The sequence below is a fragment of the Helcococcus ovis genome, from assembly GCF_004524775.2.
Lineage (GTDB): Bacteria > Bacillota > Clostridia > Tissierellales > Peptoniphilaceae > Helcococcus > Helcococcus ovis.
In genome coordinates, this window is record NZ_CP119081.1 from 1729133 (window position 1) to 1773424 (window position 44292).

The following is a 44292-nucleotide window of genomic DNA, read 5'->3' on the forward strand; positions in this document are numbered from 1 at the left end:
CACTCCTTTTAACTTATAACACTCAACATAATCTCTAATTGGTCTTTTTATATAATCAATAACAAATCTATTGCCATCTATATTATTTTCATTTAAATTACTATATAATTTTCCTATCTCTTCTTTTACATCATCATAATTGAAAGTATAATGACCAGCTATATCTAAAATTTCTTCTTTAAGAATTTCATCATTAGAATTTAAAATTTCTTCTACAGATAACTTTGCTTGCTCTCCAACCATCCATTTTTTCCATCTTCCACTTTTTATAGCATTAATCAGTAATACTTCTTTAATTTTTGATTTTTCTTTAATTAAACCATACTCATATAACTTTTCTTCAACTTTTCCCAGCTTCAAATATGCTCGAGTCTCTTCTGTACCATATTGAGGTGCAACATTTGTAGCTGTAATATTAGATGGAATATGTTCTAACAATGAAATATCATCTAGATAATCTCCATTATGCTCTTTTAAACCAACTCCATACTTCTTTGCCATTTCCGAAAGTTTATATGCATTTTCAAAATTAAACGTTCCAACTTGTTCTGTTTTTCTTACTAATGTTCCTGTTTGTCCAACTATAAACGTAGGCATAGGTAAATTTCTCAACTCTAATTCTTTACTTAATTTTTTTATAAATTTTTCATAAATTTCAGTTGAAGTTAGTCCTCCATTGGTTTCTTCCGTTCCTACTTCATATCCAATCTCTTGAATATTTCTTAATTTACGTTCTTTTTCACAATACTCTATTAGTTCTACTGTTCTCTTTAATACAACATTTAAAGGGATTACTTTCCCAATTTCTACAGGATCTTTTGTAGGATCAACCATTAATAAATCAAAACCAGATTCAATATCTCCTAAAAATGATTTTTTACCTAAATCCATAGCTTCCTTCTCTGGTAAATTATCATTTCTTTCCTTATCTCTTTGCCATGGTCCTCCATGATCTCTACACAAATAATAAAAATTATCATAATTAATTTTTTTGGAAACTTCATAAACATCTTTAGCAAATCTTTTTTGATCCCAAGAGTTAACATATCCCCCTCCCAATTCATCTAAATCTACTTGATTTCTACTTGCTATAAACATAACAGGAAAATCATATTCCATAGAAAGTTCTAAAGATGCTTGTACACAATTTAATGACATAGGTCCTATTCCTAACAATGTTGCACTATCTCCCTTTTTTTGAAGTTTTAATAATCCTTCTACTATTTTTTTTATAGGTAATTTTTTCATTTTTTATCCTTTCTATTTTTCAACTTCAATATTTTCAATATCAAGTTTAGGTTTAGTAAAATGTAAAATAACAACTGAAACTAATGTCCCAATTAATATTGATAAAATAAACCATATTCTACCTTCAACAGCTGGTAATACTATAGGTCCTCCATGAGGTACAAATACTTTAACATTTTGGAGCATACTTATAGCTCCTCCTACTGCTGAACCTATTATGATTGATGGTAAAACTCTCTTCATGTCTTTAACAGCAAAAGGTATAGCTCCTTCTGTAATTCCAATCATTCCCATAAATAGTGCTGAAAGTCCTAAATCTTTATCTTCTTTTGTATATCGATTTTTTGAAACTAATGTAGAAATCGCCATTGCTAAAGGTGGTATTGCAACAGCTACTCGATGAGCACCATTTGGTTCATATATTCCTTCAGCCATCAAAGCAATAGTAAATGCTGTAGCTGTCTTATTTATAGGCCCCCCCATATCTATAGCTGTCATTGCCCCTATAATTACACCTAATAGTATTGCACTTCCCCCTTGTATATTTTTAAGAAGATTTACAAGTCCTTCCATTAAGGCTCCTATTGGTGAAGCTATTAAATATATATAAATCATACTTAATGTGAATACGGATATAATTGGAATAATTAATATTGGCATTATAGTTCTTATTGTACTGCTTACTTTCCATGTCTTAACCCATTTTATAAAATATCCTGTAGCTACTCCTAAAATCATAGCTCCTATAAAACCTGTTTTTATTTGATTTTGTCCTATTGGATTATTTGCTAGGTAACCTAAAATCATACCAGGTGCTAAAGCAGGCTTGCCTGATATTGAATAAGCAATATATCCTGAAAGTAAAGGAATCATCATTGCAAATCCCGCAACTCCAATATCAACTATATTTTTCCAAAATTGACTTGATACCTCCATTCCTGTATTTGTTGCTTTCCCTGTTGCAAGCCCTAAAGCAATGAATATACCACCAACAACGACTGATGGTAACATATATGACACACCAGTATTAAAAGCTTTCTGTAATTCATTAAAAATTTTTTTATTCATTTTTACTCCTTTTTTGTTATTAAATCAATGAAATTGCTTCACTTATGTATTTTTCCGGTCTTTTTAATAATTCTCCTGGCTCTACATAAATTATTTTTCCTTCATTTTTTTTATCATCAAATCTTTCTTCATTTTCAATACTTATTGCTACTGCAAAAATTACAACATCTGCATCATTAATTTCTTCCTGCTCTAATTCATTTTCAATTCCCATACTTCCTTGAGTTTCAACTTTTACATATATACCTCTCTTCTTACATTCTTTCTCTATCGCCGCCTGTGCCATATATGTATGTGCTATACCTGTTGGACAAGCAGCTACTGCTACTATCTTCATTTTTCCTCCTTTATTTTTATTGAATTCAATTTTTCATATATAATATTTTGATCTATTTCATGAAGTAACATATTTTTAAAATCTTCATCTATCAACTTCTTACTCAATTCAGATATTATTTTTAAATGTATTTTGCTAGCATTTATTTCAGGAACTCCAATCATAAATATTAATTTTACTTTTTCACTATCATAATTAATCCAATCAATTTCTTTTTCCAATCTCATAAAAGCTATAAATGGTTTATTTACCGAATCACTTTGTCCATGTGGTATCCCTATTAAATTCCCGATATTCGTCGGCATTATTTTCTCTCGTTTTTCTAAAGATTTTATAAATTTACCAATATTATTAATCAAATTAATTTCCTTAGCCTTATTTGCTATATAATCAAAAATATCTATTTTATTTTTTTTATTCATATTTAGAAAAATTAATTGCTTATAAATCACATTTTCTATTTTCTTTTCATTATTCAAATTATTCCTCCTCAAAAACTCCGATAATTTTATCTATATTTCCATATCTTATTTTTTTTAATTTTTTTTCATCATTTATAATTTCATAAATATGTGACAAAATTTCTCTAGTGTCATTAACATCTGCTTTCGCAACACAAATAATAAAAAATATATCTACATAGTACTCATTCCATTTTATTTTTTTCTTAGTTCTTATTAATAAAATAGAAGTACTATTAACATTTTTAGGACTACCATGAGGTATCGCAACCCCTATTGGTAAATCAGTCCCTCCTAATTCCTCTCTTTCAATTACATCTTTTATAAATTCTTTTTTTACTATTGATTTTTTTATTAAATCTTTTCCTACCTTTTCTAATAATTCCTCTTTAGATGAAATATTTTTATCTAAAAAAATATTTTCCTTAAATAAAAATTTATTATATAGTTTTTTTTCATTATTTTGATCTTTACGTTTACTACTTAAATAAATAATTTGCTTAATTTTATTAATATCATTGTTAGTTAAAAATGGAGAAATCATAATTACTTCTTTTTTAACTTTCTCTAAATAAAAAGTAGAAATAATAAAATCATATTTATCTAAATCAATAGTTTCTATTTCTAAAGCTGAGGCAAAATCAATACTGCCAATAAAAGGAAAATTATTTTCCATTTTACTTATCAAATATTCATAAGATGAATTTCCTAACTGACAAACTAACAAAATTTTTTTATTCATTTTAAGTTTTTCTATTGCAGATTGAAAATATAAAGTTAAAAATGCTACTTCATCTTCAATTAATTGAAAATTATATTGTTTAGAATAGTCGGATAATGAAATCCAAATCGTATTAAATGTAAGAGGAAATTCAACTTTTATTTGAGAAGTAAATGGATTATCAACTTTATGATGATTCTTCAATCTATATATCATTGCTGGTATATGTTTTGATATCTGATTTATAAACTCCTTATTATCAAAGAAATTTATTCCAAATGCTTCTGAAACTTTTTTTATAAGTTTATCAACCATTTCTATAGATTCTTTTGTTTCTTTTACATTTTCAAATCTATTTAAGATTAATTGATTTTCTAAAAAATCAATATCAAATTCCTTAAATTCAAAATTAAGTTCTTTTGATGCTGTATTCAATAAATATTTAGAACCATTTTTATAATCATCTCTTAAAAGATTATTTTTATATTTCCTTTTTTCATGATGTTTACTTTTAGTTAATCTATAAACAAGAATTATATAAATATTCAATACATTCTGTATATAATAATCTGCAACAACATTGCTATTTTGTTTTATAAAATTAAATAATATATTTTTACAAATCTTTACTAACTTTTCACCATAATAATGTTCTAATAAACTTATTTTTTCTAAAGAATCATCTACTCCTATGTAACCCCTTACCTTATTTAATAAAAACCTATTAAACTGCAAAAGAGCAATTTGAAAATCATATTCTTTTCCTTTTAACCTTGTACCAAAATTATCACTTACTAATTTAATATTCGAACCATAACATAGTATTTTTGAAATAATTTCAATATCATAATTAATAGAAGATTTACTTACAAAATATATCTCTGACAATTTATTTATACTTATATAATCTTCATCAAAAAGTAATTTTCTCATTATTTCTAATCTTCTATTCAAAATATCATATTTATCATTAAAATTTTCTTCTAAATGTTTTTTTTGTATATGATCTTCTTTAACTAATTTAATGCCTACGCCACGTTTTTTTTCAATTAATATATTTTCAGAAAATAATTCAGTTTCTATCTCTTTAATATATTTTGATACCGTTCTTTTGGAAACACCAATTTTTCTAGAAAAATCTGAATAAGTTACATATTCGTTAGCATTTGTCAACAAATCTTTTATTAATTCTTTTCTTTTTGATTTCATTATTCCTCCCTTCTTCTTTATATTAATTTAATTATATTTTATATCTGAATACGTATTCTTGGTAGTACAATTAACTTCTACAAATAAATTTATATTTTTATTCCAAAATTATATGATATATAATACATGAATTGAGTTATAATTGTATTATTTTTTCAAAAATATTAATGTTAAATTATTCACCTATATTAACCTGTTTTGATTGTCGTTTTCAAAAAAGCTGTTATAAAGTAATTAATTAAATTACTTTATAACAGCTTTTTTACTACTGACTTTTTAATTATAATCATATAATTTTCTCATGGGTTAATTCCATATACCACAAATTAATGAAAATTTCACTTTAACAAAACATACTCTCTCTTACCATTTTCAATTCCTTTTAAATTAAATCCTTTTTCCATTAATTTTTCTTCAACATGTATAAAATTTTCTTCAGTATATATCTTTTCAAAATAGTTAAGATCATATTCTGATACGTCTATCTCATCTCTGTTTTCTAACATTTTTTCTATGAATTTTATATCTATATTACTAGTGAAATCTTTTAATAATATCCCTGTAAATAACTCGCATACAGCCCCTGAACCATAGCTAAAAAATCCTATTTCTGAATTTTCTTTAAGATTTCCATAAATTAATTGAGATAAAAATGATAAATACAATGAACCGGTATACAAATTTCCTATTTGTCTACATAGTTTTGTGCTTTGATCATACTTTGATAACCATTTTTGAGATAATAACGGTAAATCTTCTTCTAATGATATCAATGCTTTTTTCCCCATCTTTGAGAATGGAAGATGAAATAACATTGTATCTATATTTTGTAACGTATTTTTATATCTATTTTTAAATTCATTTACAGACTCCTTAAACATATCAATATATAATTGAGTTGAAAATTTCCCATCAACAATAGGGTATTCACTATAACTTGGTCTCCAAAAATCATATTCATTTCTTGTTAACGATACAAACTTATCAGTAACTCTTAAAATTTTTGGACTTGAACTGATTAAAATCGCAATTGCTCCTGCTCCTTGCGTAACTTCCCCTCCGGTTTTTGGACCATATTTAGCTATATCAGAAGATACTATAAGAACTTTTTGATTTGGTCTTAATCTTACGTAATCACACGCTATTTGTATTGCAGCAGTAGCTGAATAGCATGCTTGTTTAATTTCATAAGTTTTAGCAAATTTGTTTATATGAAGCAAATCAAATAAATACGTTGAAGCAGACTTTGAAAAGTCAAATCCTGATTCCGTAGCAAATATAACCTGACCTATATTTTTTTTATCTTCATCATTTAATATATTAATAGCTGCATTTGCCGCCATACTAACTATATCTTGATTTTTAGGAATAATCGACATTTTTTCCTGACCAATCCCTTTAGTCCATTTATCAGGATCAACATTCCTTTGTCTTGCTAATTTTTCAATATTAACATAATATTTTGGAATATATAATGAAATTTTTTCTATACCAACATATTTGTCTTGCATATATTTCTCCTATTTATTTCTTAAATTATCAAGTATTAATTTAGCTTCCTCTATGTTTATTTTCCCTTTAGATTTGAGTTTTTTAACTACTTCATCTATTTCATTTTCATTAGCTCCAGCTTGCTTAGCTAAAGTCTTTGCATGAAGGGACATGTGTCCTTTTTGAATTCCCTCTGTTACTATTGCCTTAACTGCACTGAAATTTTGAGCCAAACCAACTGCTGCTATTATACTTGCTAATTTTTTTGAACTTGGATTATTCATTAAATTTAATGACCAATTTGCAATTTGATGAATAGAAATTGTACCTCCCAAAGTAGCAACTGGAAGAGGCATTTCTATTTCACCTATCAATTCTTCCTTATCTTCATCATAGATCCAAGATGTTAAGGATTTATATTGACCTGACCTAGCAGCATATGTATGTGCTGCAGCTTCTACAGCTCTCCAATCATTTCCTGTAGCCAATACAACAGCATCTACTCCATTCATAATGCCTTTATTATGAGTTGAAGCTCTATAGGGATCTAAACTAGCATATTTTGTAGCTAACTCAATTTTTTTCGCAATAACTTTTGCCACTTCTACATCTTTATTTAGCCTTAAAATAGGAATACTTGCTTTTGCACTTACAATAGATTCTGTAGCATTATTTGAAATTATTCTTAATATATAATCTGCACCCGCAATTTCGCAGACCCTTTGTGAAATATGTTCTAAAATTGTGTTAATTGTATTGGCCCCCATTGCATCACAGGTGTCTACCGAAAGGTAAAGCGTTACAAATTTTTCACTTTCAAACCCCTCAAACCATATTTTTTTGGGACCACCACCTCTTTTAATCATATTTTGAGATTTTTCTTTTGCCATTTCTATAAATTCTTGTTGATGTTGTTTTAATCTTTCCAAAGATAATTTTACATTTTTTACATCATACAAAACTATTTGACCTATAACTGCTTTTTCAATCATTTCAGTTTTTATATTTCCTAAAATTTTAGCCCCATTGCTTGCAGCAGCTACTACAGACGGCTCTTCTATAGCCATAGGAATTAATATTTTTTCATTATTTATTTCAAAATTCATAGCTATTCCTAATGGAATTTGGTAATTTTGTATATAATTCTCAATCATTAAATTTGCCGTTTCATTTTCTAACACTTTAATTTCACTTAATAAATTTAATGATTTCAATATTTCTCTTCTTTCATTTATTGTCTTATTATAAAATTTATAAAATAGATTATCCATAATATCTCCTATTTAGTATTTTTATTAAAATATCCATTTTCTAATAATATAGCTATACCTTGACCTCCACCTATACATGCTGATACAATCGCATATCTTTTTAATGGATTATTTTTAAACTCATAGAGCATTGTATTAATTAATCTAGCTCCTGACATTCCTAAGGGATGTCCTAAGGCTAAAGCTCCACCATTAACATTAAATTTATTTTTATAAAAATCTGATGAATGTGAAATTCCTAATTCTTTCAAGCAACCTATGACTTGTGCAGAAAAAGCCTCATTTATTTCCAAATAATCTACATCTTTTTCTAGATCTAAATTATTATCTTTACACAATTGCTTAATAGCTTCGACAGGGCCAAGTCCCATCATTTCAGGAGAAACTCCAACAACTGAATAATCTACAAAATATGCCATAATATCTAAATTGTTATCTCTTGCATATTTTTCTGTTGTCATTATTTCAAAAACTGCTCCATCATTAAAACTAGAAGAATTTCCCGGCGTCACAGTTCCATTTTCTATAAATGCAGGTTTCAATTTTTGTAATTTTTCTATGGAAATATCTTTTCTAATCTGTAAATCTTCTTCAATAATTTCTTTTTTCCCATTTTCAATAACCTCAATAGAAAACATTTCTTCTTTCAATCTTCCATTTAAGGTCGATTTTATAGCTTTTAAATGACTATTTAATGCATACTCATCTTGTAATTTTCTGGATATATCATATTTTTTTGCTATATTTTCAGCTGTAACCCCCATATTAGGAATCTTTGAATTTGTGCCTGATGCAGATCTTAATGATTCAATATTTGCATCTAAAATTTGTATATTTCCTAATTTTTTAGGATTAAATCTACTATCTTCTTCTAACTGAAATGGAGCTCTCGACATAATTTCAATCCCTCCTGTAGCAATAACTTTTTTCTTATTAAAAAATAATTCTTGATATGCATTTATAGCAGACTGTAATCCTGAACCACATATTCTATTAACTGTCATAGCAGTAAAATCATTTTTCAATCCTAAATCTAATCCTATTACTGAGGCTAAATTACAAGCAGTAGGAGTTGATATAACATTTCCTACTATAATTTCATCAATATCATCTTTATTTATTTTCGATCTATTTATAACTTCTTTAAGCGTAATCTCACCTAATTTCTGAGGCGTAAAACTTCTAAACTTACCTAAAAACTTACCTATAGGTGTCCTAACACCCGCTAAAAAAACTATTCTATTTTTTTCTTTCATAATTTTTCCTTCGTAGTTATATAAATTATTGAAATACAACAAAATTATATTGTTTATCAATATTAACCTTATTATCACATATTATATAAATTTTATCAATATATTTATATTTTCTTTGTTTTGGGGTAATATATATTAAGGGAGAATATAAACAAAATTTAAACACTTTTATGTTATACAATAATAAAAAATAAAATAGGAGAATTTATGCCATTTAAAAATAATGATAAAAAAAATGATGATAGAAAACCTATATGGTATTGGTATGCTGTCGGTGCAGCTATAATTATTTTAATTCAATTTATACTTGCCCCGATGATTAAAAATGCTTCTGTTAAAGAAGTAAGTTATGACCAATTCTTAACTATGCTTAACAAGGGAGAAATTGAAAAAATTAAAGCAGAAAGTAAGCAAATAAGTTTTAATGTAAAAAAAGGTGATAAAAATTTAAATTACAAAGTTGGCATATGGCCAGATAAAGATTTAACAGATAGAATTTTAAAAACAAAAACTCAATTTGGAAGTGAAATCATCGAACCTACCAATCCACTAATTATCTTTTTAATACAATGGGTTGTTCCTTTTGCATTAATGTTCTTAATAATAAGATATTTAACTAAAGGTATGATGGGTGGCTCAAATGCTTTAAGCTTTGGAAAATCAAATGCCAAAAGATATATAAAAGCATCTAACTCTGCTACATTCAAAGATGTTGCCGGTCAAGATGAAGCAAAAGAAAGCTTAGAAGAAATTGTAGACTTTCTTCATGACCCTAAAAAATATGCTGCAATTGGTGCTGTTGCACCTAAAGGTATACTTTTAGTTGGACCTCCCGGAACAGGAAAAACTCTTCTTGCTAAAGCTGTTGCAGGAGAAGCAAATGTACCATTTTTCTCAATTTCAGGTTCTGAATTTGTAGAAATGTTTGTTGGCCTTGGTGCTTCAAAAGTTAGAGATTTATTTAAACAAGCAAACGAAAAATCTCCTTGTATAGTATTTATTGATGAAATTGATGCTATCGGTAAACGTAGAGATACATCAGGATATAGTGGAAATGATGAAAGAGAACAAACACTTAACCAATTATTAAATGAAATGGACGGTTTTGATGCTACAAGTGGTGTAATTATCTTGGCTGCTACGAATAGACCTGAAATACTAGATCCAGCTTTAACAAGACCTGGTAGATTTGACAGACAAGTTAGAGTAGAATTACCTGATATTAAAGGTAGAGAAGAAATCCTAAGAGTACACTCAAAGAAAATTAAAATGAAAGAAGATGTAAATCTTCATAACATTGCTAAAATGACTGCCGGTGCATCTGGTGCTGATTTAGCAAATATGATAAATGAAGGTGCTTTAAGAGCTGTTAGAGAAGGCAGAGATAAAGTTACAGAAGAAGATTTAGCTGAATCTGTAGAAGTAGTAATTGCTGGTCATAAAAAGAAAAATGCTGTAATAACTTCAAAAGAAAAAGAAATTATTGCATATCATGAAGTTGGTCATGCTATAACCGCAGCTGCTCAAACTCATACTGCTCCAGTTACAAAAATTACTATAATTCCTAGAACATCAGGTGCTTTGGGATATACAATGCAAGTTGAAGAAGAAGAAAAATTCTTAAGATCAAGAGAAGATTTATTCCAAGAAATCGTAATATTAACGGGTGGTAGATCTGCTGAGGAGATTATATTTAACACAAAAACAACAGGTGCTTCAAATGATATAGAAAGAGCTACAAAAATCGCAAGAGCAATGGTTACAACATATGGTATGGAACAAGAATTTGACTTTATATTATTAGAACAAAATTCTTCAAGATATCTAAAAGGCTCAGGTACTAATTCATTTGCAGCAGCTGAAACCGAAAATAGAGTAGATCAAAAAGTAATGGAAATAATTTCTGAAGCTCACAAAAAAGCTCATACATTATTGCGTGAAAATATAGATAAACTTCATGAAATTTCAAAATATCTTTTAGAAAAAGAAACTATAACAGGTGCAGAATTTATGGACATTTTCAATAGTGATTATATATTGACTGAAAAACCTGATTATATTAAAAATTTAGAATAAAATTAAAAGGATTAAAATCCTAAAAATAAAAAGGACTGTTATAAAATAACCAAAAAGTTTATTTTGCAACAGTCCTATATATTTTAATAATTTTAAATAGTGAAAATAATACTATTAAAAATATAAATTTATTCAATTATTTATCTAATTTTAATCAATGATAAATGTTTATCCCAACATTTACCCCCTTTATCGAATGTTATCCTCAAATAATTTGTTCCCTCTTTTAATTCTTTTTTAGGTCTTACATTTATTTTTTCCCAATACCCTCCGGTTAACATAGGCAAATCATACATATAATCTAATTTTTCCCAATTTTGTCCATCAGAAGATATTTCAAAATCTAATCCCTGTAAAGCAATATGATAATATATAACTGCATCAAAATCTTTCATATTTTCTAATTTATAAACTATATTTTCTCTCGAAAGTCTAGTTCTTCTTGCTCTTGAAAAATCGTTATCAAATGCGTTATATGGATTATATGCTTCTAACATCCAATTACCTGATTTAGAATGAATCTTATCCCAATTATCTAAATTATCATAGATTCTATAGCTTTTATTTTGTTGTTTTTCGTCATTAATATTGCCTGTATATGTTATAGTGGTATATCCACTAACTGAAATTCTTGCAGTATTATCATCTATATATTGTGATGGGAATTTTTCTAAATTGTACTTATCATTTGTTATATGAGGGGTAAGTTTATTTAATTTTACACCTTCAAAAGTTAAATCTATAGTTTCATTATTTTGACCATCATTAAGAGCAACTACAACGAAATCTCCCGTTTTATCATTTTTGTATGCTGATAAATGTAAATTTCCCGTTGGATTTTCTGTAATTTCTACTCTCTTATATCCATGTTTTATAAATTTACTAAAATTACCAAATGAATACAATCTCTTTGCATCTATGTAATTATCTTTGTCAACTAATCTTATCAAACTTTCATTATTATTTTTATAAGCAGCTCCTAACCAAAAAATAAAGGCATTTATATCCGCTCTAGTTAAAAAATCATGAATGTATCTTGACCATTTTACCCCATCCTTAAAACCTGTACCTCTAAGAATAGTTTCTGAAGTTTCTGTAAGCCAAATTTTTTTATTATTTTTCTTTGCACCTTCAAATACATATGGTCTTCCTCTATAATAATGTGATGCAATTATATCAACACTATCTATCGCACCTTTATCTTCATAAATTGATGATAGTCTTTTATCTGTCCAAGTTCCTTCTTCACCTACAATAATTTTTGCATCAACTTTTTCTTTTACAAAAGTAGGTTTTAAATATTCTTTTACAAATTTTCTAAATTCTTCTTTTGACCATAAATTAGATTGCCAAAAAGCAGCATATTCAGGCTCATTAGCAATAGAAATTGCATCTATTTTGATATTATGATGTTTTTTATATCCTTTAACATATTCTGCAAGATATTTAGCATATTCTTGATAATACTCTTCTTTTAATCTCCCACCTCTTACAATTCTATTATTTGTTTTCATCCATGCAGGTGGCGACCAAACCGTACTCATAAATGTTTGAACTCCCCTTTTTCTAGCTTCATTCATAACCCATTGTTCCGGTTCATATGGTTTAAAATCCCATGTATCCTTATCAGGATGAATAGTTGGCATATTTAATCCATTACCAACTTCACTTCTTAAAATACTTAATCCTATACCTTTTTCATTAGAAAAAAGTAAATCCATTAGTTTATCTCTTTTATGATGTTCATAAATTTGATTTCCATAAACATCCGCAGATTGAGATACCCCAAAACCATCTATTTCTTGAAAAACTTTATTTGCATTTAATTTAGCTATAGGTATTTGTACATCTGCTTTTGCATTTTTCACAGGTAAACTTACAACAAATATAACTGATGCTAAAAAAATCGATAATAATTTATTTAATTTCATATTTTACCTCAATTCAAAATTTGTGTTTCTGCTAAATTTTTATACCAGTAAGCACTTTGTTTTGGAAATCTTTCCTGGGTTTCAAAATTAACATAAAACAGTCCATATCTTTTTTCGTATCCATTAGACCACGAAAACACGTCCATCAATGACCATAAAAAATATCCTTTTACGATAGCTCCATCTTCTATTGCATCAGCTACAACATTCAAATGTTGTTTTATATAATCTATTCTATCGTAATCATAAACTGTATTATCTTCAAATTTATCTTTGTTTCCTAAACCATTTTCAGTAATATATATTTTTTTATAATTTGGATATTCTCTTTTAACTCTCATTATTTGATCATATAGTCCTCTAGGATATATCATCCAATCCCAATCAGTACGGGGTATGTCAACACTATATTCTCTTTTGCCAACACCTTTAATTTGATATTTTGAACCTCCTTTCGCACCTTTAGAATTATGAGTTATTTCTGTTTCACCTTCAAAATGACGCATCCAATCACTCATATAATAGTTTATTCCTAAAAAGTCATTCAAATCTTTTGCAATATCAAATATTTCTAAATCTTCTTTTCTTATATCCAAGTATCCTCCATGGATTTCTAAGATATGATTCACACCTTCCATTGTTTCAGGTGAATAATGCCCCAAATAAGTTGCATCCAATATAAATTTATTATGAATTATATCTTCTAATTTTGAAGCTCTTATATCTCTTTCATCTTTCGGATTATATGGATATTTTGTTGGAAGTGCATGAACTATTCCAATTTCCCCATCGTAGCCTCTATTTTTATATTCAATAACTGCTTTAGCATGAGCTAACATCATATTATGATGTGAATTAAAAACTTTTTCAAAATCATATTTTAATCCAGGTGGAAATTTCCCAACTAAGTACTGTCCTTCTCCTATAGGTCCAATTTCATTAAATGTTGTCCAATATTTGATTTCCTTGAATTCTTCAAAACAGAACTTTGCATAATTTACAAAATGTTCCACATTTTCCCTATTTAAGAAATCACCTTTAGAATGTAAAAATTCTGGAGTATCAAAATGATGTAATGTTACAAATGGTTCAACACCTCTTTTCTTACATTCCGCAAATAATTTATGATAAAATTCTACTCCTTTATCATTTACTTTCCCGTAACCCTTAGGAAAAATTCTGGACCACGCAATTGAAATTCTTATACCATTTATAGAGAAATCTTCACAAAGTTTTAAGTCAATTGGATATCTATTATAAAAATCACTTGCCGGTTCTGCTGTATACCAATAATTTTCTTTTAAATATTTATCCCAAGCAACTTCTCCTTTTCCGTCTTTATCTATACTTCCTTCAGCTTGATAAGCTGCCGTTGCTCCTCCAAATATAAAGTCTTTTGGCAATTTTTTCATTTATTTAAACTTTCCTTTACAAATTTTAATGATGCTAATCCATCTCTACTTAATGAAATATATTCAGCACCTTCTGTCTTAACAAGTTTTATGCCTAAAGCATCTGTTTCTTTCTTTATATCTTCATAATTAGAAGCAACTTGAGGAGCAAGTACAACTAAATCAAAGTTTTTCAATATATCTCTGTGTGCTCCATAACTATCAGCTACAGCATTAACTGATACTCCATGTTCCTTAGCTGCTTTATTAAGTGCATTACTTAAAAGTCCACTCGTACCGCCTCCTGCACATAAAACTAAAACCTCAACATGCTCATTAATTAAAGAATCACTCATAACTTCTTTTTTCTTTGAAATAACATCTTTAGCTTTTTTTGTATCAAAATTTGCGTTAACTTTCTTTTCTAAATTTGAGCTTTCTTCACTTTTTCCTTTTATTTCTTCTTCTAAAATTTGTTGATCATATATTCTAAAGAATGGATAATAAATTAATACGTCTACTACAATCAATACAAATATTAATATTATTGCTAAAAATTGGAAGTTTAGACCTAATAACATTCCAATAGGTGCTGGAGTAGTCCAAGGTAAGTTTGCTGTAAAACTGTTCATTTTTAGTGTATCTACAAAAAACTTAAATATCCAAACGTTTACAATTGGTGCTAAAATAAATGGTACAAAAAATATTGGATTTAATACAAGAGGTCCACCAAATAATATTGGTTCATTTACACCAAAAAATGTTGGAACTACAGATGCTCTACCTACAACTTTATTTCTTTTTGATTTTGCAAGCCACATAAATATAAATGGAACAACCAATGTAGCTCCCGTACCACCCATTGTAACTATAAACATTTGAGTTCCGGCTGTAATTACTTTATCTGCATGTTGTCCTGCTTGCATTAAACCTAAGTTTACTTCTGCATTAGTATACAATACAGCTGCTATAGCTGGTTCTACAATAGATGGACCGTGGATACCTATAAACCAGAAGAATGCATATGCCCCAAATATTATTGTCAATCCTAAATATCCATCAGCTGCCTTAAATAATGGTGCTAATAAAATACTTATTGATTCAGCAACGTTTTTACCTGCATAATTGTGAACTAATATATCCAATCCATATAAAATTACAATAGAAATTGAAAATGGAATTAAATCCTTAAATACTTTTGAAATGTTAGGTGGTACTTCTCCCGGCATTTTTATTGTTACATTATTCTTAAAACAAACTTTATATACATTTACTGTTAAAAATGCTGCTAAGAATGCTGCTATCAATCCCTTTGTTCCCATATAAGAACTTAAAAATCCACCATCTTTAGATGGATCTGCAGATAATAGTAAAAATCCTACCATTGCAGCTAACATTGTTGACATAAAATTCATTTGATTATTTGATCCCATGTTTCTATTCATAGAATCTGTTAATGCTTTTGCTGTTGTTCCTGCAACCAATATCCCTAAAATACCCATAGAATAATTATATGGCTTCATTAATAATTCAACAGTTTTATCACTCCATTTAAATCCAAATGCATTTGGAACAAATGCTATAAGTAAAAATATACTCGAAAATAGTACTACCGGCATACCTGCTATGAAACCGTCTTTTATAGATCTTAAATATATATTTCTTGATAACTTTTCAAAAAATGGTTTAACTTTTTCTATTTTTTTAATTAATCCTTTCATTTTCTTCTCCTCATTTTTCTTTATAAAGTTCAATTATTGTTTCTATTAAATCTCTTAACAACATTGTAGTCATCAAATGATCTTGACCATGAATAAAAGTTACACTAAATGGTAAATCTTCGCCTCTAGCTTCTTTTACCAATAATTCAGTTTGAGTTTTATGAGCATTAATTATGCACTTTTCACCTAAATCAATTTCTTCTTTTGCTTTTTCAAAATCCTTAGATTTTGCATATTTTAATGCGTTCATATAATGAGATCTTGCATCTCCCGCATATGCAACTATCTCAAATCCTATCATTGTGATATCATCTTTATTCATTTTACCTCCTTCTATAAATTTTAACTTATAATCAATTGCCGTATTCTCCTTTATCCCACTTTTCAATGAATTCATCAAAAAATCCTTCATCCTCTTGATTTAGTGCTTCAGTTTCCACACAAGCAATTTTTTCTAAAATTAATTTATTTTCTGGTGTATCTTTATATTTTGTATTTATAAATGCATCTATAATATCATTCATCAGAAATTCGCCTGTTATTTTTCCACCGAAACCAATAACATTTGCGTTAAGATTTTCTTTAGCATATACAGCACTTGTAATATCCCTTACAAGTGCAGACCTGATCCCTTTTACTTTATTAACAGCATTGTTAATTCCTACACCAGTTCCACAAATACAAATTCCTAAATCAGCTTTACCATTTTTTACCGCATAACCAACCTTTTTACCATATATAGGATAATGAGTTCTTTTATAATCATAAGTTCCAACATCAAACACTTCATGTCCATTATCTATTAAATGTTTAATTACCTTATTTTTTTCATCTGTTACGATATGATCACAACCAATTGCTATTTTCATATATCACCTCCTAACACATTTTATTTAGCATATCAACTCTAATTTCATGTCTTCCAGCATCATAAACGCCATAAATAAATGACTTAACAATATTTATTGCCAACTTTTCACCAACTAAAAGTGAGCCTAAAGTTAAAACTCTTGAATTATTATGACTTCTTGTCATGTATGCACTTCTCTCTTCTGATACATTTGCTGCAATAATTCCTTTAACTTTTGTAGCAACAATAAAACTTCCGACACCATATTCATCAATAATAATAGCTAAATCATCTGGATTTTTTTTTATTTCTTTTACAATATCAAGTGTCAATGAAACAAAATCATCATCTTCTCTACTTAAATCTATTACCTCCTTCTTTTCAGCTTTTATAAAATCTAAAATTTTATTTTTCAATACTTTAGATCTTTGAATTGAACCTACAATAACCCTCATACAACCTCCTATTTTATGATAACGTTTTTTGGTTATCTTAATTATAAAATAAATAAAACAAAAAATCAACATTAATGTTTAATAATTGAACATTAATGTTGATTTTTTGTTTTATTATAACTAATTAATCACTTCTGTAAATAAAGATAAGCTTTTTATTTTATCATTATCTTTTTCGTTTGTAATAACCGCAGTAGTATCACTCAATTTAAAAAAAGTTACAAAATCTTCCCTATCAATTTTAGACGAATCTATTAATAAATATTTTTCAACCGAATTATTTAATGCTAGCGTTTGAGTAAAAGCTTCTTCATAATTTGATGCCATTACATCATTTTCTTTTACAGCATTAGCTCCGAAAAATGATTTTGTAAATCTCATAGTATTTAATATCGTATAAGTTATTTCTCCTACAAAAGCCTCTGTTAAACGTCTTTTTTCTCCTCCTAATAGAAAAACTTGAAATAACTCAGTCTTCTTTTCAAGTAATATATTAAAAACCGGAAGACAATTTGTAATTATTCTTATTTTTTTATTTTTAATTTCTTTGGCTAAAAGTTCAACAGTTGTCCCAGGGCCTAAATATATTGTGTCTCCATCTTGTATAAGATTAGAGGCTTTTTTTGCTATATATAGTTTTTCAGCCATATTATACATATGCTTTTCGTCATGAGATATTTCTAAATATTTATAAGAATTATTAGTCCTTGCGCCCCCATGTATTTTTGTTAAAACACCTTGCTTTTCCAATTCAGCAAGATCCCTTCTTACAGTCATATCTGTTACACCTAACAATTCAACAATATCCGAAACTCTTACGCTTCCCTTTTTATTAACAAGAGTCGTGATTGCTTCTTGTCTTTTAGATTTGTTCATTTTAACTCCTTAAAATTACATAATGTTAAACTAAATTAATAATATATTTCATTATATAATAAAATGTTTTATTTATAAACATTTTATTAAAGCGTTTATATTTGATAACATTTACATTGTTATAAATGTGATGATATTTATTTCAAAAATTCTTCAAGCATATCAGCAGATCTCTTACTTGTAATTTCAACATTTTTCATAAAATCAATATTACTATTATCATGATGAACAATATCTGAAAGTGATCTAATTATTATAAATGGAATATTAAACTTATCACAAGTATACCCTATTGCAGCAGCTTCCATTTCGCATGCAATCGCAGTTGGAAATTTTTCTTTTAATTCCAAAACCTTAACTTCTTCTCCTACAAAAACATCTCCACTTATTATATCTCCAAAATATATATTAGAATCAACTTTATTTTTTAAAAATGATTCTTTTACTTTATTTCTAAGTAATTCATCAGATTTTGTTGTAATTCCAATTCCGGATTTTCCATCAATATATGAAGTATCAAAATCATGCTGTATTACATTTTCGGAAATTACAATATCCAAGGTATTTTGTTCTTTTAACATTCCTCCTGCCGTTCCAATATTTACTATGTAATCAGGATGATATGTCATTATCATTAAAGTTGTAATAATACTTGCATTTACTTTACCAACTCCACTTTTAGTAAGAATAACATCTTGATTATTAATTTTACCAAAATAAAAATCAACCCCTTGAATATTTTCTTCTTTTATATTTAACATCTTATCTTTAATTGCTTCTACTTCTTTTGGCATTGCTCCAATTATTCCACACAACATAAATTTCTCCTTATAAAAAAGCCTGATCTTTAGACCAGGCATAATAATTATTGTAATGATTGAGCTGCTGTAACGATTGATGTTAAGTAAACATCTTCTGAATTACATCCTCTAGATAAGTCATTAACCGGCTTTTTCAATCCTTGTAAAATTGGTCCTACCGCTGTATACCCCCCAAGTCTTTGAGCGATTTTATATCCAATATTTCCTGCTTCTAATGTTGGAAATATAAATGTATTTGCATACCCTGCTACATTTGATGAAGGGAATTTTAAGTCTGCTACTGTTGATGAAACAGCTGCATCAAATTGCATTTCTCCATCTATCGGCACATCTAAACCTTGCTCTTCAACTATTTGTTTTGCAATTTTAGCTGCTTCAGCTACCTTTTGTGATTCAGGTGTTACGGCTGAACCATTTGTTGAAAATGATAATAATGCAACTTTTGGATCAATACCAAAAACTTTAGCTGTTTGTGATGATATAACTGCTATTTCTCCTAGTTGTTGTGCATCTAATGTTGTATTAATAGCTATATCAGCAAATAAATATTTTTCTCCTTGTTTTCCAAGCATTACCATTGCCCCCGATGTTCTTGAAACCCCTGGTTTAGTTTTGATTATTTGTAATGCCGGTCTTACAGTATCTCCAGTTGTATGAATAGCACCCGAAACCATACCATCAGCTTCACCTAATTGAACCATCATAGTCCCAAAATAATTTACATCTTTTAACATTTGTTCGGCTTGCTCTTTTGTATTTTTTCCATTTCTTAATTCAATAAAAGCCTCTACATATTCATCAAATTTAGGATCATTTTCCGGATCCCTAATTTCAATTTCTTCAATTTCAGCTCCTAAAGACAATTTATTTGCTTCTTTTATAATTTGTTCTTTGTTTCCTAAAAGAATGGGAAATAAAACTTTTTCTCTTTTTAATTTTACAGCTGCCTTTAATATTCTTCCATCTTCCCCTTCAGGTAAAACAATTTTAATATTTTTTCCTTCTATTGATTTTTTTAAACTTTCAATAAGTGATAAATTCATAGATTTTCTCCTTTTCTTATTTTCCTAACAACATATTTAACGCATCGAATTCATCCGCTGAACATTCCGCATCAGGATTTCCATTTTTAATATATTTAGAATATGTATATGAACTCTCTCTACCGTTAATTGACGTTATCATTATACCATTATTAAACTGGTCAAGCAAAATGAACGTAAATGATAATTTACCAGTTTGATTTTCAAAAGCATCATATTTATGCAAAATATGTTTTTGCATTGAAAATGATAATTTTTCATTCAAGTACTTAATTTGTTTGCTATACTCCTCGTTTAAATTGTCTCTAAATTCTATATATTCATTTTGCAATTGTTCAATTTCCCTATTTTGTTTTTCAGATAAATCCTGTGTTAATTTTTTTATATCTGAATACATTGAATTTGTATTTTCTTCAAAATCATTTTTAATATCATCATAAAAACTTGCTATTTCTTCATTTTTAGCAGAAATATCTCCTATTTCATCATTATGTCTTAATAATATTTCTTCAATATTAAGCTCACCTCTCCCTCGTAAAAGCTTATCATATCTAAATCTAATCCTGTCAATTTTATTTCCTAAACTTATTATCTTTAATGCTGAAATACAAACTATAACCATCATAATAAATATTATAAATAATAAAAATTTATCCATTTCATTCTCCTAAACCATATCGTTCCAAAAATTCCTCAATTTGTTCATCATTTGCAAATTCAATACTAACCTTCCATTTATTGTACGATTTTTTCACATCAACTTTTGCACCTAATGATTCCTTTAATCTATCTTCTATATCTTTTATAAACACATCTTTTTTAATTATCTTTTTTTCTTTTTTAGAAGATTTTTTTTCAATTTCATTTACTGTAATTTCTTTTTTTATAAGCATTTCTAAATATTTTTTTCTTTCAAAAATATCTTTAATCCCTAGTAGAGCTCTACCTTGTGAAGAAGTTATATTACCCTTTTCAAGTTCTGAAATGGTAAAATCATCAAGTGATAATAATCTAACAATGTTTGCTATATATGTTCTTGACTTTCCTATAATATTACTTAGTTCTTCTTGAGTTAAATTATGAATCTTCATAATATTTTCATATGCCTGAGCTTCCTCATATGGATTTAAATCTTCTCTTTGAATATTTTCTATCATGGAAATCATATCTTTATCTTTATCATTTAATTCTCTAATTATTGCTGGTACTGTTTCCAAGCCTGCAATTTTAGCCGCTCTATATCTTCTTTCACCTGCAACGATTTTATATTTTTCGTCATTTTTTATTAAAACTAAAGGTTGTAATATACCATATAATTTTATGGATTTTGATAAACTATTAATAGTTTCATCATCAAAATTTTTTCTTGGATTATTATCACTTGCTTCAATTTTATCAATTTTTATTTGTTGAATCTTTTCAAAATCGGAGTCTTTATTTTCTAAAATTTCCTTTTCAGGAATTAAGGCTCCAAGTCCTTTTCCTAATCCTTTTCTTCTAACCATAAACACCTACTTATTTTGTTTTATTAATTCATTCGCTAATTTTATATATGATTTAGCACCCTTTGATGATTTATCATAGTCTATAATTGATAAACCATGTGATGGTGCTTCTGCAAGTCTAATATTTCTAGGAATAATCGTTTTAAATACTTTATCCTTAAAATATTTCTTAACTTCTTCAACAACATCCAAAGATAAATTATTTCTACCATCAAACATTGATATTACTACACCTTCTATTTCTAGATCACTATTTAAGCTACTTTTAATCAAGTCCAATGTTTGCATTAACTGAGATACACCTTCCAAAGCATAATATTCACTTTGAATCGGGATAATTACAGAATCACTTGATACTAACGCATTTATACTTAGTAGTCCTAATGATGGTGGACAATCTATAAGTACAAAATCATAATTTTCTTTATTATTTTCTAAATAACCATACAGCAATTTTTCTCTATTATTTATATTAACAGCTTCTATTTCAAATCCTGATAAATCCGAATTTGAAGGTATTATTTTAACATTTTCAGAACTGGTATCTAATGGAACAAACTTATATTCATCAATTAAAACATCATAAATACTATATGATAAATCAGATTTATTTATTCCTAATCCAGAACTACTATTTCCTTGCGGGTCAAGATCTACAACTAAAACTTTTTTCTTTTTCTTTCCAAGTGCTGAAGCCAAGTTAACAACTGTAGTTGTCTTTCCAACACCACCTTTTTGATTAAAAATCGATATTACTTTCATAAACACCTCGTTTTTAATTATATCACAATTAACACATATATTAAATTGATAATTTAAAATGTTTCATATGAAACATTTTAAATATTACTTTTATTAATTTGTTTCATATGAAACATTTTAAATTATTTGGTTTTATATTATTTTTTGTTTTGTTTCATATGAAACATTCTGAATTATATTTTTTACAATTTAGTAAAAATTAGATATAAATAAATGCCGTGTAAATTAACACGACATACTATTAATTAATTGGTTTGGATTTTGGCTTTCCTCCGGATCTTGGAAATCTATATGGAGTAGATTTTATTTTTTTTATAAGAATTAAACTTCTTTTTCCTAAATTATTAGGCAATTCATATTCTATAACTCTATCTAACATCCCTCCTAATAGTTTTATTGCTGATTTAGAATTTTTTAACTCTTCTTTGTAGTTTGGTCCTTTCATAGCTATAAAATATCCTCCTACTTTGACAAAGGGCAGACAATATTCTAATAAAGTTTGCATAGGAGCGACAGCTCTAGATGTTGCAATATCAAATGATTCTCTGATTCCTTCTTTTCTAGCTAATTCCTCAGCACGACCGTGTAGGGGAACGACATTATCTAAATTCAATTTTTCAACAACAACATCTAAAAAATTAATTCTTTTCTTTAGACTATCTAATAAAACAAATTTTAATGTGTCATTGTATATTTTAAGTGGAATTCCGGGAAAACCACCACCTGTACCTATATCTATAATATTTTGATTTTTTTCAATAATACCGGATTTTGTAATTAACAAGGAATCTAAAAAGTGCTTAATATAAACTTCTTCAGTTTCAACAATTTTTGTTATATCAATTTTATAATTCCATTCCTCTAATAATTTATAAAATTCATCAAATTTTTGTTCTTGTATTTCAGTTAAATTATATCCGTAATCTGTAAAAAATTTATTTTTCATTATTGTTTTTCCTTTTTTGTACTTCTAGATAAATTAATATTACATTAATATCTGCCGGTGTTACTCCAGGCATTCTAGATGCTTGTCCAACTGAGTCCGGTCTAATAATATTCAGTTTTTCAGCGGCTTCCTTTTTCAGACCATCAATTTTAGTATAATCTTCAATAAAATCTAGTTTTTTATTTTCCATTTTCTTAAATTGATCTATTTGCATATTTTGCTTTCTAATATATCCTTCATATTTTATCTGAGTTTGAACCTCTAAGACATATGGCTTCTTTATTTGCGTTCTAAGCGGATCTAACACTTCTAATAACTCATAGCTTAACTCCGGTCTTTTTATAAGCTCATAAAGCGATACAGCGGTCTTTATTTCTTGGGTGTCTAATTTTTTTAAAATTTCATTTGTTTCTGACGTAGGTGTTAAAATTACATTTTTAAGTCTTTCTACTTCTTTTTCAATAGTTTCCTTCTTTTCAATCATTAATTGATATCTTTCTTCTGAAACTAATCCTAAGTCATAACCTTTTTGTGTTAATCTTAAATCCGCATTATCCTGTCTTAGTGTTAATCTATATTCTGCTCTAGATGTCATCATTCTATATGGCTCTCTTTGACTTTTAGTAACTAAATCATCAATTAATACTCCAATATATGCTTCTGATCTATCCAATACAAATGGTTCTTTTCCATCAATTGATAAAACCGCATTAATTCCCGCTATTAAGCCTTGTGCTGCAGCTTCTTCATATCCTGATGTTCCATTTATTTGTCCTGCAAAAAATAAATTTTTTATATGAACACATTCTAAGTTAGACTTTAATGTTGTAGCATCTAAACAGTCATATTCTATACCATGAGCTGGTCTCATAAATTCAACCTTTTCTAAACCAACTATCGTTTTATAAAATTCTTGTTGCACTTCAACTGGAAGTGTTGAAGAAGCTCCTTGAACATACATTTCACTTGTTGATCTTCCTTCCGGTTCAATAAATATTATATGCTGATCTTTATCTGAAAATCTTACTACTTTGTCTTCTATAGATGGACAATATCTTGGTCCAATTCCTTCTATTACTCCAGCATACATAGGGGATCTATACAATTCTCTTTTAATTATTTCATGTGTTTCAAGTGTTGTATGAGTTTGATAACATAATTCTTGTTTATATTTAAAATCTTTATCAACATTCATAAATGAAAATGGTACCGGATTTTCATCTCCATATTGTGGAATCATCTTACTGAAATCTAATGATCTCTTATGAACTCTAGCTGGAGTTCCTGTCTTAAATCTTCTTAATTCAAAACCTAATTTTTCTAAATTTTTGGATAGGTGAGTGGCAGGCTTCATACCATGTGGCCCTGAGGAATATTGTAATTCTCCCATTAATATAAGTCCATTTAAATAAGTCCCCGTACATGCAACTACTGCTTTAGACTTATAAATAGCACCAGTCACAGATTTAACTCCTATAACTTTTCCATCTTCAACTAATATATCATCTATTTCTGTTTCTACCAATCTCAAATTTGGTTCTGCTTCTAAAACTTTCTTCATTTCTTCATGATATACTCTCTTATCAGCTTGTACTCTCAAAGAATGAATAGCCGGACCTTTAGATGTATTTAACATTTTTGATTGAATTGAAGCCTTATCAATATTTAGTGCCATTTCTCCGCCTAAAGCATCAATTTCTCTAACTAAGTGGCCTTTACCTGTTCCTCCAATATTTGGATTACACGGCAAGTCAGCTACTGATTCTAAGCTTATAGTTGCCATTATTGTCTTTTTCCCTAATCTAGAACTTGCAAGAGCAGCTTCAATCCCTGAGTGTCCAGCTCCAATAACAACAACATCAACTTCATCAGCTATATAATTTTTAATTTCCATTTTGTCTCCCTCAATAATAATAGTTATTTAATTAACAATATCTATTTTCCAATACAAAAATCCTTAAATATCTTATCTAAGATATCTTCTTCGATTGTTTCTCCTGTAATTTCTCCCATTTGAGAAAATGCATTTCTAAAATCAATTTCTACAGCATCTAGTGGAATACCTTTTTTTACATCATTTACAGCTGAAATAATATTATCTCTAGCTTTAACAAGTAAATCCCTATGTCTTATATTGGTAATTAAAACTGTATTATCTACTTTAATTTCTCCATCAAAAAACATATCCAATATTGAATCTTCTAGTTCTTTGATTCCTTTTTCTTCAATAATTGACATATCTATAATAGTAGAATTGCCAAAATTATTTTCAATAAGCTTTTTATCAGCTTTAATCTCTAAATCCTGTTTATTCAACAATATTATTGATTTCTTATTATTCAACAACTCTAAAATCTTTTCATCTTCATTATCTAATAGTCTAGACATATCAAAAATCGCAATAACCAAATCTGCTGAATTAGCAATTTGTATACTTTTTTCAACACCTATTGATTCTACCAAATCATCTGTATCTCTGATTCCTGCTGTATCAATTATATTTATTGACACTCCTCCCAGATTCAATGATTCTTCTATTGTATCTCTTGTAGTCCCTGCAACATCGGTAACAATAGCTCTATTTTCTTTTAATAAGGCATTTAATAATGAAGATTTTCCTACATTCGGCTTTCCTATAATGGCTGTTTTTATACCGTCTTTTAATATTCTTCCTTGATTGGAGGAATTAATCAACTCGTTTAAATCTTTAAGAATATTTTCTGATTTTTCATATAATGGGTCTAAAGGTAAATCATCTTCGTAATCTTCCATAAAATTTATAGAAAATTCTACTCTTGCCATTAAGTCTAACATTTTAGTTTTTATCTCTTTAACTTTAGATGCTACACTTCCTTTTAATTGGAGTAGGGAAGCTTCATATGCCTTGTCCGTTTTCGCATCTATCAAATCTATTACAGCTTCGGCTTGTGATAAGTCTAAACGACCATTTAAAAAAGCTCTTTTAGTAAATTCTCCTCTGTCAGCCATATATGCACCATTTTTTAATAATAAATCCAATATTTTTTTTACAGCAATATGGCCACCATGGCAATATATTTCAACTATATCCTCTCTTGTATAAGTATGTGGTCCCTTCATAAATGCTAATAAAACTTCATCTATCATATTTTCGTTATTATCAAAAATATATCCATAATTTAATTTTCTATTTTGAAAATCTTTGACTGTTTGCTTATTAGGTTTTCTAAATATTTTTTTAGCTATATCAAATGACTCTTCTCCTGACATACGTACAATACCAATTCCAGCTTCACCTGTAGCTGTTGATATAGCAGCTATTGTCTTTTCTGCCATAAATTTTCTCCTTTATAAAATAAAAAGCTCCAAAGAAATGTATTAAACATATCAATAGGAGCCATCTTGCTATTAAGGATTATCCTTTATATTTCACAACTACTTTTCTATTTGGGAATTTTCCTGTTGACACAGTTTCTATTTCCTTGTAGTTTTGTAAAGAATAATGTACTATTCTTCTTTCATATGAATTCATAGGTTTTAATGCAATAGATTTTTTAGTTTTCAATACCTTAAATGCTACTCTTTGAGCATTATTTTCTATAGTTTTTTTTCTTCTATTTCTATAATCACCAACATTTAATGTAACTCTATAAAACTTAGTTGTATTATTATTTGTTAATAATGATAATACATATTGAATTGCATTTAATGTTTCACCCTTACTTCCAATAACTATCCCTGTGTCATTTTCAGAAATATCATTTAGATTTAGGTTAATAATATTATCTCTACTTGTTTCGTAAGAAACTTTAGTTTCAATATGCATTTTAACTAAAATATCTTCTAAATTTTTCTTTACTTTTTCAGCGACAGTTTGCAAATCATCATTATCAGTAATTATTGAAACCTTACCTGAAAACTCTAAATCTTTAGTATTTTTTATAGCTGATTCATCTGAAGTATATACTGCAAATTCTACATCTTTATTTTCGTCTTCCATAAATCCTAAATCTGCACCTTCTTCATATAAATCATCCTCTGAACCATAATCTTCATCTTCTGATGATTCATCTAATTCACCATAGGAAGATTTTTTATTTAATTCAACATTTGAAGATTCCTCAACTATTTCTACTTTTTCAGAAGATTGAACTACTTCAACAACTTCAGCTTCTTCATCTTCTTCCAACTGATTAAACCTATCTTCAAAATCACCATCTTCTTCATCCTCATCATTTGAATCATATTCAATTTCATTTTTCACAAATGAATCTTCTTCATCAGATAACAAATCTTTAATATCAATAGTATTTTTTGCTTTTTCTTTTATTTTAACTATCGCATCATTTCCACCGAAAATACCAAATAAACCCTTACTTGGTTCTTCTAAAATTTCATATTCTACATCTTCTTTAGATAAACCTAATTCTTTAATACCTAAATCAATAGCTTCTTCAATAGTTTTAGCTGATTTAATTATTGATTTCATACTATTATCCTCTTGCTTTAATTTTTCCTATTAATAAACCTGCACCTCTAATAATTATTTCTATAAAGTTACCTACAGTCCAATATAATACCAATCCTGCTGGCAATGTTCTAAATATAAAGAAAAACATTACTGGCATGATATACATCATTGTTTGCATGCTATTCATTTGTGCATTTCCTGCTCCCATATTATTTCTATTGAAATATTGGAATCCTAACTGTGATACAGAATTAATTAATGGTAGTAAATATCCTGTCGGATCAGCTAATGCTAAATCCGGTATCCAAAAGAACACTCTACTTATTTTGTCATAATTATGTATATATGTCTTTGGATTTTGAATAACTTTATACAATGCAAAAATAATTACCATTTGAATTATGAAAGTTAGACAACTTCCTCCGCATCCTTGCATCATATTATTTTCTTTTTGAAATTCCATCATTTTCTTTTGATAGATTTGTTGATCATATCCATATTTTTGTTTTATTTTATCAAGCTCAGGCTGCATTTTTCTTTGTTTTTCTGCATTTCTAGCTGATTGAATAGTCATTGGAATTGTAATAACTTTATAAAATAATCCCATAACTATTAATGCGTATGCATAATTTGATATATGTGCACTTCCTAGCCCTAATGATTCTACTGTTTCATATACGAATTTAAATAATTGTCCTAACAAATCATTTAAAAAATTCATAAATCCTCCTATTTAACAGGATCATAACCACCTTTACTAAAAGGGTTACATCTTAAAATTCTCCAAACAGTCATTGCTGTTGCCTTAAAGAAATTATATTTGGTATACGCATCAATTGCATATTGTGAACACGTGGGAGTATATTTACACTTATTACTTCCTAAAACAGGTGATATATATTTTCTATAAAGTTTTATTAAAATCATCATAAATTTATTCATATTAGCCTCTCTTTGCAATTTTTATTACATGTTTAAGAGAATTTTCCAATTCTGAATATGTTTTATCAATAGTGTGGTATTTAGGTGCAATTATATAATCTTTCCCATTTTCAAAATTTGAAAGATTTAATCTTATTATTTCTTTTAATTTTCTACGCACCGAATTTCTTTTATTTGCTTTCCCGTATTTTTTAGTAATTGTAAATCCAAATCTAGGATACTCATATGAATTATTTGATACTAATATCTTAAAATCTTTATTGTAAAATCTCTTTGACCTATTATACAATCTCTTAAATTCTAAATTATTTTTAATCCTAAATTTTTCTTCCATAAATATTTTCCCGTGTAAATTCAATTATGCTGATAATTGTTTTCTACCTTTACGTCTTCTAGCTGCTAAAACTCTTCTTCCTGTTGGAGTAGACATTCTTGATCTAAATCCGTGTTTTTTTGCTCTACTTCTTCTGTTTGGTTGATAAGTTCTCTTCATAATAATCCTCCTAATATTTTGTAAACTTATTTAATCTTTTACAATTTTACATAATTATCTGTTGTAAAATGCTAACTTTTATTATATTGATTTTATTGGAAATTGTCAAGTATATTAGCTGCTTTTAAGGGTATTGTTTGAAAGTGATTTCATGATTGAAATATATTTTAATTATTTAAAATACATTACATTAAAGATATAAAAAAGATTGATATATTTTATTGAAAATATTTAAATTTAAAATAGAATTAGAAATCTTAACTTCTAATTCTCAAATACCTAAAATTGTAATGTAAATATATTATATATTTATAACATTTATTAATTTAAACTATTTCTTTTTATTTTTTTTCTCTATCTCTTATAACCTGTATTAAACTTGCAAATACCAATACAAAAAAATATGGTAATAAATCATATAATGAAGTTTTAATTTCTCCAGTCATAACATCATAAATATAAACACCAGCTAAGAAGCTTACAACTGATATATAAATGTATTTAATAAATCTTAAACTTAAACTTTTAATATCCATAATTTAATCCCAAGCCACCTTATCAATAGTATGAACTACATCAATTAGACGAGTTCTATCACTATTTTCATAAGCGTAGATATACCTTTCTTTTTTCATTGATTCATTTTCACTATCTATTATATATCTATATTTTTCTGTAAAATAAACATCTTCTATTCCTTTTGTGTAAATGTGTATACCCAATGATGTAACAAGTCCTGCTGCTAGCCCTAAAGTAGAAGCTAATAACGAAATAATTAAAGCCTTTTCGCTAAAAATATCTTTCTTTGTATAATAACGATATTGCCAATTCCATGTTGTAACACTTCGATATAATTTATTAAATGATGAAATATTATCATTTTTATTATTAAATTCATGTATTAATTTGTCATATTTATAAACAAAAATGTTTTCATCAAAACTCTTAATAGTATAAATAGAATTAGATTCTTTATTTTTATAAATTTCATATTTATTAGTTTCTTCTGTCATTTTAGAAACGATAACATAAGAATCTCAATTATCTTCAACTATTGTTCTTTCAGTACTATTATATGTGTTTAAATTATTTGCAAATACTGTTGGTGAAATAATATTTACAATAAATATAAAGCTCATTATAACACTAATTATTTTTTTTATTTTCTGGCGAAATTAAATTTCTACTCTTGTATAGCTCATTTATCTCCAATAATATAATAACAAAAATATTTACTTTTTTAAATGATTTCGATATCATTTTTTTTATATTATTTTCCTACAAATTTTAACTAATTTATATAATACAAAGTTTATTCTTAAATTTACGAATATATAACATTATTTCTATAATTTATATTCTTGTGTAATTTATGATATACGAATTCATTATAAAATTATATATATTTTATAACAAATTATATGATATTATTTATATATATTTATTTTTCAATTAAATCTATATATAGTTTATATATAATAACATCAAGGAATATAAAAAATGGATAGAATAGATAATGAAATAATAGTATTTGAAACAATTGATTCAACAAACGATCAGCTAAAAAGATATTTGATTGAAAATAGTAACTACAAAATCGTTATTGCCAAAGAACAAACTAAAGGTAGGGGACAAAAAGATAATAAATTTATATCTCCTCCTGGAGGTTTATATATTAGTATAGCTATAAAACCAAAATACGATATTGAGAAACTTAAATATTTGAGTATAAGGACTGCTTTAGAAATAAAAAATATTTTAGATAAACTCTATAATAAAAATATTAAATTAAAATGGCTTAATGATATAATTTTAGATGAAAAAAAATTAGGTGGTATTCTTATAGAAAATATTTTTTCAAAAGATAATAAATTAGAATATAGCGTAATAGGAATTGGTTTAAACTTATTAAATAATATTAAACTAAATGAAGAATTGAATGATAATTATATAAGTCTTTCTTTAACAAATTATGAAAACGAGTCAAAAAAGATAATAAATGAAATTATTCCTTCTATTAAATCTTTAGAAAACGACTTTAGTATTTCTAATATAACTAATAACTATAATGAATGCTTATATTTAAAAAATACTAATATAACCTTAGTTTCAAATAAGGAAACATATTTTGGTAAACTTTTATCCATAAATGAAGACTTATCATTAAACCTTTTGTTAAATGAAAATATAAAGTCTTTTTCTTATAATTTATATAAAATTAAAGATCCTTACAAAAAATAGGTAGCTGTTGCAAAATAATTTTTTAGTTATTTTGCAACAGCTCTTTTCTAATTTTTTATTTAATTCTAAATCTCTCAATATGATTTCTAGATATAATATTAGCCGCAACTATACACTTTAATAAATCTCCAGGTATAAAAACTAACATGCCTACCCTTAATATTTTTGAAAGGCTCATTGCCTTTCCTAAATATATGTTTAAAATATAAGACATATATGGTATTCCAAATAAATAAATAATTAAAACGGATGTAATAAAAATTATTAAAGATTTTAAAAAATTAATATTTTTAACTTTTTCAAACATAATGCTTATATATAAAGCGGAAAATATCATTCCTATTAAAAAACCAAAACTTGGCATATATATACTTGATAATCCACCTCTAAATCCTGAAAATATAGGTAATCCCATTAACCCCATAAATACATAAACTATACTTGCAAGATATGCTTTTTTCCCTAAAAAAAATCCGGATAACATTACAAATAATGTTTGTAATGTTATTGATACCGGGCCAACCGGTATACTCATAAATGCTCCTATTGCTATTAAAGCAACAAATAAGGCAACTGTAACCATAATTTTAGTATTATTATTTTTCAACATATTAACTCTCTTTCAAAATTTTAAACTTTTTACCAAATATATTAAGCAAACATTGCCAATAAAACTCCGGCAACAACTGCTGAACCTATAACTCCAGCAACATTTGGCCCCATTGCATGCATTAATAAAAAGTTTGAAGGATTTTCTAATTGTCCTTCCTTGTGAACAACTCTAGCTGCCATTGGTACCGCTGATACACCTGCTGCTCCAATCATTGGATTTATTTTACCTCCGGATAGACGATACATTAATTTGCCTAGCAATACTCCTGAAGCTGTTCCTATTGAAAAAGCTACTAAGCCTAAGCCTATTATTAAAATAGTTGATGGAGATAAGAAAATTTCTCCTTTAGCTGTAGCCCCAACTGAAACACCTAATAAAATAGTAATGATATACATCATAGAATTAGATAAAGCTGTAGTTAATAATGGTACTATTTTAATTTCTCTTAATAAATTACCTAACATTAACATTCCAACTAAAGTAGTTGCACTTGGAACTATAAGACTCACCAATATAGTAACTACAATTGGAAAAACAATTTTTTCTGTTTGTGAAACTTTACGTTGCTCTTTCATAACTACCTGACGCTCTTTTTTAGTTGTAAGAATTCTAATGATTGGTGGTTGAATAACCGGAACTAATGCCATATAAGAATATGCAGCAATAGCAATTGCAGATAATAAATGAGGTGCTAAACGTGTAGTTGTAAAAATCGCAGTCGGACCATCAGCTCCTCCTATTATTCCGATAGATGCTGCTTCTTCTGGTGTCATACCGAAAAGAATAGCTATAAAGAAGGCTGAAAATATACCTAGTTGTGCTGCCCCACCTAACAATAAAGTTTTTGGATTAGCGATTAACGGACCAAAATCGGTAGAAATCCCTAAACATAAAAATATTAAAGGTGGATAAATTCCTAATTTTGTACCTTGATATAAATAATAAATTAATCCTGCAGGATCACTACCTGTTGCTTTTGACATAACTCCAGATAAAGGTAAATTGGCAAGCAACATTCCAAAAGCAATTGGCACCATTAAATATGGTTCATATTGTTTTTTTATACCTAAATACAGAAATGAGCAAGCTAATACAATCATAATAAAATTTTGAATTGTCATAGCTGCAAATCCTGAACTAGATATCAATTCTCCTATAATTTTTAACAAAGTACCCCTCCTAAATTATAATTAATTCTTGATTTGATTCTACTTCTTGAGATTCATTTACCAATATTGATTTTACTATACCATCTTGTGGAGCTGTTATCTCTGTTTCCATTTTCATTGCCCCTAAAATAAATAATGTATCTCCCGATTTAACTGTTTGATTTTCTTTAACTTTTATAGAAACTATAACTCCACCCATAGGGGATTTTACTGTGAAACCGTCAGAGTTATTACTTTTATTTACTTTTTTAGAAGTATTCTCTTCTAAATTGTTTGTTATAGAAACTTTTTCATTATCTTTAAGTTCTCTTAAACTAACCTCATAAATTTCACCATTTACTGTAACTTCATATCTTTTCATTTTACACCTCATCCCTTATATTTTTTTACAGATTTTATTTCAAATTTTCTATCCGGCTTATCTTCACTGGCATATGCTAATGCCACTAAAGCTGCTATTTTAGCTTTAGCATCTTCTTCAAATATTTCATTTAATGTCTTTTCTTTTTTTATATTTAAATGTAATTTTTCGATTTTTTCATTATTTTTTTCGATAGCCTTGTTTGAAAAACTGTTTATTATGATTCCTATTATATTAATAGATACCATTATAGACATTAAAACTATTCCAACAATAACAATAGCTGAGATTGTCAAATTTAATACTTCTAAAAATGAATAATGCACGTATGACCCCTTTCTTAAAAATATGCTTTTATTTTTATTATATCTGGTTTAGGATTATAATAATTATTTAAGAAATTTTTCCCTACTTCCGGAAATAATGCATATATCAAAGTATCTTCATCATTTTTTGATAATTCTCCAATTTCATTATTTAACTTTGTAAATTCATTTTCTAAATCATCTGCAGGTCTATGACTTATAATATCTTCTTCTCCCACTAAACTTTTTCTAAACGATTCTTCTACTGGAACAGGAAATTTCCCATATTTACCTTTTAAATAATCCTTAACTTCTTTAGAAACCATCTTGTATCTTTCACCGGTAACTATATTCATAGTAGCTTGAGTCCCTACCATTTGACTTAATGGTGTAACAAGTGGGGGATACCCAAAATCTTTACGTACTTTTGGAACTTCCGCTAAAACTTCTTCATACTTTGATTCAAGTCCTAACCCTTTTAATTGTGAATACATGTTAGAAAGCATACCACCAGGTACCTGATAAATAAGTGCTCTGGGATCCGGCATCAGCATTTTTGGATCTATTAGCCCTTCTCTTATATATTTATCTCGTAATTTTCTAAAATATTCGGCTACTTCTCCTAACTTTTCTTTATTAAGTCCTGTTAAATAACCGGATTCTTCAAAGCTAATCATCATTGCTTCTGTTGCTGGTTGACTTGTGCCTTCACTTAAAGGTGAAATTGCTGTATCAACACGATCAGCTCCAGCTTCTACAACTTTACTTAAGGTTATTTGAGATAGTCCACTAGTTGCATGAGTATGAACTACTATAGGTAATTTAATTTCTTTTTTTAACGCTTTTACTAAATTATATCCTTCTTCAGGCGTTAATACCCCTGCCATATCTTTTACACAAATACTGTCTGCTCCCATATTTTGAATTTCCTTTGATAATTCAACATAATATTCAATAGTATGAACAGGGCTGGTGGTGTATGCAATAGCTATTTGAGCTTCTTTACCATATTTTTGAACTACCTCCATAGATTTCTTAAGATTTCTAATATCATTTAGTGCATCAAAAATCCTAAAAATATCTATTCCATTAATAGCCGCTCTTTCTATAAACTTCTCTACTACATCATCAGCATAATGACGATATCCAAGTAAATTTTGTCCTCGTAACAACATTTGTAGTGGTGTATTAGGTACTAATTTCTTAATCTTTCTTAATCTTTCCCATGGATTTTCATTTAAATACCTTATACATGCATCAAATGTTGCACCACCCCAACATTCCAAGGATGCATATCCTACTTGATCCAAAACCGGTAATATAGGCTCCATGTCAGAAAATGGCATACGTGTCGCCATTAAACTTTGATGAGCATCTCTCAAAACCGTTTCAGTAACTTTAACTGAATTTTTTTTATCCATTTTTTACTCCTTTAATTCCTTTAATAATAAAAAGTGTCAGTGTTCAAATTAAAGCACCGACACTCTATCTTATCAATTGTAACGCTTCAATATTATATTATTTAAGATTATTAATTAAAAGAATAACCCAAACATTATTGAGGCAATAACTAATACCATTCCTCCACCTAGACGTGAAGATAATTGAGCATAAGAAATCAATCCCATACGATCAGCAGCTCCTAATACTGCAATATCACCGGAGCCTCCACGATTTGCCATACATAAGCCAGCAGTTACAGCTGTATCTATTGGGTAGAATCCAACTAATTTTCCTACTATAGCTGAACCAAATATAGCACCTATTACTATAGCTAAAGCAATTACAACATTAGCTAAAGTTATAGCAGATATTAATTCATTTAATTTTGTTGATATACCTACCCCTACCATAATTACTAATACTAAATTCTTTGTAAAGAATGATTGCACATCTTTTGCTGCAACTCTAAGTTTATCAGGTATAACTCCCATAACATTCGCTAAAGCTACTAATACTATCATAAAAGCAAATTGATGAATTGGAACTGATGGTAAAATATATCCATCCCACAATTTAGATAATATTTTGCCTCCTTGGTAAAATGCCAAACCTAATAAAACTGCTCCAGCATATTCTTTAATACCTATCTTGAATTTTTCCTCTTCAACTACAATTTCTTTATCGCTTTTAATTAAACTGTTTTTATCCCCTGTCAAACTTGTCTTTTTATTACCTATAGAGTTTAATACCCCTCCGGCTATAATAGCAAATATATTTGCTATTGTTAAAATCGCAATAGCAAAACTATAATAATTTGCTGCAGCATCGCCGGTTACACGCTCATATATTTGAGATAACGGTACCGCTCCGGCTCCGTTTCCTCCACCCATAACAGGTAATACATATTTAATAACAATATCAACAGGAGTTATATTAAATATTAATCCGACTAATATTCCCAATACTGCTGCTCCTACTAATCCTCCTAAAATAGCAGGTATATACCCAGCAAATGATTTAATCATTAATTTACGATTTAATCCCAAAATGGAACCTGTAATTAATGCTATAATAAATAAATTCAACAATCCCATAGGTTTACTATTAACAGAATCAATCAATTTCACATAATCTTTAGGTATTATATTAAATTGAACTAATAATGCTGTCCCTAAAAATGCTAAAACTAATCCTCCTCCTACATATTTATTCCAAATAGGGATACGTTCTCCTATTTCGTTAAAAATAGTTCCTATAACAAACATAATTGCTAGTCCACCAGCAAGGTCCTTAGATAAAACGCCCAAATACATAGCAGCTATAATAACTAATGCAATAAGTCCAAACGTTGGTATATCAAGACCAAATAATTTTATTTTTTTCATATTTTACCTTCTTTATTATTTTTTTTATATTTTTTATACAATTTTATGAATTTATTAATTTAGAAATTTTTTCTTGCATTTCTTCAACTGTGTGCTTTCTAGATCTTCCACATTTTTTAGCATTTTCTTCACAAATTATACATTTTCTGGATGGCAAATTAAAATCTTTCCTACTAACCACATTTACCATCTCATTTTTCAAAAATAACACATCTAAATCTAAAATTCTTCTTTTTTTATTTGATTCTTCAAATTCTATTAATTTCTTTTTTAGTACCAGAGGATCAATTTTTAATATTATATATGCTTCATTTCCTGTAGATTTATTTAAAATAACCTTTTGAATAATTATATTTTTAAATAAGTCTAATATAATATTTACCTCTGTATTGAAAAAATTTACTAAAAATTTAGAATTTTTAATTTCACCGGGTATATTTAATGTTATTGATAATAAGCTGTATTCTGGATACTGTGTCATCAATTCATATTGGAATTTTTGTCTTTTTTCTCTAGCATCAAGAATTTCTCCAAGCGAAACAGGTATACCATCAAATACTTTATTAATCGACATTTTTTACCGTATCAATAATAGTTCCGTCTCTATATTCAACTAAAGCAACTGTTTTTTCTCCATATTTAATTGCCTTTGGCTTTCCAACTATACTATAAGCCTTTTCCTTTAATTCTTCAATTGTATATATCGGAACACTAATATCCTTTAGACTTTCTATAAGATCTTTTCTATTTGGATTAATTGCTATTCCTATTTCTGTAACAATAACATCAACAGAAGAACCCGGTGTAATTATAGTATTAACCTCGTCAACTATTGTAGGTATTCTTCCTCTTATTAACGGACTTATTACCAATGACATCTTCGATGCAAATGCTGTATCGGAGTGTCCTCCAGAAGCACCTCTTATTACACCGTCTGAACCGGTCAATACATTTACGTTAAATTTAGTATCAACTTCCAATGCAGATAAAATACACACATCCAGCATATTTACAACAGCTCCTTTATTAAAAGGGGAAGCATATAAATCAGCATCTATTTCATAATGATTAAAATTTCTACCCATTGATTCTCCTGAATAAGAATCAAAATCCTGAACATCTAATATTTTTGCAACTAAGCCTTCTTCCAATAATTCAACCATTGCATTAGTAATTCCACCTAAAACAAATGATGCTTTTACACTATCCTTTATCATAGATTCACGTAAAAATCTCGTTACTGCTAATGAAGCTCCGCCTGTCCCTGTTTGGAAAGAAAATCCATCTTTGTAATATTGAGACTTTGTAATTACTTTAGCCGCATATTCTGCAATTAATAATTCTTTCGGATTTTTAGTATAACGTGTAGCACCTTTAGCGATACCCTTAGGATCGCCTATTTTATCAACGACAACCACATAGTCAACATAATGTTGTGGAATACTTATTGGAGTGTTCGGATAATTTACCAAAGTATCTGTTATTACTACAACTTTATCTGCGTATCTTGCATCTACCTTTGCATAGCCTAATGAACCGCATGGTGCCTTACCTACAGTACCATTTACATTACCATATTCATCTGAGCTTGGTGCTCCTAAAAAAGCAACATCAATATGTATATCTCCTGAAACAATAGCTCTTGCTCTACCACCATGAGATCTAATAACTACGGGATTTTCCATGATACCAGATGATATAGCAGCACCCAATTTATCACGCAAACCGGAAGACGTTATATTTGTTACAACTCCATTTTTTATATGCTCAATTAAAGGTTCATGTACATTTGCTATTGAAGAAGGTGCTATTGAAATATTTTTTATCCCCAAATTTGCAATTTCTTCCATAACCATGTTTAATATATAATCTCCTTCACGGAAATGATGATGAAAAGATATTGTCATTCCATCCTTTAGACCTGTTTTTTTAATAGCATCTCTAATAGAATCTACTAATTTTGTTTTACCTGGAATAACGGGATTTATTTGGCGATTAGATTCAATAAATGGTCTAATATTTTCAGTTTCTCCTTCATATATGCCATTTTTATTTACATAATCATTAGAAATATTTCTACCTAATTTATTCATTACCATATTAATAATCCCCCTCTTTTATGATTCCAGCTGCTTTTGCTAAAGATAAAACTCTATACGCACGTTCAACTATAGGTTTGTCAACCATTTTGCCATTAACCGAAATAACTCCTGAACCTTTAGCCTCAGCTTCTCGTATACCATTAATAACATCAATAGCATTATCAATTTCTTTTTCAGTCGGAGTATAAACTTGGTTAACTAAAGGAATTTGTCTTGGATTTATAACTGATTTTCCATCAAAACCTAATTGTTTGATTAATGATACTTCTTTCAAGAACCCTTCTGTATTTTCAACATTAGAATAAACCGTATCGATTGCAGCAATTCCTTCTGCACGAGCAGCATGTAAAATCATACTACGAGCAAAAAATAATTCCTGACCGTCAGGATATCTTCTTGTTTTCATATTTGTAACATAATCTTCAGCACCCAAAGCTATGCCTATCAATCTTTTACTTGCTCTAGCTATATCTCTGGCGTTTAGGACTCCTTCTGCTGATTCAATTGCAGCCATCATTTTAGTAGTTCCTACTTCAATGTTATTTTCTTCTTCAACTTTTCTTATTACTTCTTCAACATCTATAATATCTTGGGCTCTTTCTGTTTTAGGTAAACGAATTACGTCAACCCCACCAAGCACTGCTGCTTCAATATCAAGATCCCCACCTGCTTCTAGAGAATTAATTCTCACTACTGTCTCTACACTTGAGTAATCAAATGTTTTTAATGCAAAATGTACTAATACTCTAGCAGAATCTTTTTCTTTTAATGATACGGAATCTTCTAAGTCAAACATTATAGAATCTGCACCATAAAGAGCAGCATCTCTTAGCATAGCAACATTTGAGCCCGGAAGAAACATCATAGTTCTTCTTAAACGTTCCATGTATCTATCTCCTTCCAATTATATTTTTTTACATCTAGTGCACGATTTACAGCTGTGATAGTTCTTGCTTGGATGGTGCAATCTAAAGCACCTTTATCTATTGCATCTACTGTAACTGATTTAATTCCAAGATTATCCAAAGTTTTTTTTATAAGTTCTCTTATTTGAACTCCATATTGTTTTTCAACACTTGAATCCAAATTAATAACTATCTTTTTTTCTTCATTTGGAGATACTGTAATCATAATATCACTGGATTCAACAGTACCTGCCACTGCGGTTTTTGTAATTTCCATATTATCACCTCTCTTACATTTTACAATTACCAACTCAACGTCATTATAAGCTAAAATTAATTTAATAAAAAGGATTTCTTGGTTTTTTATTGTATTTTTTTATTAAAATTTAAATATTTTCTGACAGCGTATTAAAATATTTAAAACTAAATTTTACAATCCCATATATATAATGTAAAATGTCTAATAAATCAATATATTATTAATATCAATCGGAGAATTAAAATGGATTATAATGATTACTATATTAAAATAATAAATAAATCGAATAAAAGAAAATATGAAAAAGTTATTCAACTTTTAGAAAAAGAAAACATTAGATTAGATAAGAATCTAGACTATACTTGTGGTATTTTTGATAATGATGATAAATTAATAGCTACGGGATCCTGCTATAAAAACACTTTACGATGTCTTGCTGTTGATAAATTTTATCAAGGTATGGGATTTATAAACAAATTAATTTCTCAATTAATTAATGAACAATATTCACGAGGAAATTATCACATTTTTATTTATACAAAATCTCATTTTCGTGATATATTTGTTGATTTAGGTTTTTTTGAAATAGAATATATTAAAAATCAAATTGTTTTTTTAGAAAATAAAAAAAATGGATTTAATAATTTTTTAAAAAGCTTGGAAACTTCAGATTTAAATAAAAATCAATCAATAGCTTCCTTAGTTATGAATTGCAATCCTTTCACTATTGGACATCAATATTTAATTGAAAAAGCTTCAAAAGAAAATGATATAGTTCATCTATTTATTGTTGAAGAAGATGCTAGTGTTTTTCCTTATAAGATAAGAAAAATGTTAATAGAAAAAGGTATATCTCATCTTTCTAATATTATAATTCACAGCACAGGTCCATATTTAATTAGTTCTTCTACTTTTCCAAGTTACTTTCAAAAAGATTCTAGAGAAGCGATTTCAAGTCAAGCTAATCTTGATAGTCATATTTTTAAAAAAATCGCAAATCATCTAAAAATAAATAAACGATATGTTGGAACAGAACCCCTTAGTTGCACTACAAAAGAATATAACAAAAGCTTAAATAATATTCTTAATAGTGCTGGAATTGAAGTTATAGAAGTTCCTAGAATTGAAAATAATGAAGATTTTATTTCTGCTTCAAAAGTAAGAGAACTCTTGCGAAATAATTATATAGAAAAAATAAAAGAATTTGTACCTAAAACTACCTATGACTTTTTAATTTCAAAACAGGGCAAAGAAATCATATCAAAAATACAACAGTTACAAAATGTTATACATCATTAATTATTATTTAAAAATCATGGTCTGTTGCAAAATAACTAAAAAAATCATTTTATAGCACTCCCATGATTTTTTAAATAACTTAAACTTAGACACCCTGTAATTTACAGATGGAATTGCAATTTTTGACATTTCTTTCTAATTGTGGTTAACTGCAAAAAAAAGTCAAAAATCATCGAAAATTTATCGATTTATTTTTCTATAAAGACAAAAGACTTAAATCATTTAAAAATATACTTATACATAACAAATCTGCCGCCCCTCCCGGACTTAAATTTCTTTCTATCAACACTTTATTATACTTATTCAATAATATTCTTATATCTTCTCCTTTAAGAATTTTTTCATACAATTTTTCAGCTTCTAATTTAACTTTTCTCCATTCTCCAATACCACCTCTATGAATCAAATTTCCATCTTCTACTTTTGTCATCAATAATATTAAAACTTCTAAAAATATTTTTTCGTGATCATATTCTTCATTTTTTCTTTTTTGTATATAAGGCAATATTTTATCCAATATAAAAGCATATCCACCGGCAGCTTCACCTCTAGGTCCTAATATTCCATATTTAACATACAATTTTTCTCCATAACTTTTAGCGTTTGACTCATTAATATCTGAAAAATCTTTTTCTATCAAATTCTTAGACATATTTTTTACTATTTGAAAAACCACATCAAAATCTATATATTTTGAATTATGATTTAATTTTAAATAATAACCAATAGCTCCTAAGATTAAGGCAAATGCAAAATTTAATCCTTTATGAGTATTTACATTATCAGTTGCCTCAAACATACTTTTTTCAGCTAATACTCCCTCTTTACGTAATTTATCAAATAAATTATTTATATCTTGTGAATTATTCTCATACCCTATTTTTAAATAATTTTCAAAATGATTTTGAAGTGAAAATGCACTATTGATAAAATGATAAATGTTCATATCACTATGTGATCCATTATCAAATCTGTCAACTAATCCGGGTTTAGGAGAAATTACAACTTCATATAAAATTGATCTTGTTGCCAGTGAAGCTATTTTTTTTAACTTTTTATTCAATGTGGTTTTTCTCCATTTCCGAAATAACAAATTCTTGAGAATGCTGTAGATGTTCATGAGTTATTAATGTAATCTGATTTATATCTCTATTTTTCATTCCTCTGTAAATCATAGAATGTTCAAAAATTGCTTCTTTTCTTCTTTGATCAGATAAAAGAGAAATTTCTCTAAAATATTTAAAATAAGTCTTAAATTGATTAACTATAGCCGTTAATCTTTTCATATCACTTTTTCTATAAATAAAATCATTGAATTTCTTAAAATTTTTAATAACTTTATCTATTTCTTCTAATTCATCATAATAATAGGCTTCATCTATTATTTTTTTCATCTCATCAAAATCTTCCTCTGTCATTTTTTCCATTGCCTTTATGGATGCCAGTGTATCTAACCATTTACGTATTTCATATATTTCATGAGCATCTTTGATACTTATTCCTTTTACAATTATACCTATTTTAGGCACCCTTGTGACTAAATTCTCACTTGTAAGTTGATTCATAGCATATCTGATTGGAGTTCTTGATAAATTCAACAATTCTGAACACTCATTTTCATTAATACGAGTTCCAGCCGGAATAAATCCTAAAACTATACTTTTTCTAAAGGCTTCATAAACAGATTCTTTTAAAGTTTTTGAAGAATTGAAATCTAAATTTTCTTTTACAATACTAATTACTTTCTTCATTTGTCTCTCCTAATTAAATAATAAATAAAATATCATTCAAAAAATTTAATCCATTATCATATATACTATATATTAATAAATACATATTTTCAATTTTTTCCGGAAATTTAACACTTAAAAATAAAAAAAATTAAAGATGACAAAAATAAACAACCAATTCTTAAACCGTCAGAAAAGAAAAACTTAAAAGATTTTTTTATAATTTTTTTTATTAAAATACCCTTTTTGCTGATAATTCAGCAAAAAGGGTAAGTATGTAAAATATTAAAATTTAAAATTATTTCTCCATAAAATCTACATAGTATACTTGATAAATTTCATCAATACTTGTAAATTCTTCTTCAAAGCCTGATTTAGAATTTGTTTTTATAATTCTATTTCTAGGAGCTATTGTATAGCTAAAATCTCCAACTTCAGAAAAATATTTTTGAAAATCACCGTTACTATTGTGAGTTATTATTGTTTCAACTTCACCCCTTATTTGCAGCTTTGGATATTTTTTAGCTAAAATTTCTTCGGCTAAATTTCTAAGTTGTTGTGAATTTATTTTTTGACCTATTGATATTGGTACAGATTCAAGTTGAATAGTTTCTAAAGGTCTTCCAATAAAATTACCCAATCTAGCAAACTTAACTTTATAATTTATTTGTGCAAAATTAGCAGGATTTTTTAATTCAGGTTCTTTTTTTTCTCTTAAAATTACATGTCCATTCAATTGGTATTTTCTGATATCGCCTTTTAATCTAACTGTACCTTCATCATCACCTACAGAAAACAAAAGTTCTCCATTATTATACAACTTAGCATCAGATGCAAAATCTAAAAGTTCATATTTATAATCTAATTGTAATTCTGTCATTTGATGTCTAATTGAATCTAATAATTCTTTTTTTGTAACTTTATCAAAGGGGTCAGATAATATATGAGTTGTCCCCCTAATTAATATTTTTTGTCCGGTACTTTCTACAATACCATCAACATTTATAGACACTGTAGCTTTTCTTTTTTCAACATCATCATAATAATATCTTGATAAATCGGAATCCGTAAAAGTAACTATAGCTTCTGCTTTTGATGTGTAAACAGAAGATAAAAGTGTTACAATAAGTGCTAATATATAAATCTTTTTTTTCAA

Annotated in this window: 46 protein-coding genes (1 of these 46 running past the window's edge); 3 read left to right on the plus strand and 43 right to left on the minus strand. The window is 27.7% G+C overall.

Annotated features, from left to right (window positions below):
- The 8 genes from EQF90_RS08115 to EQF90_RS08150 all read right to left on the minus strand — a co-directional run.
- Positions 1 to 1248: the 5' portion of a class II D-tagatose-bisphosphate aldolase non-catalytic subunit gene (locus tag EQF90_RS08115; RefSeq protein ID WP_134710857.1), read on the minus strand. It extends 27 nt beyond the left edge of the window; 1248 of the gene's 1275 nt are visible here — the first part of the coding sequence; it begins with the start codon at positions 1246 to 1248; its stop codon lies beyond the left edge, outside the window.
- A gap of 12 nt (positions 1249 to 1260) precedes the next feature.
- The gene (locus EQF90_RS08120; protein WP_134710856.1) at positions 1261 to 2316 is read right to left on the minus strand and encodes a PTS fructose transporter subunit IIC; all 1056 of its coding nucleotides are present in this window, start codon (positions 2314 to 2316) and stop codon (positions 1261 to 1263) included.
- A 19-nt stretch (positions 2317 to 2335) separates the two neighbouring features.
- Entirely contained in the window at positions 2336 to 2653 is a 318-nt protein-coding gene (locus tag EQF90_RS08125; RefSeq protein ID WP_134710855.1) for a PTS fructose transporter subunit IIB, read from the minus strand.
- Complete coding sequence (locus EQF90_RS08130; protein WP_209021404.1) at positions 2650 to 3132, minus strand: PTS sugar transporter subunit IIA; 483 nt, start codon at positions 3130 to 3132, stop codon at positions 2650 to 2652. Before EQF90_RS08130 ends, EQF90_RS08125 begins: the two co-directional genes overlap by 4 nt.
- A 1-nt stretch (position 3133) precedes the next feature.
- Positions 3134 to 5044, minus strand: coding sequence for a BglG family transcription antiterminator (locus EQF90_RS08135; RefSeq protein ID WP_134710854.1), 1911 nt, complete (start codon positions 5042 to 5044; stop codon positions 3134 to 3136).
- Between the two features lie 338 nt (positions 5045 to 5382).
- Positions 5383 to 6555 carry a hydroxymethylglutaryl-CoA synthase gene (locus EQF90_RS08140; RefSeq protein ID WP_134710853.1) on the minus strand — a complete coding sequence of 391 codons (1173 nt, stop codon included), beginning with the start codon at positions 6553 to 6555 and terminating at the stop codon, positions 5383 to 5385.
- A 9-nt stretch (positions 6556 to 6564) separates the two neighbouring features.
- Complete coding sequence (locus tag EQF90_RS08145; RefSeq protein ID WP_134710852.1) at positions 6565 to 7806, minus strand: hydroxymethylglutaryl-CoA reductase, degradative; 1242 nt, start codon at positions 7804 to 7806, stop codon at positions 6565 to 6567.
- Between the two features lie 8 nt (positions 7807 to 7814).
- The gene (locus EQF90_RS08150) at positions 7815 to 9062 is read right to left on the minus strand and encodes a thiolase family protein (protein WP_134710851.1); all 1248 of its coding nucleotides are present in this window, start codon (positions 9060 to 9062) and stop codon (positions 7815 to 7817) included.
- 207 nt (positions 9063 to 9269) lie between these two features.
- Here EQF90_RS08150 and ftsH point away from each other — a divergent pair, with 207 nt between their 5' ends.
- Positions 9270 to 11138 carry an ATP-dependent zinc metalloprotease FtsH gene (gene ftsH / locus EQF90_RS08155; RefSeq protein WP_134710850.1) on the plus strand — a complete coding sequence of 623 codons (1869 nt, stop codon included), beginning with the start codon at positions 9270 to 9272 and terminating at the stop codon, positions 11136 to 11138.
- 140 nt (positions 11139 to 11278) lie between these two features.
- On the opposite strand, the gene EQF90_RS08160 is transcribed toward ftsH, so the two are convergent.
- The 22 genes from EQF90_RS08160 to EQF90_RS08265 all read right to left on the minus strand — a co-directional run bounded on the left by EQF90_RS08160 (position 11279) and on the right by EQF90_RS08265 (position 30337).
- Positions 11279 to 13069, minus strand: a complete 1791-nt coding sequence (locus EQF90_RS08160) for a glycoside hydrolase family 30 protein (protein ID WP_134710849.1) — start codon at positions 13067 to 13069, stop codon at positions 11279 to 11281.
- A gap of 8 nt (positions 13070 to 13077) precedes the next feature.
- Positions 13078 to 14481, minus strand: coding sequence for a 6-phospho-beta-galactosidase (lacG, locus tag EQF90_RS08165; protein WP_134710848.1), 1404 nt, complete (start codon positions 14479 to 14481; stop codon positions 13078 to 13080).
- Positions 14478 to 16181, minus strand: a complete 1704-nt coding sequence (locus tag EQF90_RS08170; RefSeq protein WP_134710847.1) for a lactose-specific PTS transporter subunit EIIC — start codon at positions 16179 to 16181, stop codon at positions 14478 to 14480. The genes lacG and EQF90_RS08170 overlap by 4 nt, the downstream gene beginning before the upstream one ends.
- Positions 16182 to 16191: 10 nt before the next feature.
- Entirely contained in the window at positions 16192 to 16503 is a 312-nt protein-coding gene (locus tag EQF90_RS08175; RefSeq protein ID WP_134710846.1) for a PTS lactose/cellobiose transporter subunit IIA, read from the minus strand.
- Positions 16504 to 16534: 31 nt separating this feature from the next.
- Complete coding sequence (gene lacB / locus EQF90_RS08180) at positions 16535 to 17050, minus strand: galactose-6-phosphate isomerase subunit LacB (RefSeq protein WP_134710845.1); 516 nt, start codon at positions 17048 to 17050, stop codon at positions 16535 to 16537.
- Between the two features lie 10 nt (positions 17051 to 17060).
- Positions 17061 to 17486, minus strand: coding sequence for a galactose-6-phosphate isomerase subunit LacA (lacA, locus tag EQF90_RS08185; RefSeq protein ID WP_134710844.1), 426 nt, complete (start codon positions 17484 to 17486; stop codon positions 17061 to 17063).
- Between the two features lie 120 nt (positions 17487 to 17606).
- Positions 17607 to 18362 carry a DeoR/GlpR family DNA-binding transcription regulator gene (locus EQF90_RS08190; protein ID WP_134710843.1) on the minus strand — a complete coding sequence of 252 codons (756 nt, stop codon included), beginning with the start codon at positions 18360 to 18362 and terminating at the stop codon, positions 17607 to 17609.
- A 137-nt stretch (positions 18363 to 18499) separates the two neighbouring features.
- On the minus strand, positions 18500 to 19180 hold the full coding sequence (locus EQF90_RS08195; RefSeq protein WP_167554055.1) for a 5'-methylthioadenosine/adenosylhomocysteine nucleosidase: 681 nt from the start codon (positions 19178 to 19180) through the stop codon (positions 18500 to 18502).
- 47 nt (positions 19181 to 19227) lie between these two features.
- Positions 19228 to 20226, minus strand: coding sequence for a phosphate acetyltransferase (gene pta, locus EQF90_RS08200; RefSeq protein ID WP_134710841.1), 999 nt, complete (start codon positions 20224 to 20226; stop codon positions 19228 to 19230).
- A 16-nt stretch (positions 20227 to 20242) separates the two neighbouring features.
- Complete coding sequence (locus EQF90_RS08205) at positions 20243 to 20884, minus strand: DUF4446 family protein (protein WP_134710840.1); 642 nt, start codon at positions 20882 to 20884, stop codon at positions 20243 to 20245.
- 1 nt (position 20885) lies between these two features.
- A complete protein-coding gene (locus EQF90_RS08210; RefSeq protein ID WP_134710839.1) occupies positions 20886 to 21731 on the minus strand; it encodes a ParB/RepB/Spo0J family partition protein in 846 nt (281 codons plus the stop codon).
- A 6-nt stretch (positions 21732 to 21737) separates the two neighbouring features.
- A complete protein-coding gene (locus EQF90_RS08215) occupies positions 21738 to 22493 on the minus strand; it encodes a ParA family protein (protein WP_134710838.1) in 756 nt (251 codons plus the stop codon).
- Positions 22494 to 22734: 241 nt separating this feature from the next.
- Complete coding sequence (gene rsmG / locus EQF90_RS08220; RefSeq protein ID WP_134710837.1) at positions 22735 to 23439, minus strand: 16S rRNA (guanine(527)-N(7))-methyltransferase RsmG; 705 nt, start codon at positions 23437 to 23439, stop codon at positions 22735 to 22737.
- Complete coding sequence (gene mnmG / locus EQF90_RS08225; RefSeq protein ID WP_134710836.1) at positions 23429 to 25333, minus strand: tRNA uridine-5-carboxymethylaminomethyl(34) synthesis enzyme MnmG; 1905 nt, start codon at positions 25331 to 25333, stop codon at positions 23429 to 23431. The genes rsmG and mnmG overlap by 11 nt, the downstream gene beginning before the upstream one ends.
- A gap of 41 nt (positions 25334 to 25374) precedes the next feature.
- Positions 25375 to 26754, minus strand: a complete 1380-nt coding sequence (gene mnmE / locus EQF90_RS08230; RefSeq protein WP_134710835.1) for a tRNA uridine-5-carboxymethylaminomethyl(34) synthesis GTPase MnmE — start codon at positions 26752 to 26754, stop codon at positions 25375 to 25377.
- A gap of 79 nt (positions 26755 to 26833) precedes the next feature.
- Positions 26834 to 27907 carry an RNA-binding cell elongation regulator Jag/EloR gene (gene jag / locus EQF90_RS08235; protein ID WP_134710834.1) on the minus strand — a complete coding sequence of 358 codons (1074 nt, stop codon included), beginning with the start codon at positions 27905 to 27907 and terminating at the stop codon, positions 26834 to 26836.
- A gap of 4 nt (positions 27908 to 27911) precedes the next feature.
- Positions 27912 to 28610, minus strand: a complete 699-nt coding sequence (locus tag EQF90_RS08240; protein WP_134710833.1) for a YidC/Oxa1 family membrane protein insertase — start codon at positions 28608 to 28610, stop codon at positions 27912 to 27914.
- An 8-nt stretch (positions 28611 to 28618) separates the two neighbouring features.
- Complete coding sequence (gene yidD / locus EQF90_RS08245) at positions 28619 to 28831, minus strand: membrane protein insertion efficiency factor YidD (RefSeq protein WP_134710832.1); 213 nt, start codon at positions 28829 to 28831, stop codon at positions 28619 to 28621.
- Between the two features lies 1 nt (position 28832).
- Positions 28833 to 29165 (minus strand): ribonuclease P protein component, encoded by a 333-nt coding sequence (gene rnpA, locus EQF90_RS08250; protein ID WP_134710831.1) that lies wholly within the window; start codon positions 29163 to 29165, stop codon positions 28833 to 28835.
- A 24-nt stretch (positions 29166 to 29189) separates the two neighbouring features.
- A complete protein-coding gene (gene rpmH / locus EQF90_RS08255) occupies positions 29190 to 29324 on the minus strand; it encodes a 50S ribosomal protein L34 (protein ID WP_134710830.1) in 135 nt (44 codons plus the stop codon).
- A gap of 341 nt (positions 29325 to 29665) precedes the next feature.
- Complete coding sequence (locus EQF90_RS08260; RefSeq protein ID WP_134710829.1) at positions 29666 to 29860, minus strand: hypothetical protein; 195 nt, start codon at positions 29858 to 29860, stop codon at positions 29666 to 29668.
- Positions 29861 to 29863: 3 nt separating this feature from the next.
- Positions 29864 to 30337 carry a hypothetical protein gene (locus EQF90_RS08265; protein ID WP_134710828.1) on the minus strand — a complete coding sequence of 158 codons (474 nt, stop codon included), beginning with the start codon at positions 30335 to 30337 and terminating at the stop codon, positions 29864 to 29866.
- 487 nt (positions 30338 to 30824) lie between these two features.
- On the opposite strand from EQF90_RS08265, the gene EQF90_RS08270 reads away from it, so the two are divergent.
- Entirely contained in the window at positions 30825 to 31565 is a 741-nt protein-coding gene (locus EQF90_RS08270) for a biotin--[acetyl-CoA-carboxylase] ligase (RefSeq protein ID WP_134710827.1), read from the plus strand.
- 55 nt (positions 31566 to 31620) lie between these two features.
- Here the strand turns inward: EQF90_RS08270 and EQF90_RS08275 are convergent, their stop codons facing one another.
- From EQF90_RS08275 to citD, 10 genes are all read right to left on the minus strand, one after another.
- Positions 31621 to 32175, minus strand: coding sequence for a biotin transporter BioY (locus tag EQF90_RS08275; RefSeq protein WP_134710826.1), 555 nt, complete (start codon positions 32173 to 32175; stop codon positions 31621 to 31623).
- A gap of 41 nt (positions 32176 to 32216) precedes the next feature.
- On the minus strand, positions 32217 to 33347 hold the full coding sequence (locus tag EQF90_RS08280) for a sodium ion-translocating decarboxylase subunit beta (RefSeq protein WP_134710825.1): 1131 nt from the start codon (positions 33345 to 33347) through the stop codon (positions 32217 to 32219).
- A gap of 10 nt (positions 33348 to 33357) precedes the next feature.
- Entirely contained in the window at positions 33358 to 33708 is a 351-nt protein-coding gene (locus tag EQF90_RS08285; protein WP_134710824.1) for a biotin/lipoyl-containing protein, read from the minus strand.
- A gap of 8 nt (positions 33709 to 33716) precedes the next feature.
- Entirely contained in the window at positions 33717 to 34034 is a 318-nt protein-coding gene (locus EQF90_RS08290; protein WP_134710823.1) for a hypothetical protein, read from the minus strand.
- Positions 34035 to 34048: 14 nt separating this feature from the next.
- Positions 34049 to 35434: an oxaloacetate decarboxylase subunit alpha gene (locus tag EQF90_RS08295; protein ID WP_134710822.1), complete on the minus strand. Its 1386-nt coding sequence runs from the start codon at positions 35432 to 35434 to the stop codon at positions 34049 to 34051.
- Between the two features lie 114 nt (positions 35435 to 35548).
- A complete protein-coding gene (locus EQF90_RS08300) occupies positions 35549 to 36841 on the minus strand; it encodes a 2-hydroxycarboxylate transporter family protein (protein WP_134710821.1) in 1293 nt (430 codons plus the stop codon).
- A 43-nt stretch (positions 36842 to 36884) separates the two neighbouring features.
- On the minus strand, positions 36885 to 37415 hold the full coding sequence (gene citX / locus EQF90_RS08305; RefSeq protein ID WP_134710820.1) for a citrate lyase holo-[acyl-carrier protein] synthase: 531 nt from the start codon (positions 37413 to 37415) through the stop codon (positions 36885 to 36887).
- On the minus strand, positions 37405 to 38940 hold the full coding sequence (gene citF, locus EQF90_RS08310) for a citrate lyase subunit alpha (protein ID WP_134710819.1): 1536 nt from the start codon (positions 38938 to 38940) through the stop codon (positions 37405 to 37407). Before citF ends, citX begins: the two co-directional genes overlap by 11 nt.
- Position 38941: 1 nt before the next feature.
- Positions 38942 to 39829 carry a citrate (pro-3S)-lyase subunit beta gene (gene citE / locus EQF90_RS08315; protein WP_134710818.1) on the minus strand — a complete coding sequence of 296 codons (888 nt, stop codon included), beginning with the start codon at positions 39827 to 39829 and terminating at the stop codon, positions 38942 to 38944.
- Entirely contained in the window at positions 39817 to 40125 is a 309-nt protein-coding gene (citD, locus tag EQF90_RS08320) for a citrate lyase acyl carrier protein (protein WP_134710817.1), read from the minus strand. The genes citE and citD overlap by 13 nt, the downstream gene beginning before the upstream one ends.
- 225 nt (positions 40126 to 40350) lie before the next feature.
- Here citD and citC point away from each other — a divergent pair, with 225 nt between their 5' ends.
- Positions 40351 to 41406 carry a [citrate (pro-3S)-lyase] ligase gene (gene citC / locus EQF90_RS08325; RefSeq protein ID WP_134710816.1) on the plus strand — a complete coding sequence of 352 codons (1056 nt, stop codon included), beginning with the start codon at positions 40351 to 40353 and terminating at the stop codon, positions 41404 to 41406.
- 196 nt (positions 41407 to 41602) lie between these two features.
- Here the strand turns inward: citC and citG are convergent, their stop codons facing one another.
- The 3 genes from citG to EQF90_RS08340 form a co-directional block, all read right to left on the minus strand.
- Positions 41603 to 42469, minus strand: coding sequence for a triphosphoribosyl-dephospho-CoA synthase CitG (citG, locus tag EQF90_RS08330; RefSeq protein WP_167604018.1), 867 nt, complete (start codon positions 42467 to 42469; stop codon positions 41603 to 41605).
- The gene (locus EQF90_RS08335) at positions 42462 to 43157 is read right to left on the minus strand and encodes a GntR family transcriptional regulator (protein WP_134710814.1); all 696 of its coding nucleotides are present in this window, start codon (positions 43155 to 43157) and stop codon (positions 42462 to 42464) included. Before EQF90_RS08335 ends, citG begins: the two co-directional genes overlap by 8 nt.
- A gap of 277 nt (positions 43158 to 43434) precedes the next feature.
- The gene (locus EQF90_RS08340; RefSeq protein WP_134710813.1) at positions 43435 to 44292 is read right to left on the minus strand and encodes a staphylokinase domain-containing protein; all 858 of its coding nucleotides are present in this window, start codon (positions 44290 to 44292) and stop codon (positions 43435 to 43437) included.

Bases quoted from the DNA above. Each gene is read 5' to 3' on its own strand.
- ftsH (WP_134710850.1), top strand. From the start codon at position 9,270: ATGCCATTTAAAAATAATGATAAAAAAAATGATGATAGAAAACCTATA.
- mnmG (WP_134710836.1), bottom strand. From the start codon at position 25,333: ATGGAAATTAAAAATTATATAGCTGATGAAGTTGATGTTGTTGTTATT.
- EQF90_RS08160 (WP_134710849.1), bottom strand. From the start codon at position 13,069: ATGAAATTAAATAAATTATTATCGATTTTTTTAGCATCAGTTATATTT.
- EQF90_RS08210 (WP_134710839.1), bottom strand. From the start codon at position 21,731: ATGGTTAGAAGAAAAGGATTAGGAAAAGGACTTGGAGCCTTAATTCCT.
- EQF90_RS08260 (WP_134710829.1), bottom strand. From the start codon at position 29,860: ATGGATATTAAAAGTTTAAGTTTAAGATTTATTAAATACATTTATATA.
- EQF90_RS08150 (WP_134710851.1), bottom strand. From the start codon at position 9,062: ATGAAAGAAAAAAATAGAATAGTTTTTTTAGCGGGTGTTAGGACACCT.
- EQF90_RS08240 (WP_134710833.1), bottom strand. From the start codon at position 28,610: ATGAATTTTTTAAATGATTTGTTAGGACAATTATTTAAATTCGTATAT.
- jag (WP_134710834.1), bottom strand. From the start codon at position 27,907: ATGAAATCAATAATTAAATCAGCTAAAACTATTGAAGAAGCTATTGAT.
- pta (WP_134710841.1), bottom strand. From the start codon at position 20,226: ATGAATTTATCACTTATTGAAAGTTTAAAAAAATCAATAGAAGGAAAA.
- mnmE (WP_134710835.1), bottom strand. From the start codon at position 26,754: ATGGCAGAAAAGACAATAGCTGCTATATCAACAGCTACAGGTGAAGCT.
- EQF90_RS08335 (WP_134710814.1), bottom strand. From the start codon at position 43,157: ATGAAGAAAGTAATTAGTATTGTAAAAGAAAATTTAGATTTCAATTCT.
- EQF90_RS08195 (WP_167554055.1), bottom strand. From the start codon at position 19,180: ATGTTGTGTGGAATAATTGGAGCAATGCCAAAAGAAGTAGAAGCAATT.
- yidD (WP_134710832.1), bottom strand. From the start codon at position 28,831: ATGAATAAATTTATGATGATTTTAATAAAACTTTATAGAAAATATATA.
- EQF90_RS08145 (WP_134710852.1), bottom strand. From the start codon at position 7,806: ATGGATAATCTATTTTATAAATTTTATAATAAGACAATAAATGAAAGA.
- EQF90_RS08300 (WP_134710821.1), bottom strand. From the start codon at position 36,841: ATGAAAAAAATAAAATTATTTGGTCTTGATATACCAACGTTTGGACTT.
- EQF90_RS08265 (WP_134710828.1), bottom strand. From the start codon at position 30,337: ATGACAGAAGAAACTAATAAATATGAAATTTATAAAAATAAAGAATCT.
- EQF90_RS08215 (WP_134710838.1), bottom strand. From the start codon at position 22,493: ATGAAAGTAATATCGATTTTTAATCAAAAAGGTGGTGTTGGAAAGACA.
- EQF90_RS08295 (WP_134710822.1), bottom strand. From the start codon at position 35,434: ATGGATAAAAAAAATTCAGTTAAAGTTACTGAAACGGTTTTGAGAGAT.
- rpmH (WP_134710830.1), bottom strand. From the start codon at position 29,324: ATGAAGAGAACTTATCAACCAAACAGAAGAAGTAGAGCAAAAAAACAC.
- citF (WP_134710819.1), bottom strand. From the start codon at position 38,940: ATGGTAATGAATAAATTAGGTAGAAATATTTCTAATGATTATGTAAAT.
- EQF90_RS08275 (WP_134710826.1), bottom strand. From the start codon at position 32,175: ATGTTGAAAAATAATAATACTAAAATTATGGTTACAGTTGCCTTATTT.
- EQF90_RS08285 (WP_134710824.1), bottom strand. From the start codon at position 33,708: ATGAAAAGATATGAAGTTACAGTAAATGGTGAAATTTATGAGGTTAGT.
- EQF90_RS08135 (WP_134710854.1), bottom strand. From the start codon at position 5,044: ATGAAATCAAAAAGAAAAGAATTAATAAAAGATTTGTTGACAAATGCT.
- rsmG (WP_134710837.1), bottom strand. From the start codon at position 23,439: ATGAAAAATAAATTTTTTACAGATTACGGATATAATTTAACTGAAATA.
- citX (WP_134710820.1), bottom strand. From the start codon at position 37,415: ATGTCGATTAATAAAGTATTTGATGGTATACCTGTTTCGCTTGGAGAA.
- EQF90_RS08125 (WP_134710855.1), bottom strand. From the start codon at position 2,653: ATGAAGATAGTAGCAGTAGCTGCTTGTCCAACAGGTATAGCACATACA.
- citC (WP_134710816.1), top strand. From the start codon at position 40,351: ATGGATTATAATGATTACTATATTAAAATAATAAATAAATCGAATAAA.
- rnpA (WP_134710831.1), bottom strand. From the start codon at position 29,165: ATGGAAGAAAAATTTAGGATTAAAAATAATTTAGAATTTAAGAGATTG.
- EQF90_RS08270 (WP_134710827.1), top strand. From the start codon at position 30,825: ATGGATAGAATAGATAATGAAATAATAGTATTTGAAACAATTGATTCA.
- citE (WP_134710818.1), bottom strand. From the start codon at position 39,829: ATGGAACGTTTAAGAAGAACTATGATGTTTCTTCCGGGCTCAAATGTT.
- EQF90_RS08205 (WP_134710840.1), bottom strand. From the start codon at position 20,884: ATGGATAAATTTTTATTATTTATAATATTTATTATGATGGTTATAGTT.
- EQF90_RS08140 (WP_134710853.1), bottom strand. From the start codon at position 6,555: ATGCAAGACAAATATGTTGGTATAGAAAAAATTTCATTATATATTCCA.
- EQF90_RS08190 (WP_134710843.1), bottom strand. From the start codon at position 18,362: ATGAACAAATCTAAAAGACAAGAAGCAATCACGACTCTTGTTAATAAA.
- EQF90_RS08170 (WP_134710847.1), bottom strand. From the start codon at position 16,181: ATGAAAGGATTAATTAAAAAAATAGAAAAAGTTAAACCATTTTTTGAA.
- EQF90_RS08120 (WP_134710856.1), bottom strand. From the start codon at position 2,316: ATGAATAAAAAAATTTTTAATGAATTACAGAAAGCTTTTAATACTGGT.
- lacB (WP_134710845.1), bottom strand. From the start codon at position 17,050: ATGAAAATAGCAATTGGTTGTGATCATATCGTAACAGATGAAAAAAAT.
- EQF90_RS08175 (WP_134710846.1), bottom strand. From the start codon at position 16,503: ATGAATAAAGATGATATCACAATGATAGGATTTGAGATAGTTGCATAT.
- lacA (WP_134710844.1), bottom strand. From the start codon at position 17,486: ATGAGGGTTATTGTAGGTTCAATTCAAAGATCTAAAGTATTGAAAAAT.
- citD (WP_134710817.1), bottom strand. From the start codon at position 40,125: ATGGAAATTACAAAAACCGCAGTGGCAGGTACTGTTGAATCCAGTGAT.
- lacG (WP_134710848.1), bottom strand. From the start codon at position 14,481: ATGAAAAAATTGCCAAAAGACTTTATATTTGGAGGAGCAACGGCAGCT.